The sequence below is a fragment of the Asticcacaulis currens genome (genome assembly GCF_028550395.1).
GTDB classification, from domain to species: Bacteria; Pseudomonadota; Alphaproteobacteria; order Caulobacterales; family Caulobacteraceae; genus Asticcacaulis; species Asticcacaulis currens.
On the sequence record NZ_JAQQKW010000002.1, the window covers coordinates 1 to 57671 of the forward strand.

General features: G+C 61.2%; 44 protein-coding genes (1 of these 44 running past the window's edge). 19 read left to right on the top strand and 25 right to left on the bottom strand.

Features of this window, described 5'->3' with window-relative positions:
- Positions 1-130: 130 nt before the first annotated feature.
- The gene (locus PQU94_RS03220; protein ID WP_272740059.1) at positions 131-958 is read right to left on the bottom strand and encodes a flagellin; all 828 of its coding nucleotides are present in this window, start codon (positions 956-958) and stop codon (positions 131-133) included.
- Positions 959-1326: 368 nt separating this feature from the next.
- On the opposite strand from PQU94_RS03220, the gene PQU94_RS03225 reads away from it, so the two are divergent.
- Positions 1327-2094: a response regulator gene (locus PQU94_RS03225; RefSeq protein WP_272740060.1), complete on the top strand. Its 768-nt coding sequence runs from the start codon at positions 1327-1329 to the stop codon at positions 2092-2094.
- Positions 2095-2146: 52 nt separating this feature from the next.
- Here the strand turns inward: PQU94_RS03225 and PQU94_RS03230 are convergent, their stop codons facing one another.
- Complete coding sequence (locus PQU94_RS03230) at positions 2147-2596, bottom strand: hypothetical protein (protein ID WP_272740061.1); 450 nt, start codon at positions 2594-2596, stop codon at positions 2147-2149.
- A gap of 151 nt (positions 2597-2747) precedes the next feature.
- On the opposite strand from PQU94_RS03230, the gene PQU94_RS03235 reads away from it, so the two are divergent.
- From PQU94_RS03235 to PQU94_RS03245, 3 genes are all read left to right on the top strand, one after another.
- Positions 2748-4034, top strand: coding sequence for an MFS transporter (locus PQU94_RS03235; RefSeq protein WP_272740062.1), 1287 nt, complete (start codon positions 2748-2750; stop codon positions 4032-4034).
- 2 nt (positions 4035-4036) lie between these two features.
- Positions 4037-5026, top strand: a complete 990-nt coding sequence (locus PQU94_RS03240) for a LacI family DNA-binding transcriptional regulator (protein WP_272740063.1) — start codon at positions 4037-4039, stop codon at positions 5024-5026.
- 118 nt (positions 5027-5144) lie between these two features.
- Positions 5145-6359 (top strand): alginate export family protein, encoded by a 1215-nt coding sequence (locus PQU94_RS03245; RefSeq protein ID WP_272740064.1) that lies wholly within the window; start codon positions 5145-5147, stop codon positions 6357-6359.
- Positions 6360-6551: 192 nt separating this feature from the next.
- Here PQU94_RS03245 and PQU94_RS03250 read toward each other — a convergent pair whose 3' ends face one another.
- The 10 genes from PQU94_RS03250 to galU form a co-directional block, all read right to left on the bottom strand.
- Positions 6552-7241 (bottom strand): copper resistance protein B, encoded by a 690-nt coding sequence (locus PQU94_RS03250; RefSeq protein WP_272740065.1) that lies wholly within the window; start codon positions 7239-7241, stop codon positions 6552-6554.
- On the bottom strand, positions 7228-8859 hold the full coding sequence (locus PQU94_RS03255) for a multicopper oxidase domain-containing protein (RefSeq protein WP_272740066.1): 1632 nt from the start codon (positions 8857-8859) through the stop codon (positions 7228-7230). The genes PQU94_RS03250 and PQU94_RS03255 overlap by 14 nt, the downstream gene beginning before the upstream one ends.
- 62 nt (positions 8860-8921) lie before the next feature.
- Positions 8922-9275 carry a DUF2946 family protein gene (locus tag PQU94_RS03260; RefSeq protein WP_272740067.1) on the bottom strand — a complete coding sequence of 118 codons (354 nt, stop codon included), beginning with the start codon at positions 9273-9275 and terminating at the stop codon, positions 8922-8924.
- A 32-nt stretch (positions 9276-9307) separates the two neighbouring features.
- The gene (locus tag PQU94_RS03265; RefSeq protein WP_272740068.1) at positions 9308-10906 is read right to left on the bottom strand and encodes a family 43 glycosylhydrolase; all 1599 of its coding nucleotides are present in this window, start codon (positions 10904-10906) and stop codon (positions 9308-9310) included.
- Between the two features lie 9 nt (positions 10907-10915).
- Positions 10916-13312, bottom strand: a complete 2397-nt coding sequence (locus PQU94_RS03270) for a glycoside hydrolase family 127 protein (RefSeq protein ID WP_272740069.1) — start codon at positions 13310-13312, stop codon at positions 10916-10918.
- A 16-nt stretch (positions 13313-13328) separates the two neighbouring features.
- Positions 13329-16097 (bottom strand): DUF5695 domain-containing protein, encoded by a 2769-nt coding sequence (locus tag PQU94_RS03275; protein ID WP_272740070.1) that lies wholly within the window; start codon positions 16095-16097, stop codon positions 13329-13331.
- 341 nt (positions 16098-16438) lie between these two features.
- The gene (locus PQU94_RS03280) at positions 16439-18712 is read right to left on the bottom strand and encodes a S9 family peptidase (protein WP_272740071.1); all 2274 of its coding nucleotides are present in this window, start codon (positions 18710-18712) and stop codon (positions 16439-16441) included.
- A gap of 111 nt (positions 18713-18823) precedes the next feature.
- Positions 18824-21811 carry a TonB-dependent receptor domain-containing protein gene (locus PQU94_RS03285; RefSeq protein WP_272740072.1) on the bottom strand — a complete coding sequence of 996 codons (2988 nt, stop codon included), beginning with the start codon at positions 21809-21811 and terminating at the stop codon, positions 18824-18826.
- 390 nt (positions 21812-22201) lie between these two features.
- A complete protein-coding gene (locus PQU94_RS03290) occupies positions 22202-23707 on the bottom strand; it encodes a phosphomannomutase/phosphoglucomutase (RefSeq protein ID WP_272740073.1) in 1506 nt (501 codons plus the stop codon).
- Between the two features lie 33 nt (positions 23708-23740).
- Positions 23741-24613, bottom strand: coding sequence for a UTP--glucose-1-phosphate uridylyltransferase GalU (gene galU, locus PQU94_RS03295; RefSeq protein WP_272740074.1), 873 nt, complete (start codon positions 24611-24613; stop codon positions 23741-23743).
- 787 nt (positions 24614-25400) lie between these two features.
- On the opposite strand from galU, the gene PQU94_RS03300 reads away from it, so the two are divergent.
- The 9 genes from PQU94_RS03300 to virB11 all read left to right on the top strand — a co-directional run bounded on the left by PQU94_RS03300 (position 25401) and on the right by virB11 (position 33997).
- Positions 25401-25559, top strand: a complete 159-nt coding sequence (locus PQU94_RS03300) for a hypothetical protein (protein WP_272740075.1) — start codon at positions 25401-25403, stop codon at positions 25557-25559.
- A 678-nt stretch (positions 25560-26237) separates the two neighbouring features.
- Complete coding sequence (locus tag PQU94_RS03305; RefSeq protein WP_272740076.1) at positions 26238-26762, top strand: lytic transglycosylase domain-containing protein; 525 nt, start codon at positions 26238-26240, stop codon at positions 26760-26762.
- A 10-nt stretch (positions 26763-26772) separates the two neighbouring features.
- A complete protein-coding gene (locus PQU94_RS03310; protein ID WP_272740077.1) occupies positions 26773-27063 on the top strand; it encodes a TrbC/VirB2 family protein in 291 nt (96 codons plus the stop codon).
- A gap of 3 nt (positions 27064-27066) precedes the next feature.
- Positions 27067-27363: a VirB3 family type IV secretion system protein gene (locus PQU94_RS03315; RefSeq protein WP_272740078.1), complete on the top strand. Its 297-nt coding sequence runs from the start codon at positions 27067-27069 to the stop codon at positions 27361-27363.
- Between the two features lie 26 nt (positions 27364-27389).
- On the top strand, positions 27390-29816 hold the full coding sequence (locus tag PQU94_RS03320; protein WP_272740079.1) for a VirB4 family type IV secretion/conjugal transfer ATPase: 2427 nt from the start codon (positions 27390-27392) through the stop codon (positions 29814-29816).
- Positions 29813-31078 carry a TrbL/VirB6 family protein gene (locus PQU94_RS03325; RefSeq protein WP_272740080.1) on the top strand — a complete coding sequence of 422 codons (1266 nt, stop codon included), beginning with the start codon at positions 29813-29815 and terminating at the stop codon, positions 31076-31078. The genes PQU94_RS03320 and PQU94_RS03325 overlap by 4 nt, the downstream gene beginning before the upstream one ends.
- Complete coding sequence (locus PQU94_RS03330; RefSeq protein ID WP_272740081.1) at positions 31075-31914, top strand: TrbG/VirB9 family P-type conjugative transfer protein; 840 nt, start codon at positions 31075-31077, stop codon at positions 31912-31914. Before PQU94_RS03325 ends, PQU94_RS03330 begins: the two co-directional genes overlap by 4 nt.
- A gap of 2 nt (positions 31915-31916) precedes the next feature.
- Positions 31917-33014, top strand: coding sequence for a TrbI/VirB10 family protein (locus PQU94_RS03335; protein WP_272740082.1), 1098 nt, complete (start codon positions 31917-31919; stop codon positions 33012-33014).
- Positions 33011-33997, top strand: a complete 987-nt coding sequence (gene virB11 / locus PQU94_RS03340; protein ID WP_272740083.1) for a P-type DNA transfer ATPase VirB11 — start codon at positions 33011-33013, stop codon at positions 33995-33997. The genes PQU94_RS03335 and virB11 overlap by 4 nt, the downstream gene beginning before the upstream one ends.
- 138 nt (positions 33998-34135) lie before the next feature.
- Here the strand turns inward: virB11 and PQU94_RS03345 are convergent, their stop codons facing one another.
- Positions 34136-34447, bottom strand: coding sequence for a hypothetical protein (locus PQU94_RS03345; RefSeq protein WP_272740084.1), 312 nt, complete (start codon positions 34445-34447; stop codon positions 34136-34138).
- Positions 34448-34472: 25 nt separating this feature from the next.
- Between PQU94_RS03345 and PQU94_RS03350 the strand changes: the two genes are divergently transcribed.
- Complete coding sequence (locus PQU94_RS03350) at positions 34473-35009, top strand: dioxygenase family protein (protein ID WP_272740085.1); 537 nt, start codon at positions 34473-34475, stop codon at positions 35007-35009.
- Between the two features lie 2 nt (positions 35010-35011).
- Here PQU94_RS03350 and PQU94_RS03355 read toward each other — a convergent pair whose 3' ends face one another.
- Both PQU94_RS03355 and PQU94_RS03360 read right to left on the bottom strand, forming a co-directional pair.
- Positions 35012-36076 (bottom strand): PLP-dependent cysteine synthase family protein, encoded by a 1065-nt coding sequence (locus PQU94_RS03355; RefSeq protein WP_272740086.1) that lies wholly within the window; start codon positions 36074-36076, stop codon positions 35012-35014.
- Positions 36077-36138: 62 nt separating this feature from the next.
- Positions 36139-37458, bottom strand: coding sequence for a M20 metallopeptidase family protein (locus PQU94_RS03360; RefSeq protein WP_272740087.1), 1320 nt, complete (start codon positions 37456-37458; stop codon positions 36139-36141).
- A 121-nt stretch (positions 37459-37579) separates the two neighbouring features.
- Between PQU94_RS03360 and PQU94_RS03365 the strand changes: the two genes are divergently transcribed.
- Positions 37580-38455 carry an aldo/keto reductase gene (locus PQU94_RS03365; RefSeq protein ID WP_272740088.1) on the top strand — a complete coding sequence of 292 codons (876 nt, stop codon included), beginning with the start codon at positions 37580-37582 and terminating at the stop codon, positions 38453-38455.
- A gap of 107 nt (positions 38456-38562) precedes the next feature.
- Here the strand turns inward: PQU94_RS03365 and PQU94_RS03370 are convergent, their stop codons facing one another.
- The 4 genes from PQU94_RS03370 to PQU94_RS03385 all read right to left on the bottom strand — a co-directional run bounded on the left by PQU94_RS03370 (position 38563) and on the right by PQU94_RS03385 (position 43164).
- A complete protein-coding gene (locus PQU94_RS03370; protein ID WP_272740089.1) occupies positions 38563-39636 on the bottom strand; it encodes an ABC transporter substrate-binding protein in 1074 nt (357 codons plus the stop codon).
- Positions 39637-39976: 340 nt separating this feature from the next.
- Complete coding sequence (rhaT, locus tag PQU94_RS03375) at positions 39977-41056, bottom strand: L-rhamnose/proton symporter RhaT (RefSeq protein ID WP_272740090.1); 1080 nt, start codon at positions 41054-41056, stop codon at positions 39977-39979.
- A gap of 171 nt (positions 41057-41227) precedes the next feature.
- Positions 41228-42205, bottom strand: a complete 978-nt coding sequence (locus PQU94_RS03380; RefSeq protein ID WP_272740091.1) for a nucleoside hydrolase — start codon at positions 42203-42205, stop codon at positions 41228-41230.
- A gap of 5 nt (positions 42206-42210) precedes the next feature.
- Entirely contained in the window at positions 42211-43164 is a 954-nt protein-coding gene (locus PQU94_RS03385; RefSeq protein ID WP_272740092.1) for a DUF2608 domain-containing protein, read from the bottom strand.
- 169 nt (positions 43165-43333) lie between these two features.
- Here PQU94_RS03385 and PQU94_RS03390 point away from each other — a divergent pair, with 169 nt between their 5' ends.
- Positions 43334-44254 (top strand): ribokinase, encoded by a 921-nt coding sequence (locus tag PQU94_RS03390; RefSeq protein ID WP_272740093.1) that lies wholly within the window; start codon positions 43334-43336, stop codon positions 44252-44254.
- 3 nt (positions 44255-44257) lie between these two features.
- On the opposite strand, the gene PQU94_RS03395 is transcribed toward PQU94_RS03390, so the two are convergent.
- The gene (locus tag PQU94_RS03395; protein WP_272740094.1) at positions 44258-45511 is read right to left on the bottom strand and encodes a pectate lyase; all 1254 of its coding nucleotides are present in this window, start codon (positions 45509-45511) and stop codon (positions 44258-44260) included.
- Positions 45512-45730: 219 nt separating this feature from the next.
- Between PQU94_RS03395 and PQU94_RS03400 the strand changes: the two genes are divergently transcribed.
- A complete protein-coding gene (locus PQU94_RS03400) occupies positions 45731-49123 on the top strand; it encodes a trifunctional glycoside hydrolase family 18/polysaccharide deacetylase/glycosyltransferase family 2 protein (protein ID WP_272740095.1) in 3393 nt (1130 codons plus the stop codon).
- A 3-nt stretch (positions 49124-49126) separates the two neighbouring features.
- Here PQU94_RS03400 and PQU94_RS03405 read toward each other — a convergent pair whose 3' ends face one another.
- The 3 genes from PQU94_RS03405 to pelA form a co-directional block, all read right to left on the bottom strand.
- Entirely contained in the window at positions 49127-49624 is a 498-nt protein-coding gene (locus tag PQU94_RS03405; RefSeq protein WP_272740096.1) for a hypothetical protein, read from the bottom strand.
- A 190-nt stretch (positions 49625-49814) separates the two neighbouring features.
- Positions 49815-50267 (bottom strand): response regulator, encoded by a 453-nt coding sequence (locus PQU94_RS03410; protein ID WP_272740097.1) that lies wholly within the window; start codon positions 50265-50267, stop codon positions 49815-49817.
- A 179-nt stretch (positions 50268-50446) separates the two neighbouring features.
- Positions 50447-51742 carry a pectate lyase gene (pelA, locus tag PQU94_RS03415; protein WP_272740098.1) on the bottom strand — a complete coding sequence of 432 codons (1296 nt, stop codon included), beginning with the start codon at positions 51740-51742 and terminating at the stop codon, positions 50447-50449.
- A gap of 207 nt (positions 51743-51949) precedes the next feature.
- Between pelA and PQU94_RS03420 the strand changes: the two genes are divergently transcribed.
- A complete protein-coding gene (locus PQU94_RS03420) occupies positions 51950-54220 on the top strand; it encodes a glycoside hydrolase family 127 protein (RefSeq protein WP_272740099.1) in 2271 nt (756 codons plus the stop codon).
- A gap of 3 nt (positions 54221-54223) precedes the next feature.
- Here PQU94_RS03420 and PQU94_RS03425 read toward each other — a convergent pair whose 3' ends face one another.
- Together PQU94_RS03425 and PQU94_RS03430 are read right to left on the bottom strand one after the other, a co-directional pair.
- Positions 54224-56533: a GH36-type glycosyl hydrolase domain-containing protein gene (locus tag PQU94_RS03425; protein ID WP_272740100.1), complete on the bottom strand. Its 2310-nt coding sequence runs from the start codon at positions 56531-56533 to the stop codon at positions 54224-54226.
- Between the two features lie 47 nt (positions 56534-56580).
- Positions 56581-57036 carry an Lrp/AsnC ligand binding domain-containing protein gene (locus PQU94_RS03430; protein ID WP_272740101.1) on the bottom strand — a complete coding sequence of 152 codons (456 nt, stop codon included), beginning with the start codon at positions 57034-57036 and terminating at the stop codon, positions 56581-56583.
- Positions 57037-57191: 155 nt separating this feature from the next.
- Here PQU94_RS03430 and putA point away from each other — a divergent pair, with 155 nt between their 5' ends.
- Positions 57192-57671, top strand: the beginning of a protein-coding gene (gene putA, locus PQU94_RS03435) for a bifunctional proline dehydrogenase/L-glutamate gamma-semialdehyde dehydrogenase PutA (protein ID WP_272740102.1). The gene runs 2592 nt beyond the window's last position; only the first 480 of its 3072 coding nucleotides appear in the window; it begins with the start codon at positions 57192-57194; the stop codon falls past the right edge of the window.

Below are 57671 nucleotides of genomic sequence, written 5' to 3' on the forward strand. Positions count from 1 at the left end.
TCTCCAGCTTTTTAGCTGGAGGTGCTGAAGATGGCAGTTCGCATCATGAGCGACAAAGAGTTGGCGCGGTTCGAGGTTCTACGCGATCTCGACCATGAGCGCCTCACCGCACAAGCCGCACGTGCTGGTATCAGCGCCCGAACAATTGCAGCAGATAGGATTGTGAACGGTTGGCTATGGCCAGGGTCTGGATGGCCAGTTGCTGTTTGATCTGCAACGCCTGAAGTTTACTGCTCTCCTTGGCCATGTCGGCATCGACCAGCCGTCCGATACTGGCTTCCAGCGTATCCTGTAGCTTGCCGATAAAGGTGCTGTGGCGATCCAGCGCCTTTGAAGACGTCCCCAGACGCGCCAGTGCGCCGGACAAATTTCGGATCGAGGTGTCCAGCGTCGCCACCAGACTCTGGGCCGAACCGGCGCTGGCAAACCCGGCGGCGGCGCTCAGCGTAATGATGCTGCCGCCCAGCGACAGGTTTTGCGCCATGATGGTGAACGGGTCGCGGCCATCGGCATTGGCCAGAGCGGCAATCGAGGTCCGCGTGCCATCCAGCAGATTGATGCCGTTAAAACTGGCGTTGCGCAGTGACGTGGTAATCTGGTTGCGAATGGCGACAAAGTCGTCATTGAGCGCCCTGCGTGCCGTGGTATTGAGCGACGTATCCGACGCCGCCAGCGCCTTTTCCTTCAACTCCGACAACAGGTCCGAGATCGACTCACCGGCCGTCAGGGCCACGTCGATCACCGAGGCATTGCGCGACAGGGAGTCCTTGACAACATCCAGAGATCGTAACTGCGACCGCTGCCCCTGAGCGATGGCCCAGGTGGCGCCGTCATCCTTGGCGCTGGCGACCCGCAACCCCGTCGAGACACGATTCTGGGTCGCGATCAGCTCTGCGGAGATCGCGTTCAGACTCTGCAAGGCCTGCATGGCCCCGACATTGGTGTTGATCGAGTTCACCCTTCGCGTGTCCCCTACCCTATGACCGTCAGTCTTCTTTCTGACGGGAGCCTGAGGCTCCACCACAGATTGATCTCAGAGATTTAACTTCCCATTAACGCCCCTGCGGAAAAAGCGTGATCATTTCCCAGTGAAAAAATATTTTACTATTGAATATCCGATTGATCAATTGTATGACATTCGTATCGGTGCGCTGCACCGTTGCCCTTCGGGGCATTTCCTCCCTGTTTTGACTTTGCAGCCGCGCGGTTTCGCGCGGCTTCTTTTTTGCGTCCCGTTTACGCACAGGGGTAATTATTAAGAATAACAGTGTATTCGGTAGGCCATTCCCTTATCGCCGTAAGCGGCGCATACAAAACGAGGCAAGCATGGCTGAAGGACTGGCGCTGGTTATCGAAGACAGCATGACCCAGGCAAATATCGTCGGGCGGATGCTCAAGGACGAAGACTGGGACTATGTGGTCGCGCGCTCCCTGGCCGAATGTCACGACGTGCTGCTGCAACAGCGGCCCAACCTGATCTTTGTGGATGTCTTTCTGGGTGAAGACAACAGCCTCGACCACATCACGCAAATCCGCGACCGTGCGCTGGACGCCACCATTGCCATCATGACCGCCGGATCGCGCGACGCATCGGTGGACAGTACGCTGAAACTGGCGCGCAGCACCAATGTCGATTACGTTCTGCGTAAGCCCTTTTCTCGGCAGCAGATGCGCGCCATCGTCGAGTCGGCGCAGGCCGACGCCTCCGAAGGTCGCAAGCGCAAGCACGCTCTGGTCATCGACGACAGCCATACGGTGGCCACGCTGACCGCGCAAACCCTGTCTGACAACGGCTACCGCGTGTCGATCGCCCACAGCATGGAAGAGGCGCTGGACAATGAAGACATCGCCCACGTCGATCTGATCGTTTCGGATATCTTCATGCCGGGTATGGGCGGGCTTCAGGGCATCCGCGTGATCAAATCGACCTGGCCCAATGTGCGGATTCTGGCCATGTCCGCCGGGCTGGATGCGCGCGTGACGTCGGATCGCGCCACTTCGGCGGCCATGGCCGCGGGGGCCGACGCCGAAATCCAGAAACCGTTCCGCCCGGTCGAGTTGATCAATACGGCTATCAAGCTGATGGCCTCGTAAGAGACCGCACAGCCATAAAAAGAAGCCGGCCCCGGAAACGGAGCCGCTTTTTTTAATCGCGGCAATAGCCTTCGTTGGCGGCAACGACCAGACAGTCGGATTTTTCCGCCAGCCATTTCATGCCCGTCGCCTCGCCGTCTCCGGGCACGATCACCCGCGGCGTGCCATTGCGCTCGATATGCAGACCGTCGGCTTGTAGCGTCCCCGCATAGGTTTTTGGCCCGTCCAGATCGGTGATCACCACCTGATAGGCATTGCCCGTCTGAGGCGTGATGGTCATAAAGGTGCCCTCTACGCCCATCCAGCGCCCGGCATAGCCCGGCTGCGCGGCGGTCGAAGCCGCCGCCGAAGCGCTTTGCGGTATAACCGGCGCAGCGGATTCGGCCACGGCCCTCTGGGTCTGTTCATCCACGGTGTCCGGCTGAGAGGTTTCGGCGTAACAGGCCGCCAGCAGTGCTGAGACCGCGATCAGGCTGAGGCCCGGCTTCCACATCTGCGTCATGAAAAGGCTCCTTCTGTTTACCGCCACGACTGTAAAGGCCGGGAAATAAACGCGCCATACGGCGTCTTGCCGATGTCAGGCTTCCGCTGCGACGGAAAATGCGTTACGCGGGACATATAAGACACCTCACAGGGATTTCGGGATTCCGTTCATGTCCAATGCCTCTTCGGCGGCTATCACCGGCCACAAACCCGTCAATTCACCGGCACAGGTCCTTCTGGCCAGCCTGATCGGCACGACCATCGAATTTTTCGACTTCTACGTCTATGCCACGGCGGCCGTGCTGGTGTTTCCGTCCCTGTTCTTTCCGACCAGCGACCCGACCTCCGCCCTGCTGCAATCCTTCGCCACCTTCTCCATCGCCTTTTTCGCGCGTCCCGTCGGGGCCATGGTGTTCGGTCACTTCGGCGACCGCATCGGGCGCAAGGCGACGCTGGTGGCGGCGCTTCTGACCATGGGCATTTCCACGGTCCTGATCGGCTGCCTGCCCAGCTATGCGCAGATCGGCGTGGTGGCCCCGCTCCTTTTGTCGCTATGTCGTTTCGGTCAGGGCTTTGGTCTGGGCGGCGAATGGGGGGGCGCGGTACTGTTGGCCACCGAAAATGCACCGGAAGGCAAGCAGTCGTGGTACGGCATGTTCCCGCAACTGGGGGCGCCCATTGGTCTGCTGCTGTCGTCCGGGGCCTTCTGGGTGCTGCTGCACTTCATCTCGCAGGAAGACCTGCTGAGCTGGGGCTGGCGCGTGCCGTTTATCGCCTCGCTGGCCCTGATCGCAGTCGGTTTGTGGGTGCGTTTGTCGATCACCGAGACGCCGGAGTTTCAGGCGGCCATCGACAAGGAAGAGCGGGTAAAGGTGCCGCTGGTGGAAATCTTCGGCCGGCATAAGCGCTCGCTGTTCCTCGGCACCTTTGTCGCGCTGGTCACCTTTGTGCTCTTCTATATCGGCAGCGCGTGGCTCCTCTCCTATAATGTAAAGGTGCTGAAGATCCCGTTTGTCGAGGCGCTCGAAGTGCAGATTCTGGGCTCGATTGCCTTTGGTCTGTTTATCCCCTTGTCGGCCAAGCTGGCGGAGCGCTTTGGCCGCCGTGAAATCCTGATCCTGACCACGGCGCTGATTGCGGCCTTCTCGTTCGCCCTGGCCCCCTTGATGGGTAATGAGGGCGGCATCTTCGTCTTTTCGGTCGCCGCCATGGCCCTGATGGGCATGACCTATGCCCTGATCGGCACGGCGCTGGCGGCCCCCTTCCCGGCCAATGTTCGCTATACAGGGGCCTCCCTCACCTTCAATTTCGCGGGCATTGTCGGGGCGTCTCTGGCCCCCTATGCCGCCACCTGGCTTCAGGCCAATTACGGGCTGAGCTATGTCGGCTATTATCTGCTGCTGGCAGCGCTGATCACGCTGGCCTGCATCTTCGCCTCCGGTAAGGACGCAGTCTGAGCATGGCGGATGAGGGGCGCACCGCGAAACGCATCACACTAAAAGACGTGGCCAGGGCCGCTGACGTGTCTCTGGCCAGTGCTTCCTATGCCATCAACGGCACGGGCTCGCTGGGCAGTGAGGTGCGCGCCCATATCCTCAGGGTCGCTGCCGATCTCGGTTATCGCCAGAACCTGTCGGCGCGGGCGGTGCGTACCGGCCGCACGGGGACGTTGGGCCTGATCCTGCCCGACTTTGCCAATCCCTTCTTCACCGCCCTGGCGCAAGCCGTCATGCGACGGGCGCGCGCCAGCGGCCACTACGTCATCATTGCGGATACCGAAGGCAATATCGGCCTTGAGCAACAGGCCATAGCCAGCCTGATCGAGCGTGGGGCCGATGGGCTGGTGTGGTTCCCTGTGCGCGATCTCGACGCCCAGACCCTGACGCCGGAATTGCCGACGGTCGTGATGGATCGTAAGGCGGCAGGCCTGTCACTCGTTCTGGCTGACTATTTTGGCGGCGGGCAGCAGGCGGCGGCGCACCTGATGGCGGGCGGTCACCGCAAGGTCGGTATCGTGTCCGGCCCGATGAGCCTCAACAGTATGGCTGAACGCTGCGAAGGCTTCCGCGCGGGCTTACGCCCTGACGCCGACTGTGTGTTTCACGTCGAAACCACCTTCTCAGACGATCTGGAACCCGCTGTGGGGACGGCCATTGACCGGCGCGAGGTGACCGCCATTTTCGCCGGCACAGACCAGATTGCACTGGCCATCGTCCGGCGCGCCGCGCGCAGCGGCATCAGGGTGCCCGAAGACCTGTCGATCATCGGCTTTGGCGACGCCCCGTGGGTGGGCACTTCGGCTCCGGCTCTGACGACGGTCGAAATGCCCATCGAAGACATGGCTAATGAGGCCGTTGACCGCCTGTTACAACGCGACACCGGCACCCCTGCGCGGGTCGTTTTTGACACCACGCTGATCGTGCGGGAATCGACGCGAACGCTCCCGTAACGACGTTTGCAAAAAATTACGATTTTTATGAGAGGCTTACTTTCATCGAAAGTGCGCACATCTGTGTCCGGACCGCGTTCATACGTTTCGGAAGGCGCACGCCAGTTGGAGTACGTCTATGATTGTTCGCGTTTCGCTTGGCACCCTCGCCCTGGCCGGTATCGCCGGCGGTGCCCACGCCGACAGCTTTTCCGAAGCCCTCGCCAAGTCCAAGCCCATCCTCGAATCGCGTCTGCGCAGCGAAAGCGTTTCGCAGGCGGGCCTGAAGGACGCTGATGGCCTGACGTGGCGCAACCGCGTCGGCTTCGAGAGCGGTCAGTTCGGCAAGGTCAAGATCCTTGTCGAATTTGAGGATGTCCGCGCTCTGAAGGACGACTATAATTCGGGTTATAATGGCAAGACGGCCTATGCCGCCGTCAACGACCCCGAAGTCACCGAACTGAACCGCCTGCAACTGACCTGGACGCCCAATGCCGCAACGACGGTGACGGCCGGGCGTCAACGCATCCTGATCGACGACAACCGTTTCGTCGGCAATTCCGGCTGGCGTCAGGACGAAATGACCTTTGATGCCGTGCGCCTCGACGTCAAAAAAGGCAAGTGGTCCACGACCTACGCCTATCTGACCAAGATCAACCGCACGGCCGGTGAATATGCCGACTGGGATTCCGACAGCCACCTCCTCAATGTCGGCTATGCGGCCACTCCGGCCCTGAAGGTTCAAGGCTTTGTCTATGCGCTCGATTTCAAGAATTCGGCCTATAACTCGACCCTGACCACGGGCTTGCGTTTCAGCGGTGAAAAGCCGCTCAGCAAGACGACGAAACTGACCTATGCCGGTGTCATCGCCAAGCAGGTCGATCACGGCAATAATCCCAGCGATTTCAGCCTCAAGGCCGTGAATGGCGAGGTGGGCGTCAATCATGGACGCTGGAAGGTCGTCGCGGCCTACGAGAAGAATGAAGGCAATGGGGTGCGCGGCTTCATCACCCCCATCGGTAGCGCGCACAATATCCGCGGCTGGGCCGATGCCTTTTCGACCAATGGCAACAAGGTCCTGCCGGATGGTCTGAACGATCTGAATTTCACGACGACCTACGCGCATCCGACGCAGATCGGGCCGCTGAAAAAGCCGACCCTCACCGTCAGCTATCACGACTTCAAAACGGATCGTAACAGCCGGGCTGTGGGTAAGGAATGGGACGCGCTGGCCTCAGCGGCTCTGACCAAGAACCTGACGGTCAGCGTCAAATACGCCGATTTCGACCGCGCGGATTCGTCCATGCCCGCCTCACGCCGCAAGGTGTGGGTCGGTCTGGAATACAAGCTCTAGTCCTGTAAACCCTGTGAAATTGCGGCGTCCGGAGCGATCCGGACGCCTTTTCTTCTAGATCATTATGATTTCTGGTAGAAACATAATGATCTAGATTTTTGTTTAGCCCCTCGCCGGGTGCGGGCTCTGCCACCTTGGCCGCCGCCTCAATGGCGGCTTGAGCGTAATGATTCCATCAGAAATCATTCCGCTCTAAAATAGCCAGCGTACACCAATGCTTACGCGGTTCTCTTCATCTTCTTTTCCCGCCGACCGCGCGCGTTTGGCCGTGTCCCCCAGCTTGCGCTGATGATCAAGTTGCACGTAGGGCGCAAAGCGACGGTTGACCTCATAGCGCAGTTGCAGAGCCGCGGTTGCATCGGTCAGGCCAGAGCCGGTGCCGTGCTGCGGATCGGCCTGACTGACCGCATTGATTTCAAGCGAGGGCGACAGGATGAGGCGGTTGGTCAGCAGCAGGTCGTTTTCCTGCCGCAACCGCGCGCCGACGGTCCCGTCCTCCCCCAGCAGCAGATGCGCCTCGGTCTCGAAGAAATAGGGCGCCAGACCATTGGCGCCCACCGCCAGCCAGGTGCGATCCCCTGCCCCGAAATCGTGACGCACGCCGACCTGCGCGTCCCAGAAGATCGAGACATTGCGGCTGTAGAGCGCCCAGACTTCGCCTTCGCTATCGCCGTCGCGCACCTCGCCTTCGCTTTTGAGCCACAGTTTGTGCGTATCGCCACCGACCCAGCCGTCGGCGTCCCAATGCGCCGTGTCCTGCCCATCGTGCCGGCTGTAGGCGGTTTCCAGCCATACGGCGTGATAGGTGGCCGAATGGTCGTGTTGGGCCACAGCCGCTGAGGGGAGCAGCAGAAAGCAAACCACTTTTTTAATGATGTGCATGATGGCCCTCCCCGTGTGACGTGTAGTCCGGAGCGGGTTGCGCTGCCGGGGGCACAAAACCCGCTTCCGGTGCAGCGACGCGTAAGGTCGTCATCATACCCGACTGCATATGGAACATCAGGTGGCAGTGATAGGGCCAGTCACCGGGCTCGGTGGCCGAGAGCAACACCGACACGGTCTGACCCGGCGGCACAATCACCGTATGCTTGTCCGGCAGGCGATCCGCATCCTGTCCGTTTTCAAGCTGCACAAACATGCCGTGCAGATGCAGGGGATGCGCCATCATGGTTTCATTGACGTAGATCAGCCGCACCCGCTCATTATAGCCTAACTCAATGCCGTTTTCGGGGGAGAAGGTTTTGCCGTTTATCGTCCAGATATAGCGCTCCATATTGCCGCCCAGCACCACCTTGATAAAGCGCGTGGGGGCGCGCGTATCACTCTGAGGCGTCAGGCTTTTCAACTGAGCATAGTCGAGCACCACGGCCCCTTTGGGCGCGCCGCTGTCGGCCCATCCGCTGTCGTGGTCCATCTGGCTCATATCCATATTGGGATCGTCGCGCATCATGATATCCATATTCATGTCCCCCATCCTGAGCACGGCACGCGGGCGATGCGTCAGGATGTCCCCTGTCATCCCTTCACGCAGGGCCAGCGTCCCCAACGCAAAGCCCTCTCTGTCTAGTGACTCAGCCGCAATCGTATAGGCACGGTCTTCGCGCGGCGTGACGATGACATCATAGGTTTCGGCATTGCCGAAGCGGAACTCATCGACCTCAACCGGCTCCACCGGACGGCCATCGGCGGCCACGACCGTCATTTTCAGGCCCGGAATCCGCACATCGTACATCGTCATGGCCGAGGCATTGATAAAGCGCAGGCGCACCCGCTCACCCGGCCGGAACAGGCCCGTCCAGTTCTGGGCATTGGTCAGGCCGTTGACCAGAAAACGGTAGCCGGTGACGTCAGACAGGTCGGTGGGGAGCATACGCATCTTCCCCCACTCACCGGCTGATTTCAGAGCCTTACCAAGCCCCTTTTCATGCGCGTCCTTAAGCAGGTCACCCACCGTGCGGCGTTTGTACTGATAATAGTCGGATGACGCTTTCAGATTGGCCTGAATGCGTGCGGCGCTGTCCTGATGATAGTCGGACAGCAGCACCACATAGTCGCGGTCGGCCTGAATGGGGTCCGGTGTTTTGGGGGCGATGACAATACCCGCATAGAGGCCGTCCGCCTCCTGCCCCAGCGAATGCGAGTGGTACCAGTAGGTGCCCGACTGACGGATCGGGAAACGATAGGTGAAGGTCTCACCGGGGGCTATGCCCTTGAAGCCGTTGAAGCCCGGCGCGCCGTCCATCACGCCCGGCAGCAGCAGACCGTGCCAGTGGACCGAGGTCGGTGTTTTCAAGCGGTTGGTGACATGGATCACCGCCTCATCGCCTTCGGTGAAACGCAGGACGGGGCCGGGAATGGTGCCGTTGACGGCGATCTTGGGAACGGGTTTGCCGCCAATGGTGGACTGGACCTGCGATATAGTCAGGTCATAGGTGCGGGTTTCGGCCAGGACCATAGAGGCGCACAGGCTGAAGAAACCCGCCAAAAGCATGGATTTCATGAGTGTTTTCCTGAAAAACGTGAGGATCCGCGCCCGCTGTGGGCGACATACGAGTCCGGTTTTCAGGCGCGCGGCGGGCGCATCAGGTCGTCGCTGAGGGCAAAGCGCAACCGTTGATCGCTGCCAAAGCCGGTACGTATGCGGCCTTCATAGACCACCGGTGACGCCACCGGCGGCAGACTCAGCGCTCCGGCGGCACAGTGGCTGACCGGACACTGACAGGCGCTGCCGCAATCGTGGTGCGACGTTTCGACAGGGTGTTTGTCGTGCGGCGCTGCCTGTTCACCCATCTTCATCTCGTGACAGGGCATGGGCTCGGCAACGCTGGCGTTTTGCGCTTGCGCCATGACCGGGCCCGCCATCGTCACCAGGACGAAGGCCAGCAATCCGGCAATACGGCTCAGTCGCTTCCACATGCGCTCTCCTTAGCAGGAATTCGCGTGCTTGCCTATCGCTCGGCGCAATCGGGGGACGCCGAACCTTTGACCGAGGCCTTGAGCGGAGCCTGCGGGGTCACGGCCAGGGCCTGCCACTCCTGCGCCGCCACGGCGGCATAGGTCTTGCCATCGGTCGAAGCGTCGAACACGGCGCGCAGACAACGGGTGGTTACCGGCGCAAACGAGACAGGATTATAGGCGTTGAGACGACTTCTGTAGGCCGTCGTGGCTTTGACGGGTTTCCACGTTTCTCCGTCACGATATTCCAGATGCCAGTCCTTTGGCGGTGCGACGCCGACACCGGACCCTGCCGGCTGATCGCCCCAGAAGTAGAGGCTGGCCCCATTCAGCGTCACCGGCTGATCCCACTGATACAGCACCCATTGCTGCTTCGGATTGTTCGGCGACCAGGTGGCCCACATGTCGGGCGGCAGGGGGGCTATGTGCACCTTGCCGTCATTGAGGGCGCGCAGCCAGTACTGCACCGGCACCGGGGCATTGGAGGCGGTGATGCGGGCGTGCGAGGCAATATTGCGAATGGGCGTGGCGTCAAAGGGCGCGCCGCCCGTCGGGACGACCTTTTGGGGACGCGGTGGTGACACGCTGTCGTCCCATCGCACCTCATCCAGCGCCACCGAGCGACGGAAATGCCCCCCGCCTTTGGCATCCGCCGTATGATAGGCGATGTACCACTTGTCCTTAAAGGCGATAAGGCCTGAATGCGAGGTGGTCGAGGACACTGGATCGAGCAGGACGCCGCGATAGGTCCAGGGTCCCAGCGGCGAAGGCGCTGTGCCATAGGCGATGCAGGCGTAATAGACGGCCTCGGTGCACTCGGAATTGGGCCCTGCCCTGTTCCCGGCATAGGCCATGTAGTAGGTGCCCTTGCGTTTGAAAATCCACGCGGCCTCAAAGAAGCCGGTCAGGCTGGTGACATCAATGGGCGTGCCTTTGAACGTCAACATATCGGGTTCCAGCTCGACTCCTTTCAGGCGGCCAAACGTCCCCCAGTAGAGATAGACGCGGTCATCCTCATCGACCAGCACGGTCGGGTCGATATTTTGAATGGTGTTGGGCACAGGCCACGATTGCGACACGACCGGTCCCGACGGGTGGGCATCGACCCACGGCCCGGTAGGTGTATCCGAAACGGCAACGCCAATGGCGAAGCCGTCCTTGTTCGTAGAGTCCTTCTGCATCACCGGGGCGTAGAGATAGAAGCGCTTATCCGGCCCCTGCACGATCTGAGGGGCATAGGCGCGGCCTGGCGTCGCCCATTTGAACACCGCATCCGGTTTCAGAAAGTGCGGATAATGCGTCCAATGTCCCGATTGCGGATCATCGCTGACCAGCATCTGCCATTCGGGCATGATGAAGTCATTGACGCCCGGTTCCGCCGTATCTCGTCCGGTAATTATATACATCCTGCCCCCGGCCACCAGCGGCGCGGGATCGGTCGTATAGTCAGCCCCGTCTTTGAGGATGGGGTTTGAGCGGGCACTGACCGCGCGTGCCTCTAGCGCCGGATTGGGCGCATAGACGACGGGCTCGGCCTGCGCCGCACAGGCGGCCAGCCACGGCAGCAGGCTGATCAGGGACAGGGGGCGCATCCGGATGCCTCAGGCCGGTTTGGCTACGGGAGCCGTCGTAAACAGGCGCACCCCAAAGACCGGACCGGCGGATTTCCCTTCCTGTGGATTGAACTTGACCGTGACCTTTTGTTTGCCGCGCGTCAGCTCATAGGGGATGGGGTAATCGACGTCGATCCACGCGCCCGGTTGACGACCCGACAGGCGCTCATGCGCGATGACCGTGCCGTCGATCTCGATGGTGAAGCTGCGGTTGAATTCCGAGCCCCAATAGGTCGCCTGAAGCACCAGCGGGCCAGAATCGTTTTTGCCGTCCTTGGTCGTCTTCATCTCAAAGCTGAAGAAGCCCCCTGTGCGGGCGTCGCGGCCATTGCGGGCGCGATAGACCACGGGGTAGGAGTTGCCGCCGGTTTGCAGGTTGTGGTCGCGCTCGGGCTGCATTTCGCCCAGATGCATGACATCGACCGAACGGTTGGCGATGTCTTTCAAACGGGCCTGTTCGGCGCGATAGGCGACCTGAGCCTGCGCCCATTCCGCGTCGCTGTAGCGGTTGAAATAGACCGCTGTGCGGCGTTCGTACTGCGCATAGAAAGGACGGAAAGTCATATCCCCCGGACGTCCTGAGCCTTTGGATACATATACCGCTTCGGTCGCCGAGACGGGTTGGAAGCTGCCGATCAGGTCGGAACCGACCAGTGCCGGCGCATCGCCTTCCCACGGCTGATCCGCTGGCCCCAGATCGGCAGCGAGCACCATCGGGCCGCGCAGCAGGGCCACGACCTTGTCATCACCCGCTGCGGTCTCAAAACGCAGGTCCAGCGGCAGGTCGAGCGTCACCACGTCGCCCGCGCGCCATTTGCGGGTGATCAGGGCATAGCCGTCGTTCATCCTGGCCAGGGCCGGCTTGCCATTGACGCGTAAGGTTGAGGATTTGGCCCAGCCCGGGATACGCACGGCCACGGTGAAGGTCTTCGTGCCCGAAAGCTGGCTCAGTTTCAGCGCCACCTGCCCCTCATAGGGGTATTTGGTGGTCAGTTCGAACGCCGCTTTTTGCTCCGCCCAGTTGACCTTTGACGGGATAAACAGGTTGATGAACAGCGTCTTGTCCTGCTGCCAGTAGATCGAATCCCCATGCTTGGAATGGGTTTCAATCCCCGACAGGACACAGCACCAGAAGGAGTTTTCCTCATCCGAGAAACCGCGCGCCATGCCCGACATCAGCGGCATCATATAGGTGAACATGCCGGTTTTCGGGTTCTGATGCGCCAGCATGTGATTGAGGTGCGCACGCTCGTAATAGTCGAACCACGCCGCCTTCGGCGACCAGCTATACAGGTGGCGCGTCAGCTTGAGCATATTGTAGGTGTTGCAGCTTTCGCAGGTCTGCTCGGTGATATGGGCCGAGATGGTGTCCGGCTCGAAGAAATATTCCCGGTCGGCATTGCCGCCAATGACGAAGCTGTGGTGGTTGACGACGCGCTCCCAGAAGAAGCTGGAAGCGGTCTGATACTGCGGCTTCTGCGTCAGCTCATAAAGGCGCGCCAGACCGATCAGCTTTGGCACCTGCGTATTGGCGTGGTTGTTGGCCAGCTTGTCTTCACGGGCCGCCAGCGGGTCGAGCATCCGGTGATGATAGAGCCGCTCCGACAGTTTCAGCCAGCGCGGATTGTTCGTGCGGCTATAGAGTTCGGCGAAGCTCTCATTGATGCCGCCGTGTTCGCAATCGAGCACCTTCTGCGTCTGGGCGTCGTCCAGCGCCGCAAAGACCTTTTCGATATAGCCGCCCAGCTTTTCGGCCACCGGGATGCCGCGGTCGATACCGCAATAGGCCTGCGCGTCCAGAAGCCCGGCAAACAGCTTGTGCCAGTTATAGAAGGGCACCCAGCAGCCATTGAGATCGAAGCCCGCCGAGCGGATATCGCCCGCCATGATTTCGGGGAAGATTTCCTTGCCATCGACGATAGAGCCGTCCTTACGCTTGCGCATAAAGCCAGCCGCATAGCCGTCGCCCTGCGCCGCCTGCACCTTTTCGAGTTCGGAAATAATGTAGTGGATGCGGGTCACACATTCGGCATCACCCGTCTGGGCGTGCATCAGCGACAGGGCCGACAGATAGTGCCCCAGCCCTTCGCCGGCGATGGTGTCGGATTCCCAGCCGCCGTAAATCTCACCCTTCACCGGCAGACCGGCGAACTTGTGATAATTGTGCAGGAAGCGGTCGGGCGACAGGAACAGCAGGTAGCGTCGGTTGGCCTCTACAGCGTCAAGGAAGGGCGATGGCAGCAGGCGCACCTGAGTCAGCGGGATGGGCGTAGCGACGATGGGGGCTGAGGCTACGGCCGGGCCGCCGATGGCGGTCAGAAGCGTCAGGGCCCCGGCCCCGCAGAGCAGGGCGCGGCGATCGGTTTGAAAGGTCGTGCGGATCATCTGGCGTTTCCCTGTGTCAGGCGCGGATCAGGTCTATAGTGACGGGTTCGGCTTTCAGCGGCACCGCATAGGCGCCCAGAGCCTTATCGGCCTTGAGGCTATAGGGCCTGGCCCCCTTCACCGTGGTTTCAAAATTCACGTAGGCGACGGGCGTCTGGGCGTCGGCAGCGCCCAAAGTCAGGTGCACCTTGCCGCTGACGCTGTCATAGGCGACCTCCGCGATCTTACCCGCATCCAGCGTGATCCACAGACCCGCCGGGGCGATAAAGACGCGACGGCGGGCGCTGTCCTTCGGCGCAAGGCGGATCACGCCATCGGACGTTTTGACTACGCCGCCAAAGCCGGTCCAGCCGAACACCGGGTGTTTGACCAGATACGAGGCCGAGGTCACGGCGTGACCGAAGAAGCTCATGCCATAGTCGCCATTGATGGCGTCCCACTTCATGGCGTCCGGGAAGGAATGGAAGGCCGCCGAGGCAAAACCCTCTGCGTCGATATTGGTCAGCGAGCCCATCAGTCCGCCATAGGCGACGCGCAGCATGTAGAGGTCATCCGGCGTTTCGCGGTAGGCGTCGAACAGCGGTACGGCATTGAGCGACGAGCCGTAATGGTGCAACTGACGCTCAATCCGCGACAGCTTGCCGGCATAGAGGAAGTCCCAGAAGCGTCGCGCCGAGCCGTTATAGCCCCAGTGCGGGATGGCCGGGTCATAGGCCATGATGACTTCGCGCGTGACATCGGCCTTATCCTGATGGCCGAAGTAGCGCATCCACATATAAACTTCGGCCTGACCGGTGGAATCCCACGGCATTTCCGAGCCGAACGGATATTTCAGCGTCTTCCAGATTTCGACGCGGCCTTTCATCAACGCCTCGACCTCTGCGGCCAGTTCGGTCCAGCCTTCCCGTTTCAGATCGAGCAGGATGTAGAGGAAGACATCGCCTTCCATCTGCCCGAACTGCGTATAGTAGGGGGCTTTGCTCATCATGGCCTTGATGGTTTCGGCTGCCCGCGTCAGATAGGTCTGCCAGGTTTCGCCCGCCGTCATGTCCGTGTGGTAGCGGCCGAGGCGATACAGCGTCCACCACGCGGCGGCCGGATGCGGATAGTTGTAGGACCGCCCCAGATCGGCAGCGTGCTTACGGTCCCAGGCCGACCAAACCTTCCAGTTCAGAGACGCATCATAGGTGCCCTTGGGCATCCCTTCGGGGTCATAGAACATCAGCGATTTGCGCACGCCGTACTTATCGGGCCCGTCCGGCGTCTGGATTTGCCCCCACAGGGTGGTGTTGGCGAAGCGCTCGAACTTTTGCACCTCTTCGGGCTTCGGATTGTCGAGCTGCTTCATGATGGCCGCCAGCCACGCCCCGGCCCCGCCTTCGTCCGACAGGCCCGACACCCAAACGCGATTGTCCTGAAGCACCAGCGCCTGTTTTTCGCGGTCGTAAATCAGGATCGACGGCGAACGCTTGAACGGATCATCCGGGTTTTCGTACCACTGCTTGGTGGTCAGAAAGTGCCCCATATCGCCCACGGCCTCGGCTTGCGGCTTGGTCACCTTGTAATGGACGGTCTGCTGTGTGCCGCCGGCATAGGTCAGAGTCAGGCGCGCGCGGCCCAGCGTCTTGCCCGCCACGCTGAATTTCAGCCAGCCGCCTCTGATATCGCCCGCAGGCGTGACCTCCAGCGCGCCTTGCGGATGCACGGCGAAGGCTTTGACCGGCTTGGGGGCATGGACAAAGAGGTCGGCGGGCAGGTCGGTCGGCACGACATAGCCGGGAATACCGACGGCGACCGGACGACCCTGTTTGATCAGGGTCGGCTCGATCTCTCGGATCGAGGGCGACAGCACGAATTTCAGCGCCACACGGGTCGATTGCCCCGGCCTCAACATCAGAGACGTGGGCGTGTTCCACTGTTCGACGCCCTTCCATTCGCTGTCGGCAAAGCCCTTGGCGTGCGTCATCCAGCTGTAGAAGCCTTCGAACGTCATGTTGCGCGGTTCGATATCGCTGTAAATGGCCGGCTTTTTGTCGGCGTCGCGCGTGTTGAGGATCGGCTTGTACAGCTCGAACTTCGCCGTATCGCTGGCGGGCAGAACCAGCAGGGACGGCCCCTGCCCGTTAAGACGGTTGACCTGAAGATAGCCGGCATTCAGGCCGACATATGGATCATAGAAGGAGGCGACATCGTGGGCCTCATCGAGGTGACGCCCGCTGATGATATTGTCAAAGACCATGGCCATGCCCAGCCCGCCGACCTCAATCGTCTTTTGGGTGGGGTTCGTCAGGGTAAAGCTCAGGACCAGCTTGCCCCCAGACACGCTCCACGTCCGCACCACCTTCAGCGGCATATCCGCACCGAGGCTGGCGGTAATGTCCGCTGAGGCCAAAGCACCATTCGGTTTTGGCAGGGCCCTGACCTTCACGCGGCGATAGGCCGTCGAATGGTCGCGCCACGTCTCGTCATCTTCGACGCGCACGCGCAGGTCGATATCCCCCAGACGGTAGCACCCATCGCCCAGACGCTGGGTGAAACGGTGCCGCGGGGCGAAGTCGAAGCCACCCCCTACACCCTTGGGGGCCAACGAGACGAGGGTCTGAGAGGTTTCCTGAAGCTCGATATGAAAATCCGGCGTTTCGTGGACCGTGGTCTGCGCCTCGGCGCTGTTCCACGCAAAGCCACCCGTTTCAGCGGCCTGCGCCAGAGTGGGCGCGGCCAGTGCCGCGGCCATGGCCGTCAGGCTGGCGCGGCGGGTGAGTGTCGAAACGGCGGATGGCGTCATGGTTCACTCCGTCGGGTGAAAGGGGTTATACTTGCGAAAGATACTCAGGGTTATTTTTCGTTGCAGGACGCGACACATGATAAGCGGCTGGCCGTCACTGCCCGTGAAAAGGGGTGTCCACCGCCTCGCCAGGGACGGGAGCCGGTGGACATCCAGGGTCTGGAGAGCCCTGACAACCCGGAGGAAGTCAATACTGCCATCAGAGACCTCAGCCAGACAGGCAGACCGCTCATCACCGGAATTGAGAGCCGTCTACCCGCCAAAATCTAACCTCGCTTTGCGCGCACGGTCAAATATAAAATATACGATTGTCCAAAATAATTGTCGGAGTTATTGTACAATTATTCCGCCTTGGAGATCAGGTTTTCGTAGAAATAGCCGCTCAGCTTGCGCCAGTAAAAGGGCTGCATGACCGCGTGGTTGGTGTTGGGCAGGATGACCAGCTCATGCGGCTTTCCGGCCTTGATCAGGGCGTCCGACAGGCGTAGCGACGCGACCACGGGCACGTTGTCGTCGATATCGCCGTGGATCAGCATCAGCTTACCCTTGAGGTGGGCAGCCACCGACATGTTGGAGTTGCGCTCCCACGTGGCGTCGTCGGCATTGCCCATATTGACCTCCGGCCACCACGCCTTGTCCAGCCTCAGGTCGTGATTGCCCGAAGAGGCCACGCCGACCTTGTAAAATTCCGGACGGCGCAGGATGAAGCGCGCGGTGTCATAGCCCCCGGCCGAACCGCCATAGACCCCTACCCGGTCAAGGTCGAAATAGGCATATTTCGCCTTCATGGCCTTCAGCACCCAGATATGGTCGTCCAGTCCGACCTCACCCAGATTCTGCCAGGCCGATGAGCGGAAGGCCTTGCCGCGCTGGGACGTGCCGCGCCCGTCGATCGTCACCACAATGGCCCCGAACTGCGCCAGCGCATTGGTCCCGGCGATCATATTGTCCTCATAGGACTCACCGAACCGGTGCGTGGTTGGCCCGGTATAGACGTTCTCGATGACCGGATAGGTCGTTGACGGATCGAAATAGGCCGGGCGGTGGATCATGCCGTACAGCTTCGTCTTGCCGTCATCCGCCAAAGTCTCGAACGGTTCCGGCGGCGTGAACCCCGTGGCCAGCAGGGCCGACGGATCAGCCTTGCCCAGTTCCAGTACGATCTGCCCGTCTGAGGTGCGGCGCAGCAGGGTGCGTGTCGGGACCGTCGGTGAGGACATGCGGTCTATGAACCATTGACCGTCGTCGGAGACCTTGACCTCGTGATCGAGCGGCTCAGGGGTGAGGTTGCTGATCCTGCCGTCCATTGTGACGCGATAGAGGCTTTTGAAATAGGGGTTTACGCCCGCTTCGCGACCAATGCCGGTGATCAAGGCGGGGCCGTCCTTCGTGATGTGTTCGATCGTCAGGACTTCCCAGTTGCCGCGGGTAATGGCCTTGCCACCGTTCGGGTCTTCGCCGCGTTTGATCAGATAAAGCTGCGCCCAGTCGCTGCGTTCGGAAATAGCCAGATAGCCGCCCCATTCCGGTGCGTTTCTCAGCGCGCTGGAGGTGACGGCGACATTGGGTTTCAACGCCTCGCGCACCCGCACCTGCGCCTTGCCGGTTTCCGGATCGGCTTCGTAGAGCGCGATTTCGCTATAGCCGCGCGCCTGCCACTCATAGATGATGTGACCGGCTTCGTCCCAATAGAGCAACGGATCACCGGGCCATAACAGCGACTGAGCCGGTACATTCGGCAGGCTGAGGGCCGGCTTTTGTGCCCGCGTCGCTTCGATATCTATGACGACCGGATGCAGTTGCGGGATGTCCTTGGCCCCGGCGGTGGGATAGACGTAGCTGAATTCGCGCGGGAACCGGCTGCCGGGCGGGTTTTGTTGCACGGCGTGCCAGATATAGCTGCCATTACGATCCAGCCGGTAGGTCAGAAGACGTTTGGAATCGCCGGTCCATTGAGCGGATACGCTCATCTCCGGGGTTTCGGAATTGGCGGCGGCCATGGCCCCCAGCATGGGGTAGTTCTGACCGTAGCGACGGTCGTAATTCCCATCCGAGGTCAGCGGTGTTTCGCGCCCTGTGGCTGTATCGACCAACCACAGATTATAGTTGCGGGCAATGACGCGCGACTTGCCGTCCGGAGAGACAACACCCGCGACTTTCGGTGCCGGCTCGACAGCCGTCACCTTGCCAGACGCCGTGTCCAGCGTCCATTCACGCCCGGCGGCGGAAAGGCGCAACGTCCCCTTCGCAGGGTCGAAATCGAGGGGCCGCATGTCCGCCACGCCGTCTATCTTGGCCCCTTGTGCCACCAGTAACGGCGTCAGGGCGGCTTCTGTCGCCAGTTCGCGGCCTGTTGCGGTCACGGGATCGGCCAGCATTAGCCGCCCCTGCCCTTTCGCGCCCAGACGATAGACGACGCTCTTGCCATCGGAGGTGAACCGGGCCCGAACATCAAGATCAGTGATCAGGCTGTTGATATTACCCGGCAAATACCGGTCGGCCCTGGCCGCCAGCGCATCAAAGGCGGACGGCGCGACAGCTACCGGCGTTTGCGCCAGCGTGGCGGTGGAAAGGGACAGGAGAGGAAGGCACAGGGCCAGCACAAGCGGCTTCATCGGTTGTAACCTGCTAAGCGGAAGAAAAGCGACCGATAGAGACTACCGGCCGCTTGCAGACTGTTGGTGAACGAACGCGAGCGGTGTTTTGGCCGCTCGCGCGTCATAAGGTTAGAACTTCGCCGTCATGCCCACGCGCAGGGTGCGACCCAGCGCATCATAGAAGGACGGGTAGGTGTTGAAGGTGTTGCCAATCGGTTCACCGAGCAGCGGCGGTTCGGTGTCCAGAAGGTTCTGAACATTGAAGCGTACTTCGACCTTCCTGGTCACCGGCACGCGCACCGCCAGATCGAAATAGCTGCGGGCCGGCATCTTCTCGGCCAACGGGAAGAGGTTGGTATTGCCGGGGTTCGGCTTAGCCGCCAGCGCCTTGTCCGGCGACAGGCGATCGTTCTTGGTTTCGCCGACATAGCGCCAGTTCAGACCCACGGAAATATCTTCCCACGGCGTCAGCCAGTTGAGGGTGGCGGTGTGACGCCACTTGGTCCACGGATCACCGCAGGTCGAACCGAAGTAACCAACGCAGGAAATGGTCGGCGCAGAGGCGATGTACTTGCGTTGGTTCGACAGCGTCCGCGTCCCGTTCAGGCCGAAGCTGAAGCTGCCGACCTTCACGCCATTGATGCCTTCCGGCAGACGCAGGGTATAGTTGGCGCTGATGTCCACGCCCTTGGTCTTGGTCATACCGGCATTGACCCAACGCGCATCCACAGTCTCGATGCGTCCCGATGTGGCGTTACGCTTGTAGAGATCGCAGTAGGTGGTGATCTTGTTATCGTAGCACTGGGTGAATATCTGATCGGCGCGCACCCATTCAAAGGCATTGGTGATGTCGATGCTGTACCAGTCCGCCGTCGCCGTGAAGTCACGCCAGAAGGTGGGACGGAAAACCACACCCGCCGTATAGCTGCGCGCCGTTTCCGGCTTCAGGTCCTGACGCCCGCCATTGACCAGCGTACCCGTATTACAGAAGCCCGCTGTATCACAGCGGTAGCCCGGATCATTGGTCAGAGCGTTGTACTGCGCCTGAGTCATATTGATCGAGCATTGTTCGTAGGTATAGCGGGTATAGACCGAACCGGCGGCCGGCGGGGCACAAAAGTCAAGGAAACGCGAGTCGGGATATTCGTGTATCCCTTCCAGCCGTTCCTTTTCCGCCACGCGGAAGGCCTCATTGACGCTTGCGCGGAAGCGCACATCGTTCGTGGGTTGCCAGCTCAGTTCCGCCTTCCAGGTTTTGACAACGCGGTCGTGCGTCGAATAGTCGGACAGGCGGTAGCCCCCGTTCAGGGTCAGGTCGCGGATAAAGGGCTTGTCCTGAATTAGCGGGATGTCGATTTCGACCGCCGCCTCCTTGACGTCCTGCGTGCCGGTATAGGCCACAAACCAGCTATAGCCGCCGGTGCCGCCCGTGGTCACGGTATCCTTACGGTATTCACCCGACAGGGCGTAGGCCACGGGGTCATTGGCCCACGGACTTTTCAGCCCGAACTTGCCCAGCTCGCCGGAAATGGTCGCCACGAAGATTTCGTTCTCGCGCGTGGTCTTGGTTTGACCGGCTTCGTCGTAATAGGCGTAAGCGGCGTCGCCCAGCCCCTTGCCGTCGTAGCTATAGATATTGCCGGGGACGCATTGGGTATTGGTGCTGCCGCTCGGGGGCGCACAGGTCCCCGAAGCCCCTACCCCTTCGATCCCCTCGGCCACGCGGTTCTGGAAATTGCCGATGAAGATGTGGTTGGATTCGTAAACGTCATCGCGGGTATAGCGCGCATAGCTGACATTATAGTTCAACTCGTCGGAAAAACGCCCGCTGATGCCCAACTGCGCATTCAGCGTCCTGGCACCGAAAGAGAAATCCTGATCGGCCTGCGGCCGCCAGATGGCGGTATAGAGCATCCCGGTCGTCGGGGTGACCCCACCCGTTGTCGGGCAAAGCAGGGATCTTTGCTGCGCGCTCAGAAGCGAGTTGGCGCATTGCACCTCGACCTCGACATAGTCCACGGGGATGCGCCGTGCCTGACTTTTTGTCTCGTTCTCGGTATAGAGAACATTCAGGTTGAGTTTCAGGCGTTCCGAAAACTTGTAATTGAAGAACAGACCGCCGCGATACACCTGATCGGAGCGCTGCATATAGTCTTCAATGGGCGCCCGCTGAAGGTCGTTCTCGTTGAACGGCACCCAGGTTTTGGAGCCGTCCTTGGCCAGCTGGTACTCCGAGCCGTTGACGCTGAACCAGCCGTAAGGACGGTATTCGGTGAAATTACAGTCGAACGTATCGTTCTTGAGCTGCGTCGGCGGCGTATAGTTGCCGTAACCCGACTGCTGGTTCATGTTCAGGCGGCAGGCCGCGTGGTCAATTTCGGACCATTGGATCGGGGTGGTTTCCTTATAGCCCAGAAACCCTGAGATATTGCCCTTGCCCTGATTAAAGTCCGTGCCAGCCGTGACGTTGAAATAATACTGCTCGCCCCCGAAGAAGGTCTTCTTGGGGGTGGCGTATCCACGCTTTTGCAACAGATCCAGCATAAACTGGTTATCGTTTTCGTGCTGCTGTGCGGAGACTTCGGCATCGACCGTCACACCGTTAAAGCGCGTCTTGGTGATGAAGTTGACGACGCCGCCAATGGCGTCAGAACCGTAAACCGCCGACGCCCCGCCGGTCAGAATATCGACGCGCTCAATAAGTGAACCGGGGATCGTCCCCACATCGTTAATCGTGCGCACCCCGTTGATCAGGGTCAGGGTGCGGCCGGCGCCCAGACGGCGCATATTGATTTCGTGTGCCCCCACCGTTTCCCCGGACGTCTTCATACCCATCATCGGATGGACCTGAGGCAGGGTGCTGATAGCGTCTTCGATACGCCCCAGACCGCGATTTTGCAAATATTCAGAGTCAATGACCGTAATCGGACTGTTGCTGGTCAGATTTGGACGCTTGATGCGCGTGCCGGTCACCACAACCGTCTCAATCTCGCTCTTATCCTTAACCTTGGTCTCGTCCTCTTTGGCCTGCTGAGCCAGGGCCGGGACAGCGACGGCCAGGCTGATCAGGCCGGTAAAGGCCAACATAGCCGAGCGGCGGTGTTTACGAATTTGCATAATAACTCCCCTGAATACGATCTGACACACATCCGACAAAAGTCTGTCAAATATGTTATACGATATATTTCATACGAAAAAAGGGGAGCGAAAAACAATTCCATATGCGTGTTTATTATGACACATATGTCATAAATATTCGTATCCAGAGAAACGAATATTGGGGTAAATATCTATTTTTGTTCAGTTATATTTCTCTGGCGCTCCATTTCACAGGCGAATTAACCCACTATAAATTTTTTACCGCGCGCCAATTATGTCTGATTATATCGGGAAATCTGTATGGTAGCGCTATCGGCAAATGACCGCCGATAAACGAAAAAAGGGAGCGTCACGAAGACGCTCCCTGATTTAATAAGGCTGCTTAAGTGCCGCCTGTCGTCGAAGCCTTTAGATTTCCTGATTGAAGGCCCCCACCTCCGGGTGATTGGCCAGGCGCGGCTTGATCTCTTTACGGAACAGGTCGCGCATGTCGTCTGCCGAGCGCAGCGACTCGACCACCACCACCAGTTCCGGCTTGTTGGAGGACGCACGCACCAGCACCCACGATCCGTCCTCAAGGTGCACGCGGGCGCCGTTGACCGTAATCACTTCAACGATCTTGCGGCCGAGAATTTCACCACCCGCCGCGTGCAGATCGACATATTCCTGCACAATCTTTTCCAGAACCTCATACTTCACCTCATCGCCGCACTTGGGCGACATGGTCAGCGAGGTGTAGGCGACCGGCAGCGAGTCTTTCAGATCGCTCAACGACTTATCCGGATTGCGGTCCAGCATGGCCAGAACCGCCGCAGCCGCCACCAGACCATCGTCATAGCCGAGGCCGATGGGCTTGTTGAGGAAGAAGTGTCCCGACTTCTCGAAGCCTGCCAGCGCGTTCAGTTCGGACGTCTTGCGCTTGATGTAGGAGTGGCCGGTCTTCCAGTACACCGTCGTCGCGCCGTTTTTCTTCAGGATTTCATCGGTCTTGTAGAGCCCCGTGGACTTCACATCGACGATAAAGGTGGCATTGGGATAGATGTCCGACAGGTCGCGCGCCAGCAGAAGGCCGATCTTGTCAGCAAAGATTTCCTCACCCGTATTGTCCACGACGCCACACCGGTCGCCGTCCCCATCAAAGCCCAGTGCCAGATCGGCACCGTGTTGTTTCACCGCCTTGGCCATTTCGACCAGCATTTCGTGGTCTTCGGGGTTGGGATTGTATTTCGGGAAGGTGGCGTCGAGATCGCAGTCCATCTCGATCACTTCCGCGCCCATAGCGCGCAGGGCCTGCGGCGCGAACGCACCCGCCGTGCCGTTACCACACGCACACACAACCTTCAGCTTGCGCTTCAACTGCGCCTTGGACGCCACGTCGGCCAGATAGCGCTCCTGAACGCCCTTGACCAGTTCCAGCGTACCACCAGGACGGGTGACGCCGGTGCCGGTCATGACAATTTCCTTCAGGCGCGTCATTTCGTCCGGACCGAAGGTCAGCGGGGCCTGGCAGCCCATCTTCACGCCGGTCCAGCCGTTTTCGTTGTGCGAAGCCGTCACCATTGCCACGCAGGGCGCATCAAGGTCAAACTGCGCAAAATAGGCGATGGGCGACAGGCACAAGCCGATGTCCAGCACTTCGCACCCCGCCTGAACCAGGCCGATAATCAGCGCGTTCTTGATATTGATCGAGTAGGAACGGAAGTCGTGGCCGACGACGATGCGCGGCTTCACGTCGCGTTCCTGCACATAGGTGCCCAGACCCAGCCCTAGGGCCTGAATACCGAGAAGATTTATTTCCTTGCCGAACAGCCAGCGAGCATCATATTCGCGGAAGCCGGTCGTCTTGACGAAGGCCTCGGTTTCGAATTCGTAGGTGTTGGGAACCAGGTCCGTGCGGGGGAGAAGGACGGTCATTGCTATATCTCGTGCGTATCGTTGAAGCTGTATTCAGGCGAAGAAGGGCGACAGGGCCGCACGCGCGGCGTCACCCAGGTCGGCGCGTTTGAGCGCCAGAGCCACATTGGCGCGCAGCAGGCCGATCTTGTCGCCGCAATCATAGGTCACACCCTCATATTCGAGCGCGTGGAAGGCTTGGGTTTCCATCAGGCGGAACATGGAGTCGGTGAGCTGGATTTCACCCCCTGCCCCGCGTTCCTGTGTAGCCAGCAGATCGAAAATTTCCGGCTGAAGGATATAGCGGCCCGACACGATCAGATTTGAGGGTGCGGTGCCTTTGGCTGGCTTTTCGACCATGCCGGTCATCTTGTTCAGACGACCGCTCTGCGATTCAAGCGCCACCACCCCATACTGATGCGTCTGATCGTGAGGGACGGGCTCGACGACGATGATGTTGCCGCCCACCTGATTATAGGACTCTACGGCCTGACGCAGGGCGGGCACTTCGGCGTCCATCACCATGTCCGGCAGGATGACCGCAAACGGTTCGTCGCCGATAATGTCGCGCGCGCACCATACCGCGTGCCCAAGACCCTTCGGCTGCATCTGGCGCACAAAGCTCATCTCACCTTCTTTGGGCAGTTCCGCCAGAAGCTGATCCAGAATGGCCGTCTTTTTCTTGGCCGCCAGTTGCGCCTCAAGCTCAACTTGATGGTCGAAATAGTCTTCTATGGCGCCTTTGGATCGACCCGTCACGAAAACGAAGTGCTCGATGCCGGCGGCGCGCGCCTCTTCGACCACATACGCGAGAATGGGGCGGTCAACCACATTCAGTAGCTCTTTGGGAACCACCTTCGTACCCGGTAAAACCCGCGTACCCAGACCAGCCACGGGAACCACGGCCTTACGTATTTTTTTGAACATCAAATCAATCCTGAGGATTCAGTGTGTGAATTTGGAAGTTAAAAATCGAGGAATAAAAATCGGTTTATGTGGTCTTAAACAGATTTCTGCGTTCGCGCAACCAAGCGAGAGGGTTAACGCCCCCAGTCACAACAAAAAATGCTGCGGTGCACACGGTTTTGTGATCGCGTTTATGATTTCCTTATATGCCAGGGGCTATAAACAACCTTCACTTACAATCATACCCGTTTATGAGAACGTATTGCGGGCCATTTACGCCGAATGTGGCCCTCACTCGAGCGCTGTGGGGCGAGATTTTCGTGACCGCTTTCCTAGTCTTTCATCACGCCTAAAACCGCGTAGCCCATCCCGACGAATACCAGCGGAAGTCCGCACACCTTCGGCCTTCATCCAATGATGCACCCCTGCCGCGACCTGTTCGATCAGGGCCGTTTGGCCGTGCCGGCCAGAGTCAGTACCCTGATCCAGCTGACGAGCAAGACCATTATCAGGCCTGCAGCGTTCTCTTGCCCGTCAGCCTGTTCTAGCACAACGATCACAAATCAACTTGGCAGGCCGGCGCGCCAAAAGGAGATCGCTTCGGACAGGGTGGTGGCATGGACGACTTCCTCAAGGGTATGACTGTTAAGAACACCATCTTCACGGCCATTTCCGCCGCCAGCCGCGGTCTTCTTCTTGGGAGAAAATGTAGTTCAATATCCGTTGCCCCCAAGATAAATCCCCGGCCGTTGTTATCAAAGTCGTGAGCGCATGCTCTCTGACACGTTCGACCGCGGCCCTCGGCGCTATGCGGCAAATCATAACAGATACGGTAACAGCCCTCGACCTCGCGAGCGACCACAACTTCCTCACGGGACGGTCGGGCGGTGCCGCCGAAAGCTACGCTCTGACCCTGCAACCGCGCATGGTGTGGGGTGCGATTGCCACCGCCCCGCCTTCTGGTTGACGCGTCAGGTCTTAACAGGATCGATGTCCGGCTAGGATCGTCACGAAACCCAGAATCGCGGACAATCCAACGACCCGTCCAAAGAGGCGCAGGCCCTCACCTGTGTACATCAGACCCTGGTTGATATCGCCCTGGTGGATATGCTCAGCAATGTCACCACCTTCACCTCCTCGGATTTTTCGCGCGCCTTTTAAACCAACGGCGACGCTTCAGATCATGCCTGGGAAGGACCTCACCTCATTTTGGGCGGCGATATCTACGGTCATCAGCCGACCGCCGGTATGGATATCAACGGCTTTTCAAACCCTTCTATGACAAATGCCGCCTTTATCCCTATCGGCCGATCAGTACGCCGTCGCACCCGGGAAATGGTTTGGTGTGTCGTTTTCGGATCTCAACACTAACCTCCCCTATCTGCGCAATTTCTCGCAGAGCGGCCTCGGCTTCCTGTGATTTCACAGCGGCGGCATGTATAGTGGTTTTGGCAGCGAATCGCAGATATTCTCCGTTCAAGGATCAGTGGTTCGCGTCCGTAACAAATCTGACAAACTTAACTGTTAGAGCCGCCTGACGAAAACCCAGCTGCGTAACCGAGCCGAGAGTGGGGTTCGTCGGCGCGCTGTGTCGAATGTAATGAAGGAGCAGCCGGTGCGGGCAGGTTTGAAGGCAGCGGGAACGATGGCTGCGGTGCTCTGCGCCGCGCTACCGGCGGCGGCTCAGGTGTTCGAAGTCGGCACCGATGGCAGCTACAGCCCTCTGTGCGCGTCTCTGCCGCCCATGGCGCACCGTTCGACCGCCACACCCTATCAGACCTTCATTGAGTCGGCGGCTACCCGCTACAATCTCAGCAGCGAGTTCCTCATTGCCGTCATCCGTCAGGAATCGGGCTTCAACCCAGCGGCCGTGTCGCCTCGCGGCGCCATCGGCCTGATGCAACTCATGCCGGCCACCGCCGCCGAATTGGGTATTGATCCGTTCGATCCGGCGGCAAACATATATGGCGGAGCGGCCTATCTGCGTCGTCAGCTCGACCGCTTCGATGGCCGCATTGATCTGGCGCTGGCGGCCTATAATGCTGGTGCCGGAGCGGTCAACCGCCACGGCGGTGTGCCCCCCTATGCCGAAACCCAGGCCTATGTCGCCCGAAGCCTTGACCGCCTCAGCGCAAAGACCGATCCTCAACCGACCGAGACCTGCTCGTAAGGACAAGACTATGAACGCCCGTAAATTCCTACCCGCCCTTCTTTCCCTGCTGGCCGCCTCTCCGGCCTTTGCGCAGGATCCCGCCGGCTCCAGTCCCATCGTCAACGCTTTGGGCTGGATTCAGGGCACGCTGCTCGGCAATGTGGCCACGGCTGTAGCTGTGATCGCCGTGGCCGCTGTTGGCTTCATGATGTTGTCGGGCCGTATGAACTGGCGCTTCGGGGCCACCGTCATTCTTGGCATCTTCATTCTGTTCGGCGCGGCGACCATCGTGGCAGGTATCCGCACGGCGGTGGGGTGAGGCATGAGCGAGGATAATGTCGCTCTGGTCAAGGCGCCCATTTTCCGGGCGCTGACCCAGCCGCAGATGTTTGCAGGTGTGACCTATTCCTATTTCATCCTCAACTTCATGATCACCACCGAGGCCTTCCTGGTCACGCGGTCGTTCTGGGCTCTGGGGATTGCCGTCCTGGTGCACGTGGTGGGCTATCTGGCCTGCCTGCGTGAGCCACGCCTGTTCGACCTGTGGTTCACCAAGGTGAGCCGCACCCCGCGCATCCGGAACTACAGGTTCTGGCGCTGCAACTCGTACCAGCCGTAACGTCTGGTCATCCGTAAGGTTTTCGCATGAGTAACGGCCTGTTCGGGCAAGTCATGAGTTTGGGCGCCAGGGAGCAGCGGATCGGTGACCGCCTGCCCTATGCGCACCTTTATAATGACCACACGGTTACCCTGCGCGACGGGTCGCTGATGCAGGCCCTCTATATCGACGGTTTCGGCTTCGAGACAGCGGACACGACCGATCTCAACAGCCTGCACGCCCTGCGGGAAAGCGCATTGCGCGCCATCGGCGATTCACGGCTGGTGCTGCATCACCACATTCTGCGCCGCAAAGTGTCGGTGACCAGCAGCGGTCAGTATGACGACCCCATAGCGGGCTATATCAATGATCGCTGGCAGGATCGTCTGCAATCGCGAGAACTGTTCGTCAACGACCTGTTTATCACCATTCTGCGCCGCCCGGCGCGCGGCAAGGCGGGGCTTTCCGAAAGCCTCGGCAAACTGTTTGGCGCGCAGTCCGGTGCCGATCGCGACGGCCTGGGGGCGGAACTGCGCGACCTTGACGCGGCGCGCGAAGCCCTGATGGCGGCGCTGGGGCGCTATGGCCCGCGGCTTCTCACCTCTTATGAAACGCGTGGCGGGCGTTGTTCCGAACCGCTGGAACTGCTGTCGGCGCTGATGCATGGTGAGATGCGCCCGGTGCTCAAGCCCGATCCGCTGGCGCGTGACGATGTGGGACAATACCTCCCCTATCAGCGCCTGAGCTTCGGCGTCGATGCCTATGAGTTGAAAAGCGCGGGCGGAGACAAATCGTTCGGTGCGCTCGTCTCGGTGAAGGAATATCCGCCGCAGGCCGCGCCGGGGATGCTGGATGCCCTGCTGCACCTGCCGTATGAAATGACCGTGTCCCAGAGCTTCCAGTTCGTCGATCGTCAGATCGGTCTGGAGCGCGTCAATCTGGCCTTGCGCCGTCTGCGCGCCGCCGATGACGACGGCATTACCCTGCGCGCCGGACTGATGGCTGCCAAGGATGAGCTCGCCTCGGGCCAGACGGCTTTGGGCGAGCATCACCTGACCGTCTGCGTGCGCGCACCGGGCCTCAGCGCTCTTGATCAGGCGGCCGCGCAGGTGACCTCGGCTCTGGCCGATACGGGGGCCGTGGCGGTCCGCGAAGACATCAATCTCGAACCCGCCTTCTGGGCTCAATTCCCGGGCAACGAAGCCTATATTGCGCGCAAGGCCCTGATCTCGGTCTCGGCCTTTGCCGGTCTGGCCAGCCTGCACGGCTTTGCTCTGGGTCAGGCCACCGGCAACCACTGGGGCGAAGCGATCACCGTCTTTGAGACGACGGCGGCCACGCCCTACTTCTTTAACTTCCACGCTTCGGACCTCGGCAACTTCACCCTGATCGGACCGTCGGGATCGGGGAAGACCGTGGTGCTCAACTTCCTCGCCGCGCAGGCCCAGAAGGCGCGTCCGCGCACCATCATCTTTGACAAGGATCGCGGCTCAGAAATCTTTATCCGCGCTATCGGCGGCCACTACGCCACCCTGCGCGCCGGGGAACCCAGCGGCTTCAACCCGCTGCAACTGCCCGACAGCGCCCTCAATCGCGGCTTCCTGCGCGACCTGCTGTCGCGCCTGATCGCGGGCGAAGGCCCGACCCTGCCGCCGGAAGACGACGCCATCATCGCCTCGGCCATCGACGCCATGTACGCACAGGCCCCGGCCTATCGCCGCCTGCGCTATTTTCAGGAGCTTCTCGGGGGCTTCCGTCGCCCCAGCCAGACCGATCTGGCGGCGCGTCTGGCCCCTTGGGTGGGATCGGGTGAATGGGCGTGGCTGTTCGATAACGAGGCGGATCAACTCGACCTGTCGGCGCGCGTTCTGGGCTTCGACATGACGCAGTTCTTAGACGCGCCGGTCCTGCGCGGGCCGATCATGATGTACCTCTTCCACCGGATCGAAGAGCGTCTGGACGGTACCCCGGCCATGATCCTGATCGACGAGGGCTGGAAGGCGCTGGACGATGAGGTGTTTGCCGCGCGCATCCGCGACTGGATGAAGACGCTCAGAAAGCGTAACGCCATCCTCGGTTTCGGCACGCAAAGCGCCGGGGACGCCCTCGACAGCCGCATCTCTTCGGCGATCATCGAGCAGGCGGCGACGCAGATCTTCATGCCCAATCCGCGCGCCCGCTTCGAAGACTATGGCGAAGGCTTCGGCCTCAGCGCTCACGAGGTCGGTCTGGTGCGCGCCCTGCCGCCCCATTCGCGCGCCTTCCTCGTCAAGCACGGCAACCACTCGGTCGTGGCGCGTCTCGAGCTGTCGGGGACGCCGGAAATCCTGACCCTGCTTTCGGGGCGTGAATCGACGGTGCGCAAGCTGGACGAACTGCGTGAAACGCATGGTGACGCTCCCTCCGCATGGTTCGAAGCCCTCACCGGCACGCCGTGGCCCGGCTTTGGCCAAACGGAGCGTGTATCCGCATGATGCCCCCGCCACCCGCCACCTGCCCCGGTATGCCGCTCAGCGGCGACACGGGTATTTCTGGCGCGCTGATGAGCGTGGACTGTCAGATCGGGCGCGTGGTCGAAGACAGCTTCGGGCGTTTGTTCGGCGATGGCGGCTATCTGGGCACGGCCCTGACCTTTTGCCTGACGCTCTATATTGCCTTTCTGGCCTTCGGACTGATCACCGGGCGCACGCGCCTGACGCTGACCACCATGACGCCGAAGGTGCTGGCTATCGGACTGGTCCTGACCTTCGTCACGGCCTGGCCCGCCTATCAGACCGTGGTCTATAACCTGCTGACGCGCGGCCCGGATGAGATCGCTGCCGCCCTGACGGGGTCTGACGAAGGGGCCAGCGCCGCCTTTGCCAAGCGACTCGACGTGCTGTTCTTGCACTTTGCCGATGCCGCCACTGCCTTTGAACAGACCTCGCAGGCGTCCCCTACAGCCGCACCGACGACCGCTCCCAGCGTACAAAACCCGCAGCCCGTCGCGCCGCCCATCCGTAATGGCAAGTCCTCGGCCTCGGACATGCTGTGGAGTTCGGGCCTGATCCTGCTGCTGTCCACCGTCGGCGTGCTGGTCCTGTCGCGCCTGATCCTGACGCTTCTGCTGGCCCTGGGGCCGCTGTTCGTCGTTTTTGCCCTCTTTACCCAGACACGCGGCCTGTTCGAAGGCTGGCTGCGTACATCCATCGGTTTTGCTTTTATCCCCATGCTGGTGACACTGGGCGGTTCGGCGGCCCTGTCGCTGCTGACGCCTGCCATTCTGGCCATATCCGGCGACCCGATGCAGACGGTGCGCGACATTCAGCCGATCGTGATTTTGTTCATGGGTTCCGTGATTTACGCGGCTTTCCTCATTATGCTGATGGTGGTGGCCTTCAATATCGTCAAAAACTGGAACCCCTTGCGCGGTCGCGGCGACAGCGCCGCCGACGTGCAGGCCGCCGCCGTGACCTCCGCCGCCGTCATCGCCGCCGCCGGTGGCTCCACCCTCATCACGCAAGGTGGCGGGACGACCGGCCCCGGTGGTCGCAGCAGTAGCCGCGACACGCGGGTTCAGACCGTGACCACCACCCTTTCTTCTGCGCCACAGGCCGGACAACTGTCTGGCGGGGTGACGCGCCGACAGGGGCTCGGTCAGAGATTCCGAAGCGCCCCGGGCTCAGCGGCCCCGTCTTCTGCATCCCCCAAAACACCTCCGACCCCGACGCCCCTTTCAAAGGCCCCCGGTTCATGACCTTCGCCCGTTCCCTTTCCCTGATGATCGCCGTGCCCCTGCTGGCCGTCGCGCCCGCTCAGGCGCAGGACAGCCGCATCCGCACCATCACCTATGCCGATGGCGAGGTTATCCGCCTCGACACCTGCGTCAGCTTTCAGACCATGATCACCTTCGCCGGCAACGAAAAGATCGAGAATGTCGCCGTGGGCGATGCCGCCCAGTGGCAGGCGACGCCTAACAAGCGCGGTAATCTGATCTTTGTGAAGCCGTTTCAGCGCGGCGCCTTCACCAATATGTCGATTGTCACCAATCGTCGCACCTACGCCTTTGAACTGCGCACCAAGGATGCGGCGGCGTGCAAGCGCGGTGAAGTCATCTACGATCTGCGCTTTACCTACCCCAAGGACGAGCAGGAAGCCCGCGAAGCCGCCGAAAAGTCCGCTGCCGCCCCGGTGACACCGGCCAAACCCGTCTCCACCCTTCCGGAAAAGCGCAACACCAACTATACCTATGCCGGTGACCCGTCTCTGGTGCCCATGCGGTTGTTCGACGACGGGCAATCGACCTATCTCCTTTGGGGGGAAGGCGTACCTTTTCCAGCCATCTATGCCGTTCTGGATGGTAAGGAGACTCTGGTCAATTTCGGTTACCGCGAAGGCTTTATCGTCATCGAACAGGTCGGTCCGGCCTTTGTGCTGCGCCGGGGCGACCTGACAGCTACGGTCTATAATGACGCCTATGTCCCGCCCGCGCTCGATGCCCTGTCGCCGCAGCCGCGGCCCGAAACCCTGCGTAAGGCCGATGCCGCGACCACGAAGAAGCGTACCGGCTGGTTCGGGCGCAAGGAGGACTGAGCATGAAGACCCGTCTCCCCTCCAACGACCCGCAAAGCGATCCACGTAAGACGACAGACCGTTCGGATCTGGGCGTGGCCTCGGTCAATGCCCTGCCGCAGGTGGCTTCGAAATCGTCCCTGAAGGACAGTCTGGTCATGGCTGGCGGTCTTATGGGGGCTGTGTTTCTGGGCGCGCTCACTCTGGTGTTCATGAACAACAACCGTCAGGCGGCGCAATCCCGGCCACCACAGGCGCAACCGGCACAACCCATGCCGCAGCCGCCGGGACAGAACGGCACGGTGGTCGAACTGCCGCCCGTGGCCCTGCCCGAAGGCCCACCCGTGGCGCAGCCGCAACCGCCTCAGGCGGGCGGGGCCGCGCCTGTGGCCGACGCCAATAATGCCCGCGCCAATGCCCTGATCTACGACGTTTCGGCCCCCGACCCTGACCCAACCGCAAGCGCCACTCAGGCCGCCGCCGCGCCGGCCCGCGCCGAAGGCAATGTCATGGACGGCAATTCCGTCGGCGCACTGACGAGCCTCGATCCCACTCGTCAGGTCCGTGCCACGCGTATCACCACGCCGTCGCGCACGGTGTCGCAGGGCACCCTGATCCCGGCGGTGCTGGAAACGGCGCTCAATTCCGACCTACCCGGCTATACGCGCGCCCTCGTCTCGCGCGATGTGCGCAGCTTTGACGGCACGCGCGTCCTGATTCCGCGCGGCTCGCGCCTGATCGGGTCTTACCGCTCAGGCCTGCAAAGCGGGCAGAATCGTCTGTTCATCACCTGGTCGCGTCTGATCCGCCCGGATGGCACGGCTATCGTGCTGACCGACCCCTCGACCGATAATCTGGGTCAGGCGGGTCAAACCGGAGAGGTCGATACGCACTTCTTCAAGCGCTTCGGCTCGGCCATGCTGCTGTCGATCATTGGCGGCCTCGCCAATTCGTCGACCGGCGGGGACCGCAACACCATCGTCATCGGCACGGCACAAGGGGCCAATAATGCCGCCACCGCCGCGCTTCAGGCCGATTCCAAAATTGGCCCCACCGTGCGCGTGGCGCAGGGCACGCCGATTCAGGTCTTCGTTTCCCGCGATCTCGACTTCTCCCTATGACCGAAACCCTACCGACCGAAGGCGTCTATCTCAAGGCCTATATGGCCCCCTTCCGGCAGTGGCTCGACCGCGCCGAAGTCACTGAGGTCATGGTCAATCGTCCCGGCGAGGTTTGGGTCGAAGTCAGCGGTCAGCCCCATATGCAGCGCTTCGACGCGCCCGACATCGACGACGGCCTGCTCAACCGGCTGGCGGCGCAGATCGCGCGCATCAGCCATCAGGGCATCAACCGCGAGAACCCTATGCTGGCCGCGACCCTGCCGTCGGGCGAGCGCGTGCAGATCGTCGGCCCGCCTGCCACACGCCGCCACTGGGCCATCGCCATTCGTCGGCACCTGATGGTGAACCGGCCGCTGGAAGCCTATGATCGTGGGCCTATCCGCGCTCCGGCCTATGGCAATCCGGCCGACGAACAGCGCGCCGCTCGCGCCAATCCGGTCGCTTTCCTCAAACAGGCGGTAACCGAGCGTAAGACCATCCTGATTTCGGGCGGCACCTCATCGGGCAAGACGACCTTCCTCAATGCGCTTTTGAGCGCTGTGCCCAATGAGGAGCGCGTTATTTTGGTTGAAGACACACCGGAAATCGCGGTCCACCAACCGAACGCGCTGGGTCTTGTGGCCGTCAAGGGTGAACTGGGCGAAGCCAAGGTGACTGTCAATGACCTGTTGCAGGCGTCGTTGCGCCTGCGCCCGGATCGCATCATCGTGGGCGAAATCCGTGGGGCCGAGGCCGTGACCTTCCTGCGCGCCATCAATACCGGCCACCCCGGCTCCTTCACTACGGTCCACGCCAACACACCGCAGGGCGCGCTGGAACAGATTGCCCTGATGGTGATGCAGACCGGCATGGCCCTGTCGCGGCCCGAAACCATCGCCTATGCGTCAGGTTTGATCGACGTGGTGGTGCAGTTGTCGAAGGCAGGGGGCGAACGCGGCATTGCCGACATCATGCTGCCGCGCGCGCATCTGGCGTCCGTGTAACCGGCCGGAAATATTCAGATATCAAGATTCGCCGTAATCCACCGTCATTGATGAGATCAGTCTTCATCAATGTAAATGGAACAGCATGACACATTCCGACCGCCCCGAAGCGCCCTATCATAAGGACGAAGGCAGCCTTCAGGACCTTATCCAGTTTGTCTCCCGTCGCCGAACGCTGGGTATGTTGGGAACCCTTGCCTTTGGGGCCAGTTCTGTGGCGGCGTGCGGTGGAAGTGGCGACGGTGGCTCAACCTCCACAAGCGTAGCCACATCATCGTCTTCATCATCTTCGGCCAGTTCATCCTCCAGCAACAGTTCATCTTCGAGCAGTTCAACCTCCGCAAGCGGCACCTGCACAACCTTTTCAAATGAAACTGAGGGACCATATCCCGGCGACGGTTCCAACACCGTCTCTGGCAGCATCATCAACGCACTGGCCATCTCAGGCATCAATCGTTCAGATATACGCACTTCGGTGGGATCAGCCTCAGGTACGGCACCGGGCCTGCCCCTGACCCTGACCATATCGCTGGTCAACTCAGGCACCGGCTGTACGCCGCTTGCCGGTTATGTGGTTTACATCTGGCATTGCACGCGAGACGGGCTCTATTCGCTCTATTCCTCGACCCTAACCGCCCAGAACTATCTGCGCGGGATACAGGTCACGGACTCAAGCGGTAAGGTCACCTTCACCACCATCTTCCCCGGCTGTTATACCGGCCGCATGCCGCATATCCATGTTGAGGTCTATCCCAGCCTGGCCGCCGCGACCAGCTACGCCAACAAGATCAAGACAACGCAATTCGCGCTGGATCGGACGGTCTGTTCGACGGTTTACAGTACGGTCTCAGGATACAGTGCCTCGACCACGGCCCTGAACGGCATCACCTTTGCCACGGACAATGTCTTCAGTGACCTGTCGTCATCGCAACTGGCTGCGCAGACGATCAGTCTGAGCGGTGACACGACCAACGGTTATACCGGCCCCATCACGCTTGGGATCAAGATCTGACCCTATCCCATAAGGGTTTTTAGGTCTGCATAAGGCGTGCGCCAGTCAATGGTGCGCGCCGACAGCCACGCATCGTCATAATAGGTGTCGCCGTAGCGCTCACCGCCATCGCAGAGGATGGTGACGATGGAGCCCGTCTCGCCCTTCTGCGCCATCTCCTGCATCAAACGCACACAGGCCCACAGGTTGGTGCCGGTCGAGCCGCCGACGCGCCGGCCCAGACGCTCCGATAACAGACGTACGGCGGCGATCGACTGCGCGTCCGTCACCACCTCCATGCGGTCGATCAGCGACGGGATGAAGCTCGGCTCGACGCGCGGGCGTCCTATCCCTTCGATGCAGGACCCACAACGGTCGATCGTCTGGACGCTGCGGTCGTGATAGTGGCGATGGAAGACCGAGCCTTCGGGGTCGGCCACACACAACCGCGTCGGCAAGCGGCGATAGCGGATGTATCGCCCCAGGGTCGCCGAGGTACCGCCCGTCCCGGCCCCGGTCACCAGCCAGCTTGGCACGGGGTGCGGCTCCGCCGTCATCTGGCTGAACAGGCTTTCGGCGATATTGTTATTGCCGCGCCAGTCGGTGGCGCGTTCGGCATAGGTGAACTGATCAAGGTAATGGCCGCAGGTTTCATCGGCAAGTCGTTGCGCCTCGGCATAGACGGCGTTGGGGTCATCGACGCCGTGCACCTCCCCGCCCTGAAAGCGGATCGCGTCGATCTTGGCCTGCGCCACCGACTTTGGCACCACAGCGATAAAGCGCAAGCCCAGCAGCCGCGCGAAATAGGCCTCGGAAACGGCGGTAGAACCCGACGACGATTCGATCAGGGTGGTCTGCGGCCCGATCCACTCATTGCACAGGGCATAGAGGATCAGCGAGCGCGCCAGACGATGCTTCAGGCTGCCTGTCGGGTGTGAGGACTCGTCCTTGAAATAGAGGTGCACCCCCGGAAATGCCGCCACCTCATGATGGATCAGGTGGGTATCGGAGGAACGGTTGAAATCCGCCTCGATGCGGCGCACCGCCTCGATCAGCCAGTCGCGCGGCACCTGTGTCATCCTGCTCATCCCGTTACTCCTGAAACCGGCACAAAGCGCGTGCGGGGGCAGGAGTCAAGAGCCACCTCTCTTTACGGCTTGAGCAGGTCAAGCACCGCCGCTGTCATGGCCGAGGCCCCGGTAACCACGGTGGCTTCCGGATCGATCTTAAACAGGGCCGAATGGTGCGAAGCGACGGCCGGGCCGCCGGCCTTTGCCGCATCGAACGCCGCCTGGGGCGTGCCGCCGACGGCGAAATAATAACCCGGCACCTTGAGGTCAGGTTGAACAAAGTAGGCGAAGTCCTCCGCCCCCATGCCCATCTGCTGGAACGGGATGACGGTGTCCGGCCCCAGAGACGCGGCAATCGCCCCGTTCAGGCGTCGCGCCAGTTCAGCGTTATTGATGGTGGTCGGCGTGCCTTCAACGACATCAACCTCCGGCAGCTTGTCGTCGGGCAGGCCGTTGACGCGGCCCATATTGACCGCCACACGCTTAACGCCGTCCACCAGTTGCGCACGCGTCACTTCGTCATTGGCGCGCACCGTCACCTGAAGCTCGGCCGCATCGGAAATGATGTTGTGCTTGCTGCCCGCGTGGAAGGCCCCGACCGTGATAACGCCGGGGCTGAGCGGCGGGCGTTCGCGGCTGATCAGCCCTTGCAGGGCGATAACGATCTGGCTGCCGATATAGACCGGGTCCTTGCCTTGATGCGGAGACGCCCCATGCGCGCCCACCCCGTGCACATGGATGTTGATAGAGTCGGATGAGGAATACTGAATGTTTTCCGAGGCCGACACCTTGCCCGTCGGCATCTGCGAATTGACGTGGAAAGCCAGGGCGTAGTCGGGCTTGGGGAAACGGGTGTAGAGCCCGTCTTTGAGCATGGCCTTGGCACCCATCACACGTTCTTCACCCGGCTGGATGACCACAACGACCGTACCCTTCCACTGCGACTTAAGGCGCTGAAGCTGACGCACCGTAGCCACCATGGCCGTGATGTGGGTATCGTGACCGCAGGCGTGCATGACGGGATATTCGACGCCATCCATGCCGACCTGCTTCGCGGTCGAAGCATTGGCAAGGCCCGACGCTTCCTTGACCGGCAGGCCGTCCATATCGGCGCGCAGCATGACGACCGGGCCGGGTCCATTGCGGATCACCGCCACGACACCCGTCCCTCCCACCTTTTCGGTGACTTCGGCCCCGGTGGCGCGCAGTTCCTTTGCCATGCGCGCGGCGGTCTTGGTTTCCAGCATCGACAGTTCGGGGTTACGGTGGAACCAGTCCCACAGCGCCCCGAGATCCTTCTGATAGTCGGCCCGGATAGCCGTCTGATAATCGGGCTCGGCCAGCGCGGGGGCGCAAAGCCCCAGCAGGGCGACAGTCACAACAGGCAGCAGGCGGCGCATATCCATTCCCCTCACAGCGATAGGTGAAATAGGCGATGCGCGCGCTGGCCTTGTCAATAGCCAAGCCTTGCGCCCCTGTCCCCGCCGCCCCACATGACCTGAAACGCTCAAGGAGTTGTCCATGTCCTACGCCCTACCCGACGCCCGCCTGTCCGGCACCTTTGCCATCGGAGGCGATCTCACCGTCAGCCGCCTTGGTTATGGCGCCATGCGCATCACCGGTAGCGGCGTATGGGGTGAACCCGCCGATCGCGACGAAGCCCTGCGCACCCTGAGGCGTCTCGGCGATCTGGGCGTCAATTTCATCGACACGGCCGATTCCTACGGGCCGGAAACCTCCGAAAAGCTGATCCGCGAAGCGCTCCATCCGTATGCGAACGACCTGATTATCGCTACCAAGGCCGGCCTGACCCGGTCAGGTCCCAATATCTGGACGCCGAACGGCCGTCCCGACTATCTGATCAGGCAGGCCCACCGCAGCCGCGAATTGCTGGGCGTTGAGCGCATCGACCTGTGGCAACTGCACCGCATCGACCCCGCCGTACCGCGCGACGAACAGTTCGCCGCCGTGAAAGAGCTTCTGGACGAAGGCGTCATTCGCCACGCCGGTCTGTCCGAAGTATCGGTCGCCGATATCGAAGCGGCGCGAAAAATCTTCCCGGTTTCGACCGTGCAGAACCTCTATAACCTCGTTGAACGTCGCCACGAAGCCGTGCTCGACTACTGCACGGCGCACAGCATCGGCTTTATTCCGTGGTATCCTCTGGCCGCGGGGGATCTCGCCAAACCGGGCGGGGTTCTGGATCGTCTCACTGCGAAGTACGGTGCCACACCGTCGCAGATCGCTCTGGCCTGGGTACTGAAGCGCAGCCCGGTCATGCTGCCCATCCCCGGCACAGGAAAGGTCCGCCATCTCGACGAGAACGTCGCGGCGGCGCGGATTCACCTGAGTGATGAAGACTTCGCAGCCCTCGACCAAGCCGCCAGAGCACAATAAAGGGAAGAAAGGCCCGGGGCACCACTCCCGGGCCTTTTCCAGCGACGCGGCGGCGTCAGATCAACACCGCATCGCTCTGAAGCCATCGCTGATTCAAGGGGATAGGATCAGGCGACGGCGTTCAAGCGCTTTGACGTCTGGGGCGCTTCCTTGGCGATCAGCACATCGCTACGATTCCAGTCGGACAGGTCCAGCCGCTCCGTCACCGCCTGACGCTGTTTCAGCCAGTCAAGCAGGTCTTTTATGTCGGCAAGCCGCGCGTCTTCGGCCCCCAGCGCTGTGCTTTCCGGGATGAAGTCGCCATAGGCGTGCACCGCATCGTCGAGTTCGACTTTGCCCTCTTCGGCAATGTGCGAGAGGGCCTGTTTCGGAAAGCTGCGCGCCCAGTCGGCGGCCCCGGACAGGGCCTTGACCAGACGCGAGACGACCGCCTCATTGGCCTCCAGAAACGGATAGTCGATGGTCAGGGTGCGCAGTTCGACCAGCCCCTTGAGCCGGGCATCGCCGCGGATATCCGCCGCCTCAAACGCGTGGACGATCTTCAGGCCCGCCGTGCGCGCCAGCTCGATCCCCTTGGCCCCAAACAGCAGACCGGCATCGGCCTGACCGCCCAGAACCGCCTCGATTTCCCGCCGGGCGATGTCGCCAAACGGGGTGGACGGATGCCCGGCGACGATATTGTAGAAGGTGACGTCGGCAGGTTTGAGACCACTGACGTCCAGAATACTCTCCCAGGCGCGCAGCGAGCGCACCCGCGCCGGCGAAAAACTGCCCGCTTCGCGTGGAAGGGCCAGTGTGCGTCCCTTAAGGTCCTGAAGACCCGACACAGGGGACCGTGCCGGTGCCACCACCAGCACCGTATGCCAGGTATGCCCGACGGCCAGAAGCCGCGAACGCTCATTCAGGCCATAGGACCACAGGGCGGTGGCCGCATCGCCTTCGCGCACCAGATTGGCCAGAGAATGATCGAGATAGCCCTGCCGCACGGACGGCAGCGAGGTTTCGCGCACCGAGACGAAATTGACCGGATCGCGGCGAAATTCACGTTGCAGGACGCCGCGATGGGCCAAAAGGCCCATGGCCGTCAGGGTCGGGCAACGCGCATACCACACCAGTTGCGACGGCATCTGAGACGATGCCGAAGGCGAAACGGTCGGCGAGGCAGACGGCCTGACGGACATGGAAAGTCACCTTCGTTGAGAGGTACAGGTAAACTGCACCGCGGGAGGCAGGATACGCCAGAAGCGTCCGTTATTCCTACTCAAACAATTTTATTTTGTCCAAGCCGATTTCGCGTTTTAAGTGTGATAATTTCTGAACCGAGAAATCAGAAAAGGTGATGAAGAGTGAAATCCATCCTCATAATCAACTCGATTGATTTCAATTCTGATCATCACGTTTAAACCACAGATTTCACAGACAGGCGTTACGCGCCTGTCCTGGCTACGCAGACACGGACAATCTGTGTCATCTGTGGTTTCTGGAGCGGAACGACTCCACTCAGAATAATTCCGCTCTGATTCAGTGTCCGGCCGCCTGCCCGGCCAGCATATTGCCGATGCCGATGATCACGGTCGAGCCGACCAGCAGCGCGATGCCGCCCCAGACCAGCGCCCGGGTTTTGGCAGAGGTCCCGGCCCATTCCTTGAGCGCGAAGCCCCACAGGGTCGAAAAGAGGATGATCGAGGCCATGTGCAGCGTCCACGACGAGAAGCCGTATTCGCCCATCTGGCTTTCACCCATGGTGTAGAAGAAGAACTGGAAATACCACAGTGTGCCGCCCAGCGCCGCCAGCAGATAGTTGACCAGCAGCGGAATCTTGCCCTTGTCTTCGGCAGCGGCGCGCGGCTTGCCCACCCATTCGGAGGCTGATTTATTCTTGAAGATCAGATAGCCGGACCAGACCAGATTGGTGGTCAAACCGCCCAGCAAAACCATGCAGAGGACAGGCAGGCCGACCCACAGGGGGCCCGTTCCGGCGGCGGCTGAGGCTTCGCGCACCGGCGCACCGGCGGCCAGACCAAAGGCAAAGCACGACGACATGATGCCGCAAAAAACGGCCACCAGCAGGCCCTTGGTGAGATTAAACTCTTTCAGGCTTTCAGAGACTTCGGTGACTTCCTTCTCCTTGGCGTGACCGGCGCGCGCCACCAGCACGATACCGCCCAGCACCACCAGCACCCCGAACAGAGTCACCTGCCCGCTAAGCGTCTGTATCAGTTGAATGATCTTGCCACTAAAGATGGGCTCCCCCAGCGTGCCTATGACGGTGGTCAGACCCAGCGCCACCGCCATGCCGAGGCTCAGGCCCAGATAGCGCATGGTCAGGCCGAAGGTCAGGCCGCCAAAGCCCCACAACAGCCCCCAGAAGACGCACCAGAACCACGTGGTCGGGGACGCCCCGCCCAGCACACCAAACAGGTCCGAGGTCTGAAAATAGGCGAATATCCACGGCGCGATCAGCCATGAAAAGATACCGCCGGTCAGCCAGAAGATCTCCCACGACCACAGTCGGATCTTCTTGTAGGGCACATAGAAAGAGGCCGAGGCGAGACCGCCCAGCCAGTGAAAAAAGACGCCGATGAGCGGGTTGGGAGTCATAAGCGGACGCTTCCTTATGATTGATTTTGTCCGCTTATGCTAACTTCATGTCCCGATATGCGCAATGCCGTTCTAAAATTTTCGCAACACGTGCGAACATCAACGGGCGAAGAGGCTGTCCGCCTCCATTTTAAAAGGCATATCCAGCGTCATTTTCAATGACCCCTGGTATCAGACAGCGGCTTTCAGGCCCCCGTAGTGAGCGCTCAATATCGTGTGATAATGCGCCAGTACGCCCTCGGCATCGACGTCACGACAGACGGCCTGCACGGGCAGGTTATCCCACGGCCCCGGCGGGAAGCTGCGGCCGTCCTCTTTCAGTATGGTCTGGCCGATGGCGATACCCTCGGTGACGGCGCGTAAGGTGCCGCGCGCATACCCGAAAAGCTGCGGTTCGAAGACGGCGATGGCGGCCGCCACATCGTGCATGGCGCAACCGGCAAAGCCGTCGCGTTCGGTATAGAGCTTCTCGTAGCCGCGCGAGATGTCGAACAGGAACTGCCCCGTTTCACCCGCTGTGCGGCCCAGCTCACGCGCCGCGGCTGTGGACAGGATACATTGGGTGGTGACATCGAGGCCAACGGCCCGGACAGGCCAGTTGGCCGTCAGGACCTTGTCCGCCGCGTGCGGGTCATTGATGATATTGGCTTCGGCCACGGGCGAGACATTGCCGCGACGCGGGCCCCAGCCGAAGGCCCCGCCCATGATCACCACCTCCTTGACCAGTCCCGTGATTTCCGGATCAAGGTCAAGCGCCAGAGCCAGATTGGTCAGCGGCCCCACCGCCAGAAGTGTCACTTCGCCCGGATATTCGCGGATCAGTTCGACGATGCGCTGAGGCGCAAAGGTCGCCTGCGGCGCGCCTTCAAACCCGTCCAGCGCGCCGATATCGCCCAGACCGTCATAGCCGTGCACATGCGGCGCAGGCGTTGGGGCGGGCAGAACCAGCGGCGTATGCGCGCCGCGATAGACCGGCACATGGATGCCGAAGCGCTGCGTCAAATAGAGGGCATTGCGTGTCGTGATATCTACGCCGCCATTGCCAAACACGGTCGTCAACGCCAGCAATTCGGCCTGCGGCTGCGCCCCCAGATAGGCCAGCGCCATGGCGTCGTCGATACCCGGATCGGTGTCAAAAATAATCTTCATCTTACTCATTTCGAAGGGTATGCGGTCGTATGGGTGTAGGTGCACAGGTCGGATTGTACCTGAAGGCACATGACGGTGCGGGTCGCATCTGACACCGCATCGGCAGCGCTGAGGCGCGCCTTGTCCTTATGCAGCGCCTCGACCTTAGGCAGGACGCCGGTATAACGATAAATATAGACCGGGGTTTTCGTGATTTTCGCCGCGCGCACCATGCTGTCGATATTGCGCTGACTGTCGTCGAGGAAATAGACGGCATCGTACTTGCCGAGGCTGCCCATCAGCAGCAGGAGCATGGTGCCCTTGTCCTGACCCGCGACCATCATGACGCCGTCCTGAACCGTCACATCCTTATAGGCGGCATTGCTCAGCGTAACCTTCAGCGCCGCGCCCGCCGCGCGGATTTCGCTGTCGCGCAGACGGCCGCGACGGGTACACAGGGGTTTGGCGCAATCGGGCGCTTTCGACAGGTCATAACCGGCCCTCGACAGGGCCCGTTCGGTCTGCCCGCGCAGGTTCGGGTCACGCGCCGTCAGGGCATAGACGGGAATCCCGGCCTCCTGAAGCCCGGCCAGCACCGCCGGACCGTCCGCCTGAGTGGGCACCATATTCGTTACCTGATACCACAGGGCCTGTTCGTAAAAGATCGGTTCGTAATCCGGGGTCTCACCCTCCGGGGTTCTGGCCTTGATGGCCGCCATGCGCTCCGAAAGCCAGGCTTCCGACCCCAGATCCTGCGGCATGGTCAGGATGGTGTCGTCGATATCGACCACGAACAGCACGCGCTTTTTGGCGGCCTGATCGGCCAGCGCCAGATCGGCAGCGCTACGCAGGTCAGAGGTCGTATAGAAGCCTTCTGCCGGTACGGGCGGATGCTCAGCCGCGGCAAGAGCCACCCCGGAACAGTACGTTGTGCTCAGGGCCATAGCGGTCAGCAGGGCGGCAATGTGTGGGAAACGCATATGATTTCCTGAAATAGATTAGGCCAGATCGCCGCGCTTCGGCTTGGCAAAACGGGCGGATCAGGCTTAGATCAGAGCCCCGCCTGCTGCAAGGCAAAGTCGGTTATAAAACACAGTTGTGAAACGTTTCATCGTCTGCTTTTGGCGATGACGTATCGAAGGGATTTCCGTGCGCGCCTCTATTCTTGTCCTCGGTTCGATCAATGTGGACTTCTTCATCCGGGTCGATGCCCTGCCCAAACCCAATGAAACGATCATGGGCCACGACACGGCGGTTGCCATGGGCGGCAAGGGGCTCAATCAGGCGGTAGCGGCGGCGCATGCCGGCGTCGAAACGCGCATGGTCGGGGCTGTGGGGGATGATAATTTCGGTGTCATGGCGCGCGATTTCCTCAAAAAACGCGGCGTGGATGAGACCTCGGTGGTGGCACTGGACGGCGTCGGCACTGGCATGGCCAATATCCTTGTCGCGCCCGATGGCCAGAACATGATCGTCGTCTCGTCGGCGGCCAATGCGCGCCTGACGCCCGCCCATGCCGAGGCCGCTAAGGCACTAATCGCCGCTTCCGGTGCGCTGGTCGTGCAGTTGGAAACGCCGCTCGATACCTTAAAAGCCGCGCTGGAAATCGCCACGGCGAACGGCGTCAAGACCGTCCTCAACCCCGCCCCCGTCGATCCCGGCGTATTCGACCTACTCCCCCTGTGCGAGGTGGTGACGCCGAATGAAACCGAACTGGCCAAACTCACCGGTATAGACGGTCAGGACGACGACTCGCTGATCCGCGCCATGCAGACCCTGCGCGCGCATGGGGCGGAAACCGTCATTACAACGCTGGGAGCCAATGGCTGCGCCGGTCTGATCGACGGTGAGCTGGTCCGCCTGCCCGCCTTCAGGGTTGAGGCCGTGGATGCGGTCGGCGCAGGCGACGTGTTCAATGGTGCACTGGCCGCGCGGCTGGTTCTGGGTGACGACTACGTTTCGGCCATGCGCTACGCCTCGGCGGCGTCGGCCATTTCGGTGACCCGCCGCTCGGCCGATGCCGCGCCGACGGCGTCCGAGGTAGAGGCGTTTCTGCGCGAGCGGGCCTGAGCCCTACTTTAAAAGATACGACTCATGAAACGCCCGACGGGTCGCGGCCCGTTGCGGATAGCCACCGACGTCGTTTTCACTGTCGATAATGCGCCCCCGACCCGCCTGCGCTTCAGCAATGATACGGGCGTCGATCGGATCGCGCGCCCACGGCCGTGCGCCGACGTGGCGACAGACATGGGCTTCGACCGCGTCCGCCGGTAGCAACCTCAAACCCTGCGGCCACAGGCTTTCCTTCGGCAAGGCGCGGATATAGGCCTTTGGTCGATAGGGGCCCTGATCTTCGTAACCATCCGCCCGCGCCTGATACCAGGTGACCATAGGGGCTGCGCTTCCGTCGGCATAGGTGGCGATATTGTCGGCGGCGTGCAGGTCCAGATCCCCTGCCCCGCCAAACTTCAGCAGGCCGAGATTGGGGCGCGTATTCACCCCGCCGCGCATGACATTGCCGCGCAACAGGAGCTTACCGGCTATGGGCTCCCGCCCCTTCCACTGGTCTTCGACCAGCGTATATTGCGCGCAGGCCGCGCCCGGATTGACAAAGACATTGTTGACGACGACCGCCTGCGCCCCGCCCTTGATCAGCGGATGACGCTCATTATTTTGGGCATAGAGATTACCCATCAACAGCGCCCCCGTCACATTGTCGTGAAACAAAGAGCCCATCGAATGTGGGCCTTTGGCGTGGCTGGCGTGATGAAGACTTTCGCCGATCAGATTGTTTCTGAACACAATAGTGTGCGAGGTGTTGCGCCGCCATGCGTCAGGCGTTGCCCCGTCGAACCGTGGTCCGGACGCGGACAGGGCCTCATCGACCGCCCAGGTAAAGCTGCACTGTTCGATCAGCACGTCATGCGCCGCCGTACAGGAAAGCCCGTCCGGCTCAAACCCTGAGCGCGGCGCCATACCCGCCGATCCCGGCCTTACGGCGATATGCCGGATAACCACATGGTGGGTCTGAACGCTGATCCCGCCTCTGATCAGGGTGATACCCGGTGAGGGTGCGGTTTCACCGGCCACAGTTAAAAAGGGCTCACGAAGGGTCAGGGTGGCTTTTTGCAGGTCGATCACGCCACCGACGTCAAACACCACAATGCGGGGGCCGGGCGTGTCGAGCGCCGCCTTCAATGATCCCGGGCCTTCCGGATCGAGCGTCGTCACGCGGATCAGAGCCGGTGACGGCGCGGCGAGGGCAGGAAAGGCGACGGCCCCGGCAAGGCCCGTAAGCATAGTGCGGCGGTGAAGGCGGTTGCGCATTGATTCTCCCCGGTTCGGTATTGGGTTAAGCGTCCCAGGCCGCTATTTGGTCCCTTTTACGAACAGGGTAACCGGTTTCCGTTGCCGATTATGTCCTGAATCTGTGCAGAGTTGCGGCAAGCGACCGCTTCTTCTAAAAAACGATTGCAGTTATCTCAATTTTGACACGATGCGCGGGCATTTCGCGCCGGTATCCCTTTCGGGCAGAGCGTTCCTAAGATGAAAACACCGGTCTTTTTCGATCCCTCGGGCAAGCGCAACAAGGCCACGCTGATGGGCGTGATTGCGCTGGCGGCGGCGGCGACCCTTCTGTTTCTGGGTCTGATTCTTTCCATCCTGTTCGTACCGGTGCCGCGCGATCTCGACCTGCATATGGAAGCGTCTCACGCCTCGCGGTGGAACTTCCGCACCCACGACGTCAATCACCCGCACCGTCTGCGCACATTGGGCCGGCACGCCGACAAGCCTCAAAAAATTATCGGTTTTTACGTCCCATGGGACGACGGCAGCCGCGCCGCCTTCGAGGCGCACGCCAGTGAAATGGACGTCGTCATCGGGGCCTTCGCGAGTGTTTCCGGCCCTCAGCACACCTATGTCTATCAGCCGGATGTGCGCTTCGAAAAGGCACGGGCCGCCGCCAAAAAGCCGCCCGTCCTTCTGACCATGGTGCAGAATATCGCACCCAAGGGCTTTGAGCGCGAAAACACCCGCCGCCTCCTGACGGATATTGCCGCCCGCAACCGCTTTCTGGGGCAGGTTGAAGACACCCTGCGTCAGGAAAAATCGGCGGGTGTCGTCTTCGACTTTGAAAATCTGGAACCCGCCGCGCTTAAGCCCTATCTCGCCTTCCTGAAAGAGGCCCGCACGCGTCTCGGTGTCAAGGGCTATTCGGTGACTGCCACCGTGCCGGTCGATGATCCGGAATGGAACCTGTCGGCCTTTGCCGCGGTGACGGACAAACTGTTCCTGATGATCTACGACCAGCACTCGATGGTCGATAAGGCCGGGCCCATCGCGGCGCAGGACTGGTTCGAAGGACGTCTGGCCATGGCCATGAAGGTCGTCCCGGCGGAAAAGGCCATCGTCTGTATCGGCAACTACGCCTACGACTGGTCCAAATTCGGCACGACCGTGCTGACCGTGGGTGATGCGTGGCTGATCGCGCACGATTCTGACGCGCCGGTGTCCTATGATCGGGCGACCGGCAATAGCGGCTTCGCCTATCAGGAAAACGGCGTCAATCACGAGGTGTGGCTGCTGGACGCGGTGAGCGCGTGGAATCAGCTTCTGGCCGTGCACGCTTCCGATGCCTATGGCGTGGCGCTCTGGCGTCTCGGCTCGGAAGACCCCGGCATCTGGCAGGACTTTGCGCATTTTCAGGGCCGGACCACGCCCGACCTGACGACGCTGAAACCGGCCGGCAATGTCGATGTCGAAGGGGCTGGCGAAGTGCTGCGCATCAGCGCCACCCCCACCTTCGGTCACCGCAAGGTCGAATTTGACGCCCAGCGCGTCGCCCAGAACCAGACCTATCAGACCCTGCCCACCCCCTATGTGGTGCGCCGCACCGGGTTCAAGCCCGGCTATATCGCCCTGACCTTCGATGATGGCCCCGACCCCAAATGGACGCCCAAGGTACTGGAGGTTCTGAAGGCCGAACACGTCCCGGCCACCTTCTTTGTGATCGGTGAAAAGGCGCTGGGGCATCCGTTTCTGCTGAAGACCATGCTGGCGCAGGGGCATGAACTGGGCAATCACACCTACACCCACCCCAATATGGCGAATATACCCGCCGAATGGGCACGGGTAGAGCTGAACTCGACCCAGCGCGTGGTCGAAGCCTATACGGGACGCTCCCTGCGCTGGCTGCGGGCCCCCTATTTCGGGGACGCCGAACCGACGACCGAAAACGAACTGGCGCCGGTGCTGCTAGGGCAGCGGATGGGCTATACCAGCGTCGGCCTGCACGTCGATTCCGAAGACTGGCAAAAGCCGGGCGTTCAGGCGATCATAAAAAATGTGCTCAAAGGCGTCGCCGACGGGGCCGCCAGCGCCGCGTCTGAGGCCTGTAAGGAAGACTTCAATAACTGCCGCTCGGGTCAGATCGTGTTGTTGCACGATTCCGGCGGTGACCGTCAGCAGACCATTGACGCCCTGCCGCAAATCATTCGCGCCCTCAAGGCGCAAGGCTATCAGTTTACGACCGTCAGCGGTCTGACCGACCTGCCCGCGGCTCAGGCCATGCCGACTCTTTCCGGCAATGATCTGGCGGCGGTGCGCTTCGATGTCGGCGTCTTTATGTTGCTGGCCTGGGGAGCTGTGGGCCTGCAATGGCTGTTTATTGCCGCCATCGTACTGGGCGTGACGCGAGCCATTACCCTGAGCGTCATGGCGATCTGGGCCGACTATAGTGGGCACATGGACCCGCCCGCCGAAACCGAAGATGGTACGATAGAAGCCTTCGTTCGGTCGCGCCGCGTCAGCGTCATTATCCCGGCCTATAACGAGGCCCGCGTCATCGAAGCCTCGGTGCGCCGCGTCCTGACCAGTGTCGATGTCGATCTTGAGGTCGTGGTGGTCGATGACGGATCGAAGGACGAGACCAGCGCCATCGTCGCCCGCGCTTTTGCCGATGATGCACGCGTCACCCTGATCACACAGGCCAATGCCGGTAAGGCCACTGCCGTTAATACCGGTATTGCCAGAGCCAGGGGCGAAATCATCATCGCGCTCGATGCCGATACGCAGTTCGAACCGGAAACCATTGCGCGCCTTGTGCGCTGGTTCATCAAGCCGGAAATCGGCGCGGTGGCGGGCAATGCCAAGGTGGGCAACCGCTTCAACTTCGTCACCCGCTGGCAGGGGGTGGAGTATGTTACGGCGCAGAATCTGGAGCGGTCGGCTCTGGCCACCTTTGGCGCCATGATGGTGGTGCCCGGTGCCGTCGGCGCGTGGCGACGCGCGGCACTGGAAGAGGTCGGCGGCTATCCGCACGACACCCTGGCCGAGGATCAGGATCTAACCATCGCCATTCAGCGCCGGGGTTGGGCCGTGGCTTATGATCAGGACGCCGTGGCGTGGACCGAAGCGCCCGAAAGTTTTGCCGCCCTGATCAAGCAGCGCTATCGCTGGGCTTTTGGCACCCTTCAATGCCTGTGGAAGCACCGCCGCATCCTGCGTGAAGGCAAGCCGAAAGGACTGGCGCATATCGGCCTGCCGCAGGCGTGGATTTTCCAGATCGGATTCTCGGTGATTTCGCCCCTGATTGATCTGGCCCTGCTGATCAACGTGGCCGCCACGATATGGACGATCAGCCAGCATGGACTGGATCAGACGGACGGCACGCTGGAACGGATGCTGCTCTACTGGGCCGTCTTTGTCGCCATCGACGCCCTGTGCGGCTGGATCGCCTACATGCTGGAGCCGAGAGAAAAACGCTATCCCGTTTTCTGGCTCCTGTCGCAACGCTTCGTCTATCGCCAGATCATGTACTATGTTGTGCTGAAGGCGCTGGCCTCTGCCGGACGTGGCCGTTCGGTGGGCTGGGGCAAGCTGGAACGCAGCGGACGGGTTGCCCCGGCGTCATCGACAGGCCAAAACCAACAACCGTAAAGCCTAAACCGCTTTCAGTTGCGGCCGGTTGCCGACGCAGGGCAAGGCGGTCGGCGGCTCACGCCCCATGGAGACGGACACCGGCAGCCCATGACCTCGGCGGTCCATCAGACTCATCAGGGCGCTGGCCGCCGAATAGAGCCCGGCGTCGGGCTCGCCGCCCATGATGAAGCGCCCCAGAGCGGTGAAGTGCGCCGCCTCACTCATCTGCGCCGCGGTCTGCAGGCTCAGCAGCAACGCCTCGTCACGGGTCAGTTCGATCAGGCCCGGACGTCCGATTTCCAGTCGCCGCCGACCTTTGGCCAGCGCCAGAAGCCAGCCGTGGAACGCTGTCAGTCCCTCCGCTGGGTCCGGCCCGAAGGCATGGACAAATTCGCGTTGCAGCAGACGGCAGCGCGGCGAACAGGCGACCGAGGTGCGCAACGCCCAGATCATAAAGTGCTCGGCGTAGCGCAAATGCCGAAGGTCCCGCCCCCGACGGGCAATAGATGTGTCTGACATGAAAACCGACCTCCTGCGCCGATTAAACAATTGCGAATAATTCTCATTAGCATTATTGAGAACGAGTCGCAAAGTGAAAAATCCACGGAGGATGAGCGGATGTCTTCTGACCTCGAAGACCTGTTGTCAGAGCCGATTGTGCAACGGCTGATGGCGCGCGATGGCGTGTTTGCGGACGCCGTGCGCCGTCTTATGCGGCGGGTCGCGGCACGCCGGTCAGGCGTGTCAGGCACGCCCGCAACTCCTCCGGCTTGAAAGGTTTAGAGAGGTAATCATCCATACCGGCCGCCAGACAGGCCTCACGGTCCCCGCTGAGCGCGTGCGCCGTCAGCGCCACTATGGGGACAGCATCGCGCCCCGTATCCCGCTCCATAGCCCGGATGCGGCGCGTGGCCTCGTATCCGTCCATCTCCGGCATCTGAAGGTCCATCAGCACAAGGCCGTAGTGACCCGCTGCGAACGATTCCAGCGCCTCGCGGCCATTTTCAGCGCGATCATGCTCATAGCCCATCTGTTCCAGAAACAGGCCAGCGACCAGCGCATTGGCGGGATTATCCTCCACCAGCAAAATGCGCACGGCACTGGCCGCTGAGGGCGACAGGGACGAAAGAGGCGAATGGGAGGCCGGGTGGGGTTTGGCCATGCAGATGACTTCGAGACGTTTTTTTCTGTTTGCACCCACAGCGATGCGCAGAAACGGCGTGAGCGGTTTTCTGCGAAAACATCGCTCCGGATATAGACTTAGAGCGGAACGACCGTCCTGTGGGAGGTCACTCCGCCCTAAGTGATCACGCCGATGATAAGTTTTCCATTGGGATCGGCTTAGCCGAATTTCGCCTTCCAGGCGACATAGGCCTTGAGCGCGCTTTGCGGACCGTTGCCGAACCACGAATAGCCGCGACGACGCTCCGGTTCGACATCGTCAATCGTGTCGTGAAGCGTTTTTGTGCGGTTACCAAAGATGGGTTTCAGCGTTTTCAGATCGTAATAGCGTGACCAGATGGGGCCCGCACCTGGCCTGTCCACCAGACGACGATCCTGACCATCAGGGGTACGTTCAAAGCCCTTGCCCATGATTTTCAGCGCTTCAAGGGTTTCGACACCCGCCACGATCGCCGCCTTCATCTCGACTGAAGGGTTGGGCTGCTGCATCAGATAGACCAGCAGAGAACCGCTTTCGGCCGAACTGAGCGACGGCATCTCGTAATTGCGGGCCGAACAGGGGGTCAGGGTCAGGGCATCATACTGCTGCGCCCACAGGGTCAGTTTTCCGTCGATGACCACCTGCGCCTTCAGAAATATAGCCAGAGCGCGTTGTTCCGCCGCCAGACAACGCGCGCGCACCTCGGCGGGGACGAAGGCGAAAGCGGACTCTGCCCGCCCGACATCGCCCATCAGGCGCGACACCGAAATCATCGCATTGTCGTTGAGCGTCAGGGCGTCATGATAGCCCCCCATCAGCGGCCAGACCTGTGGCCAGCCGCCGTTAGGGAACTGCGCATTAAGCAGGTAGGTCAGGCCCCGTATCGCGCCATCGCGGTAACGCGCGTCCTGTGTGGCATTGAAGGCCAGCGCCAGAAACCGCGTTTCGGTCAGGGTGGCGTCATTGTCGATGGTCCCGACATAGCTCCAGTCCGGTAGGGTCGGTGCATCAAAATCGCCGGCGGGCTTGGTTTGCAGGCTGTTGCCCGCCACATAGTGCTGTCCCCGGACGCGCGGTTCGGTGTCGTGCGGCTGGTTCTTGCCCCAGCCCCCCGCCGGCGTCTGGAAGCTGACGATATTATCGGCGACCTTGCGGCCCTCTGCCGAGGCGTACCACGCTGCCGGTTTATCGAGCGGCATGGTCTTTTCGCCGTTGCCGCTCTTCGGTTCGGCCGGAATGACGCTCAGCCCCTTGCGTTCGGCCAGAAGTGCGGCCTGATCGGCAGCCAGTTGCGCCTGCGACCGCTTCAGATAATCGAGCCATGCCGCCTGCTCCGGTGCCGGGATCAGCGCGCGGATACGTTCCGGGCTCAAGGGCGGAAACGGCGTATTCACGCCGATCTGAGCGGCGCGGGCGGCTATGGGCGCCGTAAGTGGCAAGGCGGCAAGGCAGGTGAGTAAGGTGCGGCGGTGCATGGCATTTCCCCGGAAGACAGTGAGTGGCGTCTGTTATGGTTGGGTATATATGATACCGGTGTCAAACGTGTGGCAAGGCGAAATCCGTCGCTCTGTGCAAGTTTGATTTTACTCAGACAAATGAAAGGATATAGTACGAAAAACAAAGACTGGAGAAACGTTATGCACGGCTGGACGCGACGGGGTGTGACGGTTGCGGGATTGGGAATGGCTGTGGGCGCGAGCGCCGCCGGGGCCGTGACGCCTGACCCTATATCCGCTAAGCCGTTTCCTCTGTCGCAGGTGCGGCTCAAGCCGTCGATCTTTCTGACCTCAATCGAGGCCAACCAGCGTTATCTCCTGTCGCTGTCGCCCGACCGCTTTCTGCACAATTTCCGCAAGGGTGCCGGGCTGGACCCCAAGGGCGAGGTCTATGGCGGCTGGGAAGCGCGCGGCATTGCGGGCCATAGTTTGGGCCACTACCTTTCCGCTCTGTCACTGATGTACGCGCAGACGGGCAAACCCGAATTTCGTGACCGCGCCGCCTATGTGCTGAGCGAATTGAAGACCGTTCAGGCCAAACAGGGCGACGGCTATGCGGGCGGCACGACCGTCGGCCGCAACGGGCAGGAGGTGGATGGCAAGGTCGTCTATGAGGAGTTGCGCAGAGGCGACATCCGCACGGCGGGCTTTGACCTGAACGGTGGCTGGGTGCCGCTTTATACCTTTCACAAGGTGATGGCCGGGACGCTCGACGCGCATCAGCACGCCGGGCTTGACGACGGTCTGACCGTCGCCACAGGGCTGGGGGACTATCTGGGGACCATTCTCGAAGGTCTCAGCGATGCGCAAATTCAGGAAATTCTGCGCGCCGAACATGGCGGCCTGACCGAGTCCTATGCCGAACTCTATGCGCGAACGAAAAACCCTCGCTGGCTGACCCTGTCGCAGCGCCTGCGCCACCGTGCCATTATCGATCCCCTGGCCGCCGGGCGGGACGAACTGGCCGGAAAGCACGCCAATACGCAGATCCCCAAGATCGTCGGCTCCGCCCGCCTTTACGAGCTGACGCAAAATGCCGACGACGCCCGCATTGCGCGCTTTTTCTGGCAGACCGTGACGCGCGACCACTCCTACGTCATCGGAGGCAATTCCGACCACGAACATTTCGGTGCGCCACGGCAACTGGCCAACCGGCTCGATCAACAGACCTGCGAGGCCTGCAACAGCTACAATATGCTGCGTCTAACGCGCCATCTCTATGGCTGGAGCGGCGATGCAGCCCTGTTCGATTTCTACGAGCGGGCACATCTCAACCACATTATGAGCCAGCAAGACCCGCAAACGGGCATGTTCACCTATTTCTCCGGACTGGCCTCCGGTCTGGGGCGCGTGCATTCGGACCCGACCAATGACTTCTGGTGCTGCGTCGGGTCGGGCATGGAAAGCCATTCCAAACATGGCGAAAGCATCTGGTGGCGGCGTGGCGATGCCGTGGCGGTGAACCTCTATTACGCCTCGACCCTGACCGCGCCCGAAGCGCAGCTTGACATGGACACCGCCTTCCCCCTGTCCGATCAGGTGGTGATCACGGTGCGCAAGGCCCCCAAGGCACTGCTTTTGCGAGTGCCCGGTTGGTGCAGCGCGCCGGTGGTCAGGTTGAACGGCAAGGCTGCGGGTGTGCGTCACAACGGCTATCTGCGGCTAACGGGGCTGAAAAGCGGCGACCGTGTTGAGTTACGCCTGCCCATGCCCGTCCGCGTCGAAGCCATGCCGGACGATGCCAAACTGATCGCCTTCCTCAGCGGGCCACTGGTGCTGGCCGGTGATCTTGGCCCGTCGGATCAGCCGTGGGAAGGCGTCGATCCGGCTCTGGTGTCCGATGAGGCGGCGCCTCAACTGGTCGCCGCCGGAGGCCTGCATCAGTATCGACTGGGGACGCAGGGCAAGCCGGGCGACCTCAGCCTGAAGCCTTTTTTCCTGCAACACCGCAACCGCACCGCCGTCTATTTCCGCCGGTTCGGCAGCGCGGAATGGGTTGGTGAAGAGGCCGTATGGCGTCAGGCGGCCAAGGACCGCGCCGATATGGCCGCGCGTACCGTCGATTTTATTAGGCTGGGTGAACAGCAGCCGGAAACCGATCACGCCTTTGACGGCACGCCCAATACGGCGACCATCACCCATATCGCTGAACGCGGGCGGTTGATTCAAAAGGGCTATCTGGCTTTTGATCTGAAAACCGCCGAAGGGCCGCTGGTGCTACAGGTCGCCTATGCCGGGCGTGACCGCAACAAATCCTTCCGCCTGCTGGTCGAAGGTCAGGTGCTGGCGACCGAGACTCTGACCGGCGAGGCAACGGTGGCGCGCAATATCCTCACCTACCCCCTGCCCCCGGCGGTGACGGCGGGCAAGAGCAAGGTGCGGGTGCGCTTCGAGGCTGACCGCGATCAGTGGGCCAATGTCTATGAGGCGCGGATTTTGCGCGCCGCAAAGGTTTAAGGCTTACTGAAGACCGACCTCGACCTCAAATACGCCTGGCTGTTCAGGTAAGGTCAGCACGTTGCCCACAACGGGCCGACCATTGAGGGTCAGACCCGGAGTGCCTCCCCGGCGATAGGTGACGTGGTAGGTCGATCCGCGGAACTGACGCGTCGCCCTGGCCTCGGTCCAGTGCGCGGGCAGACAAGGCTGCACGCTTAAGCCCTCGCGCGTGCCCTTCAGGCCGAACAGGCCCTCGATCAGACTGCGATAGACCCAGGCCACGGTGCCGGTGTTGAACAACTGCGAAGACCGGCCCGCCGTGCGCGGATGGGCATGGAAATCACCGCGGTAATAGTTGGGGATGAAGACCGGAAACTGACCGCGCTGCACATAGTCGGATTCATCGACACCGGCGAGCATTTTACGCATCAGTTCAAATGCTTTCTCCCCCTTCTTCACCTGCGTCAGGCTATAGATATAAAAGGCCGCTGCGTGGTTATAGACCGAGCCATTTTCCGCCACGCCGGGCGATTTTTGCGTCAGACGACCGACATCTTCGCGCATCTTTGTGTAGGGTGGGCCCAGCATTTCGACGCCATAGGGCGTCTCAAGTTCCGCCGCCACGGCCTGCACCATGCGCTCGGCCTGCGCTTCCGAGGCCGCGCCCGACAGAAGGGCAAAACTCTGCGGATTGAGGTACAGCCGCCCCTCCGGATCGCGCCTGATGCCGAAGGCCACATCGTCGTCGGTGATCCCCCGTCCGAACCAGTCACCGTCCCACAGATGCGTATTCATGGCGGCGTTCATCGCCTCGGCTTCGGCGGCCCAGGGCTGCGTCTCTCCCGACAGGCGCACCCACAGACGCAGCGCATAGGCCACGGCGAGGGTCAGCCAGCCGGAGACCCCCTTGCCCTTCCAGCCGACCATATTCATCGGGTCGTTCCAGTCGCCCTGATCAATATAGCTTAGCCGGCGATGGTCGCGGGTCTTGAGCAGCCAGCGCAGCGCCGCCTCCAGCCGCGCCCGCACGCCTTGACCGTCAACCTCGGCGTCCAGCACCGCATAGTCGTCGGTCTCATCGAGATAGGCCTCAAGCAGGATAAACAGCCACACACAATGGTCGGTATGCGGCACCTGATTGATGTAGCTGAACTGCGCCCCGTCATAGAGTTTGATGCCGTCAGGCATAGAGCCGTCGGCGTTTTGCTTTGAGAGGGCATAGAGCAGCGACTCTCTGGCGCTTTGCGGGCGCACAAACACCATGCCCAGCGCGTCCTGAAGATAGTTGCGCGTCTGCGGATCGGTGGTCAGCCGGTTGGTGTCGCCGTGATAATAGACCTGCCGCGCCAGCCAGCGGTTCATGAAGGCGTCGAAATGCGTATCCGGCGTTTCGATGGCCAACACGCCGCGTCCCTGTTCGACATAAGCGCGCGCCTCACCACAGACGCGCTCAAAGGCCTCAGGCCCCAGATAGGCGGCTTTCAGGCACGCCACCTCGGCCTCATCAAAGGCCGGACCAAAAACAAAATGCCAGACCTGAGTCTCATTGGCCTCCAGCGTCTGATCGAATTGCAGCACCGCCGCGGGCGTTTCATAGAGCGCCTCGCCGCCAGCAAGCCCTGCACGCAGCATGTCCGGATCGCTCAGCCCACCCTCGCCTTCGAAGTCTTCGCGCCGCGTCTCAAAGGCGTCAGGGAGACGATCACACGTGAGGAAGGTTTTGTCTTTAAGGTGATGGTTTTTAAAGTAATCGTCTATCTTCTGATAGGCGGTTACGGAGCTGGCGATAACCGCATTCAGGTCGGCATTAAAGCGCGCGCCCTGATTCATCCAGCTCATATAGCCGACCGAGAAATAGGGCACGATGCGCAGCGCGCGCTCTATATCCAGCCGGTTACGGATTTCCAGTCGCCACAGTTCGACCGCCTCATCGACGGGCAGGACCAGGCTCCAGCGGATATCGAGATCGTCCTGTTCGACCGACCATTCCAGCCGTTCCGGATGCTGCGTAAAGGTAAAGGCCTTTGGCGCACGGCGCACCGGCTCATGCGGCACGGAGAAATGCCGCTGACTGACCAGATCGCGCACATAGACAAACCGCCCCGGATGATGGGCGTAGTGCGCCGTTTCCGGCAGCATGAAGGTCTTGCCCTCCACGACCGGCGCGTGGCTGTATTTGGCCGGCTCCGGTTGCATGTGCTGGGCCGTGACGAAGCCGCGACAGGTCGCGTGCAGCATCATCTTGCAGTTCCACAGAAAACCGGAGGCACGCGGCATGGCCGTGGCCGAGGTCAGGGTACAGGAATCGGGGGTCAGGGTGATCAGGCGCATATCGCTTCAAAACACGACAACGTTGTCGGGTCAAGACAGCCTGCCGACTAAACCGGCAGGGCGATGGCGTTTTTGACCTCTTCCAGCACCGCATAGGTGCGGGTTTCACGCACACCGGGCAATGACACCAGCGCGTCACCCAGAAACTGCCGATATGCCGCCATGTCCTTAACCCGCGCCTTGATCAGATAGTCGAAACCACCTGCCACCATATGACATTCCAAGATTTCCGGCTGGCGCGTCACGGCGTGGCGAAAGGCATCGAACACGTCCTCGGTCGTGCGATCGAGCAGCACCTCGACGAAGATCAGCAGGGCACGATCCAGCTTGACCGGATCCAGAATGGCCATGGTGCCCAAAATATAGCCATTGGCCTTCAGGCGCTTGACGCGGTCAAAGCAAGCCGCCGGTGACACGTGCACCGCCTCGGCCAGCGCCTGATTGGTCATGCGCCCATCCGCTTGCAGCAGGCGCAGAATCCTGCGGTCGATCTCATCCAGCATGGCGTTTTCCCGTTCCGGTTTCGCGCAGAAGATTCGCATGAAATTGGCAATAATGAATAAATATCCTTCGGCCAATAGGGGTAAAATTCCAAGGACATTTTCCACAAACCGAGCATACTCTAAAAAGTTTCATATTCGACCATCCCGGAGCCTCCATGACGCCTGCCAACGCCCGCGCCCGCATGATCGCCCTTCATCGCGCCCCCGAGCCGGAGGTGCTGGCGGCCCTATTGCCCGACGCCACGCTCGATACCGCCGCACGTCAGCGCGTGATAGCGCAGGCGCGCCTGATCCTTCAGGACCTCAAGGCGGCGCAATCGACCGGCTGGGTCAATCGCTTTCTTCAGGAATACCGGCTGAACACGGCCGAAGGCGTGGCGCTTTTGTCGCTGGCTGAGGCCTATCTGCGCGTTCCCGATCCGGAAACGGCCAACCTTCTGATCCGCGACAAGATCGGCGATGCCGACTGGCGGGCGCACAAGGCGAAATCCGGCTCGGCTCTGGTCAATACAGCGACCTTCGGCCTGATCCTCACCCGCGCCCTGGTCGATGACCCGCAACAGGCCGGGACGCTGAAAAAGCTGATTACCCGCATGGGCGAACCCGTCATCCGTCAGGGCGTCGCCGTCGCCATG

What these genes read in the sequence shown, in the direction of transcription:
- PQU94_RS03225 (WP_272740060.1), top strand. Translation starts at nt 1,327, where the DNA reads ATGGCTGAAGGACTGGCGCTGGTTATCGAAGACAGCATGACCCAGGCA.
- PQU94_RS03230 (WP_272740061.1), bottom strand. Translation starts at nt 2,596, where the DNA reads ATGACGCAGATGTGGAAGCCGGGCCTCAGCCTGATCGCGGTCTCAGCA.
- PQU94_RS03235 (WP_272740062.1), top strand. Translation starts at nt 2,748, where the DNA reads ATGTCCAATGCCTCTTCGGCGGCTATCACCGGCCACAAACCCGTCAAT.
- PQU94_RS03240 (WP_272740063.1), top strand. Translation starts at nt 4,037, where the DNA reads ATGGCGGATGAGGGGCGCACCGCGAAACGCATCACACTAAAAGACGTG.
- PQU94_RS03245 (WP_272740064.1), top strand. Translation starts at nt 5,145, where the DNA reads ATGATTGTTCGCGTTTCGCTTGGCACCCTCGCCCTGGCCGGTATCGCC.
- PQU94_RS03250 (WP_272740065.1), bottom strand. Translation starts at nt 7,241, where the DNA reads ATGCACATCATTAAAAAAGTGGTTTGCTTTCTGCTGCTCCCCTCAGCG.
- PQU94_RS03255 (WP_272740066.1), bottom strand. Translation starts at nt 8,859, where the DNA reads ATGAAATCCATGCTTTTGGCGGGTTTCTTCAGCCTGTGCGCCTCTATG.
- PQU94_RS03260 (WP_272740067.1), bottom strand. Translation starts at nt 9,275, where the DNA reads ATGTGGAAGCGACTGAGCCGTATTGCCGGATTGCTGGCCTTCGTCCTG.
- PQU94_RS03265 (WP_272740068.1), bottom strand. Translation starts at nt 10,906, where the DNA reads ATGCGCCCCCTGTCCCTGATCAGCCTGCTGCCGTGGCTGGCCGCCTGT.
- PQU94_RS03270 (WP_272740069.1), bottom strand. Translation starts at nt 13,312, where the DNA reads ATGATCCGCACGACCTTTCAAACCGATCGCCGCGCCCTGCTCTGCGGG.
- PQU94_RS03275 (WP_272740070.1), bottom strand. Translation starts at nt 16,097, where the DNA reads ATGACGCCATCCGCCGTTTCGACACTCACCCGCCGCGCCAGCCTGACG.
- PQU94_RS03280 (WP_272740071.1), bottom strand. Translation starts at nt 18,712, where the DNA reads ATGAAGCCGCTTGTGCTGGCCCTGTGCCTTCCTCTCCTGTCCCTTTCC.
- PQU94_RS03285 (WP_272740072.1), bottom strand. Translation starts at nt 21,811, where the DNA reads ATGCAAATTCGTAAACACCGCCGCTCGGCTATGTTGGCCTTTACCGGC.
- PQU94_RS03290 (WP_272740073.1), bottom strand. Translation starts at nt 23,707, where the DNA reads ATGACCGTCCTTCTCCCCCGCACGGACCTGGTTCCCAACACCTACGAA.
- galU (WP_272740074.1), bottom strand. Translation starts at nt 24,613, where the DNA reads ATGTTCAAAAAAATACGTAAGGCCGTGGTTCCCGTGGCTGGTCTGGGT.
- PQU94_RS03300 (WP_272740075.1), top strand. Translation starts at nt 25,401, where the DNA reads ATGCGGCAAATCATAACAGATACGGTAACAGCCCTCGACCTCGCGAGC.
- PQU94_RS03305 (WP_272740076.1), top strand. Translation starts at nt 26,238, where the DNA reads ATGGCTGCGGTGCTCTGCGCCGCGCTACCGGCGGCGGCTCAGGTGTTC.
- PQU94_RS03310 (WP_272740077.1), top strand. Translation starts at nt 26,773, where the DNA reads ATGAACGCCCGTAAATTCCTACCCGCCCTTCTTTCCCTGCTGGCCGCC.
- PQU94_RS03315 (WP_272740078.1), top strand. Translation starts at nt 27,067, where the DNA reads ATGAGCGAGGATAATGTCGCTCTGGTCAAGGCGCCCATTTTCCGGGCG.
- PQU94_RS03320 (WP_272740079.1), top strand. Translation starts at nt 27,390, where the DNA reads ATGAGTAACGGCCTGTTCGGGCAAGTCATGAGTTTGGGCGCCAGGGAG.
- PQU94_RS03325 (WP_272740080.1), top strand. Translation starts at nt 29,813, where the DNA reads ATGATGCCCCCGCCACCCGCCACCTGCCCCGGTATGCCGCTCAGCGGC.
- PQU94_RS03330 (WP_272740081.1), top strand. Translation starts at nt 31,075, where the DNA reads ATGACCTTCGCCCGTTCCCTTTCCCTGATGATCGCCGTGCCCCTGCTG.
- PQU94_RS03335 (WP_272740082.1), top strand. Translation starts at nt 31,917, where the DNA reads ATGAAGACCCGTCTCCCCTCCAACGACCCGCAAAGCGATCCACGTAAG.
- virB11 (WP_272740083.1), top strand. Translation starts at nt 33,011, where the DNA reads ATGACCGAAACCCTACCGACCGAAGGCGTCTATCTCAAGGCCTATATG.
- PQU94_RS03345 (WP_272740084.1), bottom strand. Translation starts at nt 34,447, where the DNA reads ATGCCTGAGATGGCCAGTGCGTTGATGATGCTGCCAGAGACGGTGTTG.
- PQU94_RS03355 (WP_272740086.1), bottom strand. Translation starts at nt 36,076, where the DNA reads ATGAGCAGGATGACACAGGTGCCGCGCGACTGGCTGATCGAGGCGGTG.
- PQU94_RS03360 (WP_272740087.1), bottom strand. Translation starts at nt 37,458, where the DNA reads ATGCGCCGCCTGCTGCCTGTTGTGACTGTCGCCCTGCTGGGGCTTTGC.
- PQU94_RS03365 (WP_272740088.1), top strand. Translation starts at nt 37,580, where the DNA reads ATGTCCTACGCCCTACCCGACGCCCGCCTGTCCGGCACCTTTGCCATC.
- PQU94_RS03370 (WP_272740089.1), bottom strand. Translation starts at nt 39,636, where the DNA reads ATGTCCGTCAGGCCGTCTGCCTCGCCGACCGTTTCGCCTTCGGCATCG.
- rhaT (WP_272740090.1), bottom strand. Translation starts at nt 41,056, where the DNA reads ATGACTCCCAACCCGCTCATCGGCGTCTTTTTTCACTGGCTGGGCGGT.
- PQU94_RS03380 (WP_272740091.1), bottom strand. Translation starts at nt 42,205, where the DNA reads ATGAAGATTATTTTTGACACCGATCCGGGTATCGACGACGCCATGGCG.
- PQU94_RS03385 (WP_272740092.1), bottom strand. Translation starts at nt 43,164, where the DNA reads ATGCGTTTCCCACACATTGCCGCCCTGCTGACCGCTATGGCCCTGAGC.
- PQU94_RS03395 (WP_272740094.1), bottom strand. Translation starts at nt 45,511, where the DNA reads ATGCGCAACCGCCTTCACCGCCGCACTATGCTTACGGGCCTTGCCGGG.
- PQU94_RS03400 (WP_272740095.1), top strand. Translation starts at nt 45,731, where the DNA reads ATGAAAACACCGGTCTTTTTCGATCCCTCGGGCAAGCGCAACAAGGCC.
- PQU94_RS03405 (WP_272740096.1), bottom strand. Translation starts at nt 49,624, where the DNA reads ATGTCAGACACATCTATTGCCCGTCGGGGGCGGGACCTTCGGCATTTG.
- PQU94_RS03410 (WP_272740097.1), bottom strand. Translation starts at nt 50,267, where the DNA reads ATGGCCAAACCCCACCCGGCCTCCCATTCGCCTCTTTCGTCCCTGTCG.
- pelA (WP_272740098.1), bottom strand. Translation starts at nt 51,742, where the DNA reads ATGCACCGCCGCACCTTACTCACCTGCCTTGCCGCCTTGCCACTTACG.
- PQU94_RS03420 (WP_272740099.1), top strand. Translation starts at nt 51,950, where the DNA reads ATGGCTGTGGGCGCGAGCGCCGCCGGGGCCGTGACGCCTGACCCTATA.
- PQU94_RS03425 (WP_272740100.1), bottom strand. Translation starts at nt 56,533, where the DNA reads ATGCGCCTGATCACCCTGACCCCCGATTCCTGTACCCTGACCTCGGCC.
- PQU94_RS03430 (WP_272740101.1), bottom strand. Translation starts at nt 57,036, where the DNA reads ATGCTGGATGAGATCGACCGCAGGATTCTGCGCCTGCTGCAAGCGGAT.